The 57,671-nt window shown below is 64.2% G+C and carries 49 protein-coding genes (2 of these 49 cut by a window edge); 23 read left to right on the top strand and 26 right to left on the bottom strand.

Annotated elements, in window-relative coordinates; translation table 11 throughout:
- Together LVJ94_23560 and LVJ94_23555 are read right to left on the bottom strand one after the other, a co-directional pair.
- Window positions 1-787, bottom strand: partial view of a DUF2804 domain-containing protein gene (locus LVJ94_23560; protein ID WXB10192.1) — the 5' portion only. 203 nt of this gene lie to the left of the window's left edge; 787 of the gene's 990 nt are visible here — the first part of the coding sequence; it begins with the start codon at window positions 785-787; the stop codon falls past the left edge of the window.
- On the bottom strand, window positions 784-1,983 hold the full coding sequence (locus LVJ94_23555; GenBank protein ID WXB10191.1) for a S8 family serine peptidase: 1,200 nt from the start codon (window positions 1,981-1,983) through the stop codon (window positions 784-786). The genes LVJ94_23560 and LVJ94_23555 overlap by 4 nt, the downstream gene beginning before the upstream one ends.
- 110 nt (window positions 1,984-2,093) lie before the next feature.
- Between LVJ94_23555 and LVJ94_23550 the strand changes: the two genes are divergently transcribed.
- From LVJ94_23550 to LVJ94_23540, 3 genes are all read left to right on the top strand, one after another.
- Window positions 2,094-3,005, top strand: coding sequence for a hypothetical protein (locus LVJ94_23550; protein WXB10190.1), 912 nt, complete (start codon window positions 2,094-2,096; stop codon window positions 3,003-3,005).
- 68 nt (window positions 3,006-3,073) lie between these two features.
- A complete protein-coding gene (locus LVJ94_23545; GenBank protein ID WXB10189.1) occupies window positions 3,074-4,171 on the top strand; it encodes a PQQ-dependent sugar dehydrogenase in 1,098 nt (365 codons plus the stop codon).
- Window positions 4,172-4,257: 86 nt separating this feature from the next.
- Entirely contained in the window at window positions 4,258-5,454 is a 1,197-nt protein-coding gene (locus tag LVJ94_23540; protein ID WXB10188.1) for a phospholipase D-like domain-containing protein, read from the top strand.
- Window positions 5,455-5,598: 144 nt separating this feature from the next.
- Here the strand turns inward: LVJ94_23540 and LVJ94_23535 are convergent, their stop codons facing one another.
- Window positions 5,599-6,234 (bottom strand): TetR/AcrR family transcriptional regulator, encoded by a 636-nt coding sequence (locus LVJ94_23535; GenBank protein ID WXB10187.1) that lies wholly within the window; start codon window positions 6,232-6,234, stop codon window positions 5,599-5,601.
- A gap of 320 nt (window positions 6,235-6,554) precedes the next feature.
- On the opposite strand from LVJ94_23535, the gene LVJ94_23530 reads away from it, so the two are divergent.
- From LVJ94_23530 to LVJ94_23510, 5 genes are all read left to right on the top strand, one after another.
- Window positions 6,555-7,535, top strand: a complete 981-nt coding sequence (locus LVJ94_23530) for a diiron oxygenase (GenBank protein WXB10186.1) — start codon at window positions 6,555-6,557, stop codon at window positions 7,533-7,535.
- A 171-nt stretch (window positions 7,536-7,706) separates the two neighbouring features.
- A complete protein-coding gene (locus tag LVJ94_23525) occupies window positions 7,707-9,593 on the top strand; it encodes a hypothetical protein (protein ID WXB10185.1) in 1,887 nt (628 codons plus the stop codon).
- Window positions 9,594-9,630: 37 nt separating this feature from the next.
- Window positions 9,631-13,347: a hypothetical protein gene (locus tag LVJ94_23520; GenBank protein WXB10184.1), complete on the top strand. Its 3,717-nt coding sequence runs from the start codon at window positions 9,631-9,633 to the stop codon at window positions 13,345-13,347.
- A gap of 40 nt (window positions 13,348-13,387) precedes the next feature.
- Window positions 13,388-14,254, top strand: coding sequence for a LysR family transcriptional regulator (locus LVJ94_23515; protein ID WXB10183.1), 867 nt, complete (start codon window positions 13,388-13,390; stop codon window positions 14,252-14,254).
- A 28-nt stretch (window positions 14,255-14,282) separates the two neighbouring features.
- Window positions 14,283-15,605, top strand: coding sequence for an amidohydrolase (locus LVJ94_23510; GenBank protein ID WXB10182.1), 1,323 nt, complete (start codon window positions 14,283-14,285; stop codon window positions 15,603-15,605).
- Here the strand turns inward: LVJ94_23510 and LVJ94_23505 are convergent.
- From LVJ94_23505 to LVJ94_23490, 4 genes are read right to left on the bottom strand one after another with little or no spacing between them, the layout of a single operon-like run.
- A complete protein-coding gene (locus LVJ94_23505; protein WXB10181.1) occupies window positions 15,565-16,191 on the bottom strand; it encodes a TetR/AcrR family transcriptional regulator in 627 nt (208 codons plus the stop codon). The two genes, LVJ94_23510 and LVJ94_23505, sit on opposite strands and share 41 nt — an antisense overlap.
- Window positions 16,192-16,195: 4 nt before the next feature.
- The gene (locus tag LVJ94_23500) at window positions 16,196-17,401 is read right to left on the bottom strand and encodes an MFS transporter (protein WXB10180.1); all 1,206 of its coding nucleotides are present in this window, start codon (window positions 17,399-17,401) and stop codon (window positions 16,196-16,198) included.
- A complete protein-coding gene (locus LVJ94_23495; GenBank protein WXB10179.1) occupies window positions 17,391-18,101 on the bottom strand; it encodes a pseudouridine synthase in 711 nt (236 codons plus the stop codon). Before LVJ94_23495 ends, LVJ94_23500 begins: the two co-directional genes overlap by 11 nt.
- Complete coding sequence (locus LVJ94_23490) at window positions 18,098-18,556, bottom strand: Lrp/AsnC family transcriptional regulator (GenBank protein ID WXB10178.1); 459 nt, start codon at window positions 18,554-18,556, stop codon at window positions 18,098-18,100. The genes LVJ94_23495 and LVJ94_23490 overlap by 4 nt, the downstream gene beginning before the upstream one ends.
- A 96-nt stretch (window positions 18,557-18,652) precedes the next feature.
- On the opposite strand from LVJ94_23490, the gene LVJ94_23485 reads away from it, so the two are divergent.
- Window positions 18,653-19,627, top strand: a complete 975-nt coding sequence (locus tag LVJ94_23485) for a quinone oxidoreductase (GenBank protein ID WXB10177.1) — start codon at window positions 18,653-18,655, stop codon at window positions 19,625-19,627.
- A 157-nt stretch (window positions 19,628-19,784) separates the two neighbouring features.
- Here the strand turns inward: LVJ94_23485 and LVJ94_23480 are convergent, their stop codons facing one another.
- Together LVJ94_23480 and LVJ94_23475 are read right to left on the bottom strand one after the other, a co-directional pair.
- Entirely contained in the window at window positions 19,785-21,212 is a 1,428-nt protein-coding gene (locus tag LVJ94_23480) for a hypothetical protein (protein WXB10176.1), read from the bottom strand.
- A 211-nt stretch (window positions 21,213-21,423) separates the two neighbouring features.
- Window positions 21,424-21,816: a DUF3634 family protein gene (locus tag LVJ94_23475; GenBank protein ID WXB10175.1), complete on the bottom strand. Its 393-nt coding sequence runs from the start codon at window positions 21,814-21,816 to the stop codon at window positions 21,424-21,426.
- Window positions 21,817-21,890: 74 nt separating this feature from the next.
- Here LVJ94_23475 and LVJ94_23470 point away from each other — a divergent pair, with 74 nt between their 5' ends.
- Window positions 21,891-22,523: a LysE family translocator gene (locus LVJ94_23470; GenBank protein ID WXB10174.1), complete on the top strand. Its 633-nt coding sequence runs from the start codon at window positions 21,891-21,893 to the stop codon at window positions 22,521-22,523.
- Between the two features lie 40 nt (window positions 22,524-22,563).
- Entirely contained in the window at window positions 22,564-23,100 is a 537-nt protein-coding gene (locus LVJ94_23465) for a TetR/AcrR family transcriptional regulator (protein ID WXB10173.1), read from the top strand.
- Here LVJ94_23465 and LVJ94_23460 read toward each other — a convergent pair.
- Window positions 23,097-23,981 carry a PhzF family phenazine biosynthesis protein gene (locus LVJ94_23460; GenBank protein ID WXB10172.1) on the bottom strand — a complete coding sequence of 295 codons (885 nt, stop codon included), beginning with the start codon at window positions 23,979-23,981 and terminating at the stop codon, window positions 23,097-23,099. The two genes, LVJ94_23465 and LVJ94_23460, sit on opposite strands and share 4 nt — an antisense overlap.
- A 162-nt stretch (window positions 23,982-24,143) precedes the next feature.
- Here LVJ94_23460 and LVJ94_23455 point away from each other — a divergent pair, with 162 nt between their 5' ends.
- The 4 genes from LVJ94_23455 to LVJ94_23440 all read left to right on the top strand — a co-directional run bounded on the left by LVJ94_23455 (window position 24,144) and on the right by LVJ94_23440 (window position 30,069).
- On the top strand, window positions 24,144-25,139 hold the full coding sequence (locus LVJ94_23455; protein ID WXB10171.1) for a sigma-54 dependent transcriptional regulator: 996 nt from the start codon (window positions 24,144-24,146) through the stop codon (window positions 25,137-25,139).
- A 224-nt stretch (window positions 25,140-25,363) separates the two neighbouring features.
- Window positions 25,364-26,131, top strand: coding sequence for a hypothetical protein (locus LVJ94_23450; protein WXB10170.1), 768 nt, complete (start codon window positions 25,364-25,366; stop codon window positions 26,129-26,131).
- 4 nt (window positions 26,132-26,135) lie between these two features.
- A complete protein-coding gene (locus LVJ94_23445) occupies window positions 26,136-28,331 on the top strand; it encodes a c-type cytochrome (GenBank protein ID WXB10169.1) in 2,196 nt (731 codons plus the stop codon).
- A gap of 37 nt (window positions 28,332-28,368) precedes the next feature.
- The gene (locus LVJ94_23440) at window positions 28,369-30,069 is read left to right on the top strand and encodes a mechanosensitive ion channel family protein (GenBank protein WXB10168.1); all 1,701 of its coding nucleotides are present in this window, start codon (window positions 28,369-28,371) and stop codon (window positions 30,067-30,069) included.
- Window positions 30,070-30,081: 12 nt separating this feature from the next.
- Here LVJ94_23440 and LVJ94_23435 read toward each other — a convergent pair whose 3' ends face one another.
- Entirely contained in the window at window positions 30,082-31,374 is a 1,293-nt protein-coding gene (locus tag LVJ94_23435; GenBank protein WXB10167.1) for a hypothetical protein, read from the bottom strand.
- 164 nt (window positions 31,375-31,538) lie between these two features.
- On the opposite strand from LVJ94_23435, the gene LVJ94_23430 reads away from it, so the two are divergent.
- Window positions 31,539-31,958: a hypothetical protein gene (locus tag LVJ94_23430; GenBank protein ID WXB10166.1), complete on the top strand. Its 420-nt coding sequence runs from the start codon at window positions 31,539-31,541 to the stop codon at window positions 31,956-31,958.
- Here LVJ94_23430 and LVJ94_23425 read toward each other — a convergent pair.
- Entirely contained in the window at window positions 31,948-34,038 is a 2,091-nt protein-coding gene (locus LVJ94_23425) for an amidohydrolase family protein (protein WXB10165.1), read from the bottom strand. The genes LVJ94_23430 and LVJ94_23425 overlap by 11 nt on opposite strands.
- 193 nt (window positions 34,039-34,231) lie before the next feature.
- Here LVJ94_23425 and LVJ94_23420 point away from each other — a divergent pair, with 193 nt between their 5' ends.
- Complete coding sequence (locus LVJ94_23420) at window positions 34,232-35,170, top strand: hypothetical protein (protein WXB10164.1); 939 nt, start codon at window positions 34,232-34,234, stop codon at window positions 35,168-35,170.
- 20 nt (window positions 35,171-35,190) lie between these two features.
- Window positions 35,191-36,294 carry a carboxylate-amine ligase gene (locus tag LVJ94_23415; GenBank protein ID WXB10163.1) on the top strand — a complete coding sequence of 368 codons (1,104 nt, stop codon included), beginning with the start codon at window positions 35,191-35,193 and terminating at the stop codon, window positions 36,292-36,294.
- Between the two features lie 159 nt (window positions 36,295-36,453).
- Here LVJ94_23415 and LVJ94_23410 read toward each other — a convergent pair whose 3' ends face one another.
- The 14 genes from LVJ94_23410 to LVJ94_23345 all read right to left on the bottom strand — a co-directional run bounded on the left by LVJ94_23410 (window position 36,454) and on the right by LVJ94_23345 (window position 51,869).
- Window positions 36,454-36,888 carry a hypothetical protein gene (locus LVJ94_23410; GenBank protein WXB10162.1) on the bottom strand — a complete coding sequence of 145 codons (435 nt, stop codon included), beginning with the start codon at window positions 36,886-36,888 and terminating at the stop codon, window positions 36,454-36,456.
- Window positions 36,889-37,072: 184 nt separating this feature from the next.
- The gene (locus LVJ94_23405; protein ID WXB10161.1) at window positions 37,073-37,792 is read right to left on the bottom strand and encodes a hypothetical protein; all 720 of its coding nucleotides are present in this window, start codon (window positions 37,790-37,792) and stop codon (window positions 37,073-37,075) included.
- A 341-nt stretch (window positions 37,793-38,133) separates the two neighbouring features.
- A complete protein-coding gene (locus LVJ94_23400) occupies window positions 38,134-40,845 on the bottom strand; it encodes a M1 family metallopeptidase (protein ID WXB10160.1) in 2,712 nt (903 codons plus the stop codon).
- 135 nt (window positions 40,846-40,980) lie between these two features.
- Entirely contained in the window at window positions 40,981-42,246 is a 1,266-nt protein-coding gene (locus LVJ94_23395) for a lactate racemase domain-containing protein (GenBank protein WXB10159.1), read from the bottom strand.
- A 9-nt stretch (window positions 42,247-42,255) separates the two neighbouring features.
- Window positions 42,256-42,789, bottom strand: a complete 534-nt coding sequence (locus tag LVJ94_23390) for a hypothetical protein (protein ID WXB10158.1) — start codon at window positions 42,787-42,789, stop codon at window positions 42,256-42,258.
- A 200-nt stretch (window positions 42,790-42,989) separates the two neighbouring features.
- The gene (locus LVJ94_23385) at window positions 42,990-43,442 is read right to left on the bottom strand and encodes an AAA family ATPase (GenBank protein ID WXB10157.1); all 453 of its coding nucleotides are present in this window, start codon (window positions 43,440-43,442) and stop codon (window positions 42,990-42,992) included.
- Between the two features lies 1 nt (window position 43,443).
- Window positions 43,444-44,274: an NAD-dependent protein deacetylase gene (locus LVJ94_23380; GenBank protein WXB10156.1), complete on the bottom strand. Its 831-nt coding sequence runs from the start codon at window positions 44,272-44,274 to the stop codon at window positions 43,444-43,446.
- 178 nt (window positions 44,275-44,452) lie between these two features.
- Window positions 44,453-45,964 (bottom strand): multicopper oxidase domain-containing protein, encoded by a 1,512-nt coding sequence (locus LVJ94_23375; protein WXB10155.1) that lies wholly within the window; start codon window positions 45,962-45,964, stop codon window positions 44,453-44,455.
- Window positions 45,965-46,073: 109 nt separating this feature from the next.
- Window positions 46,074-46,817: a redoxin domain-containing protein gene (locus LVJ94_23370; GenBank protein WXB10154.1), complete on the bottom strand. Its 744-nt coding sequence runs from the start codon at window positions 46,815-46,817 to the stop codon at window positions 46,074-46,076.
- Window positions 46,818-46,891: 74 nt separating this feature from the next.
- A complete protein-coding gene (locus tag LVJ94_23365) occupies window positions 46,892-47,686 on the bottom strand; it encodes an AAA family ATPase (protein ID WXB10153.1) in 795 nt (264 codons plus the stop codon).
- Window positions 47,683-48,063 (bottom strand): hypothetical protein, encoded by a 381-nt coding sequence (locus tag LVJ94_23360; protein ID WXB10152.1) that lies wholly within the window; start codon window positions 48,061-48,063, stop codon window positions 47,683-47,685. Before LVJ94_23360 ends, LVJ94_23365 begins: the two co-directional genes overlap by 4 nt.
- 69 nt (window positions 48,064-48,132) lie before the next feature.
- Entirely contained in the window at window positions 48,133-49,668 is a 1,536-nt protein-coding gene (locus LVJ94_23355; GenBank protein WXB10151.1) for an altronate dehydratase family protein, read from the bottom strand.
- A gap of 24 nt (window positions 49,669-49,692) precedes the next feature.
- Complete coding sequence (gene uxaC / locus LVJ94_23350; protein WXB10150.1) at window positions 49,693-51,108, bottom strand: glucuronate isomerase; 1,416 nt, start codon at window positions 51,106-51,108, stop codon at window positions 49,693-49,695.
- A complete protein-coding gene (locus LVJ94_23345; protein ID WXB10149.1) occupies window positions 51,105-51,869 on the bottom strand; it encodes a FadR family transcriptional regulator in 765 nt (254 codons plus the stop codon). Before LVJ94_23345 ends, uxaC begins: the two co-directional genes overlap by 4 nt.
- A 297-nt stretch (window positions 51,870-52,166) precedes the next feature.
- On the opposite strand from LVJ94_23345, the gene LVJ94_23340 reads away from it, so the two are divergent.
- The 5 genes from LVJ94_23340 to LVJ94_23320 form a co-directional block, all read left to right on the top strand.
- On the top strand, window positions 52,167-52,970 hold the full coding sequence (locus LVJ94_23340; GenBank protein ID WXB10148.1) for a glucose 1-dehydrogenase: 804 nt from the start codon (window positions 52,167-52,169) through the stop codon (window positions 52,968-52,970).
- Between the two features lie 356 nt (window positions 52,971-53,326).
- Window positions 53,327-55,012, top strand: a complete 1,686-nt coding sequence (locus LVJ94_23335) for a hypothetical protein (protein WXB10147.1) — start codon at window positions 53,327-53,329, stop codon at window positions 55,010-55,012.
- A gap of 10 nt (window positions 55,013-55,022) precedes the next feature.
- Window positions 55,023-56,120, top strand: a complete 1,098-nt coding sequence (locus LVJ94_23330; protein WXB10146.1) for a sugar kinase — start codon at window positions 55,023-55,025, stop codon at window positions 56,118-56,120.
- Between the two features lie 3 nt (window positions 56,121-56,123).
- Window positions 56,124-56,771, top strand: coding sequence for a bifunctional 4-hydroxy-2-oxoglutarate aldolase/2-dehydro-3-deoxy-phosphogluconate aldolase (gene eda / locus LVJ94_23325; GenBank protein WXB10145.1), 648 nt, complete (start codon window positions 56,124-56,126; stop codon window positions 56,769-56,771).
- Between the two features lie 142 nt (window positions 56,772-56,913).
- Window positions 56,914-57,671 carry the 5' portion of a PQQ-dependent sugar dehydrogenase gene (locus LVJ94_23320; GenBank protein ID WXB10144.1) on the top strand. Its footprint extends 505 nt past the window's final position, so 758 of the gene's 1,263 nt are visible here — the first part of the coding sequence; its start codon is at window positions 56,914-56,916; its stop codon lies off the right edge, out of view.

Genomic DNA, 57,671 nt, shown 5'->3' with positions numbered 1-57,671 from the left:
TGCAACGCCAGGGCGCGAGCACGTCGTTTCGATTCCACGAGAAGCGCGCGCGGCCCAGCGGCAGCAGCTCATCGCCGAGAAAGAGCGCGTTTTCGCAGACGCCGTTCGCGTCGTTGAAGCCCTCCACCAGGTTGAACCCGATGCGAGCGCCCGAATCCAACTTGCCGCACGCAAAGCCCCAACGCCACGCCGTGTGCCGGGCCAAGTGCCCGTTGGTGTAGTCGAAGCCGCCCACGCCCTCGCGCAGATCGAAGGAGCGCCCGGCCACCTCGATCATCCCGCTGGCCGCGAGTGCCGCGCTCTTTTGCGTCACGTTGGTGCCGCCCTTGGGCATGGGCGCAATCACCGTCAGTGCGGGCGGGCTCTGCGCCGTGGCGAGCTCGCCGAGCCAGAGAAGCCCCGCGGTCTGCACGCGTTGCCGGTACGTGCCATCGGCGCTGGAAAACCCGGCGCGAAGATCCACGCCCGGAAGCCGAAATCGCGCATCGCCCGCGCGAGGCCCCACGTGCACGAAGGGCCGCGGCAGGCCGGTGAATCCTTTGTCGTAAAGGATCGACTTCGCCGCCCGATCGGCCACGAGCGCGAACGCGTTCGACGCGTACCCGAGGTCGACGATGGCGTGCAGCGCGATGATCTCCGGCGTGGCGACGAAGGTGTAGACCCACCGCTTGTGACGGAAAAACGAGCCGCGCGGCAGTGCGACCTGACGCAGCTCGCCGCGGTAGGTGCCGAAGCGAACGGCGCCCGATCCATCGACGACGCCCGCGGGAACGTGGTCCAAGGTCATTTCGCGCGCAGAGCCTGATCGACGGCGGCGCGCGGGTCGACGACGCCCCACCCCTGGCGATCCACCTCGAGGTTTGGAAGACGCTTCGCGGTGCGAAGCAGAATGCGTTTCACCTCGAGCGGCTTCAGGCGCGGATTGGCCTCGAGCATCTGCGCAATCACGCTGGTGACGATGGGCGCGGCAAAGCTCGTTCCGTCGGCCATCTTGTAGTGCTCGTTGATCACCAACTCGTCGCGCAAACCTGCGTCGACGATCTGTCGGATCAAATACGCCGGGCTGTCCTTCACCTCGTCGAGGGAGGGCAGCACGCCGGGATATCGCTCGATGGTTTCCTTCAACTTCGGGTCGGCCGTCTTGTGCAATTTGGCCAGCAACGCAATCTGCGTGGCGGTCATCGTTCCCGGAAGAATCGGAGCGGGAATCCAATCGGCGACGGTGACCACCTCGGGCTTTTGCAAGCCATCGATGGTCGGCCCGTACGAGGAGCGATATCCGGTTACCTGTCCCAAGTTGGGATTGCCGCGATCGTCGATCCCACCCACCGAGATGACCGCTGGAACACTCGCCGGAGGAACCACGTAACCCGGGCGGTGTCCTTGATTTCCCACGGCCGCGACCACCACGATGCCCGCGCGGATGGCGGCTTCGGCGAATCGCGACATCACGTCGTCCAAGTGAGACGCTTCGTAGTCACCACCAGCGGAAATATTGAGAATACGAATGTCGTAACGCGCCCGGTTGATGAGCGCCCACTCGATGCCCCGCGCGATGTCGTCATGGTGGACGCGCGACAGGGTTCCAATCTTCACCAGCACGAGTCCGAGATCCGGTGCAACGGAACGGAATCTTCCATTGGAGAGGCTGCCGTTTCCGGCGGCCACCACGGTGGACATCATGCCGTGCCACGAGGAGGCGTCGCCCGTAGCGGACAACAGCTCGACGCCGTCTTTTTCATGAATGAGATCGTGGTAGGCGTGGATGCGCGAATGCGGCGTCACCAGATCGGGGTGCGCGTAAAATCCGCTGTCGAGAAACGCCGCGACGATCCCGCGCCCGGTAAAGCGCGTGTCAGCACCGATGCGCTCGCCAATCGGTAGTGGCGCCCTTGCGCGCGGATCGTGCGACTCGGCCTCACCACGCAATGGAGCCGCCGGAATCTGCACCGAAATCGGCGTTGCCTTTGCGGCATCTTTCACAACGCTGCCGGTGGATCCTGCATCGCCGCTCACGCCACCCGAAGATTTGTCAACAGTTGGATCGTTTTTCATACCGCAAGCGGAGCTTCTTACTACAATATAGGACGTTGATGCTTAGCTCTCCGACTCCGATCCGCGTTTGCCTGGTGGACATGAACAACGGTGTCGCGAATCAGGCGACACGCTGCTTCCGGAGGTTGTTCGACGGGTTCTCGAAGCGCGTCAAACAGCAAAATCCCGGCTTGGAGCTGCATTTCCGGCACGTACAGCCGCGAAATCTGGGCGAGCTCCCCGACGACGAGGTCGACTTCGTGCTCTCTTCGGGCGGCCCCGGGTCACCGTTCGACGGGTATGACGATCCGTGGTGCGTCGGCTATCGCAAGATGCTCGATCGGGTGGTCGAGGCGAACATTCGCGATGCGAGCAAGGCGCCGAAGATGCTGGCCGTTTGCTACTCGTTCGAGGTTGCCGTGCTGCACTTCGCGGTGGCGAAGATGGCGCTGCGCCCCACGCTGAAGTTCGGCGTCATGCCCGCGTACATCACCGACGAGGGGCAGGCGCTCGATTACTTCGGGCCGTTTGGCTACCGTCTGTTCACGTGGGAGCACCGCAATTGGGAAGCCATCGATCTCGATGCGCGAAAGCTCGCGGAGCTCGGCGGGTGCGTCACCGCGGTGGAATCGCACGCGGGTAGCAAAGTGAACTCCGGGGACGCCATCCTCGGGTTCGACTTCGCGCCGGGCATCCAGGGCACACAATTTCACCCCGAGGCGGACAAGCCGGGCGTGATGACCTGGTTGCAGAAGCCCGAGCACACGGAGCAGGTGGAGGCCGCCTACGGCCGCATCCTCTACGAAAAGATGGTCAAGAGCCTCGCGAACCCCGACCGCCTCGCGCGCACGTTCGCCTTGTTCATTCCGGGCTGGCTGACCTACCGCTTCAACGAGATTGCCGCTGCTCGTGGCCTCAAGCCGCTCTCGCCGCCCGAGTTCGACATGCAAGAATTCGACATCGCGGTTTAGCGCACCACCAGGACCTCGTAAGTAGGCTTCAGCTTGCCGATCAGGCCGCGGGGCCCGAAGTTCGGCGGATGCGATGGCATGCGCTGCTTGGGTTTACCTTGGCGTTGGCCGGCTGCAAGACGGCCGAGCCGGGGGATCTGCGGAATATCAAGGTGCCGGCGGGTTTCTCCATCGCGTTCTATGCGCGCGGGGTGGCGGGGGCGCGCTCGCTGGCGCTCAGCCCTTCCGGCACCGTGTTCGTGGGGACGCGGGGAAAGTCGGTGTACGCGCTGGTCGATCGCGACAAAGATGGGCGTGCGGAGGCGACGCACGTCATTGCGAACGATCTGGATACGCCCAATGGCGTCGCCTTCAAGGATGGTGCGCTGTACGTCGCCGAGGTGCATCGCGTGTTGCGTTACGATGGCATCGAGGCGCGTCTCGCCCATCCGCCGGCGCCCGTGGTGGTGACCGACAAGCTGCCCAAGGACGAGCACCACGGCTGGAAGTGGATCGCCTTCGGTCCCGACGGCAAGCTTTACGTGCCGGTGGGCGCGCCCTGCAACCTGTGTGAACGCCCGCTGCCCTATGCCTCGATCCAGCGCATGTCCGCGGACGGCAGCGCGCTGGAGACCTATGCCTCGGGGGTGCGCAACACGGTGGGCTTCGATTGGGACCCGCGCAATGGCGAACTATGGTTCACCGAAAATGGGCGCGATCGCATGGGCAACGATACGCCGCCCGACGAACTGGATCACGCGCCGCGCGCCGGAATGCACTTTGGCTATCCGTATTGCCACGGCAAAGGCATTGCAGATCCCGAGTACGGATCGAAGCGCCCGTGTGGCGAGTTCGCCCCCGCGTCGCTCGAATTGGGGCCGCACGTGGCGGCCTTGGGAATGCGGTTTTACACGGGCGCGATGTTTCCAACCGAGTACCAAAACCGCGTCTTCATCGCGGAACACGGCTCGTGGAACCGCGACGAGCCGATTGGCTACCGCATCACCACCGCCCGCGTCGATGGCACATCGGCCACCGATTACCGCGTCTTTGCCGAGGGCTGGCTCCGAAATGGCAAAGCGTGGGGCCGCCCCGTCGACGTCCTGGTGATGCCCGACGGCGCACTCCTGGTGAGCGACGACGAGGGGAACGCCGTATATCGAATTGTTCATACCGGCGCGAAATAGCGCCGGCCGACCGAATTCGTGAGACTTCGTATTTCCCAGTGGGCCCTTCCATGAGACGAATCCATGGAGGCGCTGGGAGGTATAGCATGACGAACTTACGCAACGTTGGGTCGGCGATGGCACTCGCTTGTCTTTTGACACTGTGTCGCTGCGGCACGGAGGCGGAGGCGGAAACCGAAGTTACGGGAACGGCGCAAGATGCCATCAACGTGGCCCAAACGACGATCGGCGGGTTTCCCGTCCACGTCCATTTTACGAATCCGCCGGCCTTCTCCGGCGACGATCGGACGATTCTGAACGAGGTCACCCGGCTTCTGGACGCGACGCCGGCAGGGGAGACGGTACGCGCCGCCATTCATAGCCTTACGGCGAATGGCATTTACGATGCGCTGATCGCCGCGAAGAACCGCGGGGTCATCTTGAAGATCGTCGAAGACGGCTCCGACGAATTCGACGCGGATACGTCGCCGCGGGAGCTTCACGCCGCGCTAGGCGCGAACCACGTGTTCTGCGGCAACCGCGTGGAGAACAAGAATTACGGCTGTATCACCACGGATCCCAGCGGGATCATGCACACGAAGCTCTTCACCTTCAGCAAGACGAAGGACCCGTCCGGCGTGCTTCGCTCCAACGTGAGCTGGTTCGCCTCGGCGAACATGACGTATGCCTCGGGCTCGAAGATGTTCAACAATGCCATCACCGTGTACGGGGATACGGCACTCTACGATTACTTCGTGGGGTACTTTGGGCATCTTTTCGCGCAGAAGCATTATTCCGGGAACGACTATTACGATGCCGATGCGCGCCGTGGCTATTTCGAGGGCAGCACGGCCCGCGTTTACACCTCGCCGGAGCAAGATGGCGATCTCGTTTACAATCGATTGAACGACATCGTCGCGGACTCCACCTGCCGCATCCGAGTGGCCCAAGCCGGCATCAACGACTCGCGCATGAAGCTGATCGACCTCTTGGTGGCGCGCAAGCGCGCGGGCTGCCAAGTCTGGGTCGTCGCCGACGGCATCGAGAACGACGCACTGGCCAAATTGAAGGGCGCCGGCATCCCCGTGCGCCACCACGTGGTGCACGACAAGTTCATCCTGGTGAACTCGAAATTCGCCGCCTCCACGACGAACCGGTTCCTCATCTTCACCGGCTCGCACAATTGGACCTACTCGGCGAACTACCGCAACGACGAGATCTTCGTGCGCCTCGAAAGCAAAGACCTCTACGACGCCTTCTACACGCACTTCAACGACGCCTACAACAACGGTTCGGCGCTGTAGAGAAGAGAGAATTTACATGAAGGCGGGAAGGCGGGAAGGGATACGGCGCGGGACAGCACAGAAGGCTTTTTTAGGGTTTCCATTTGGGCCTGATGGGCCGACTGGAAACCAAAAACCTTTCCGCCTTCCCGCCTTCATGTTCAATCATCCGGAGCTCACCGAGTGCACCGTGGCGGAGGCGACGAACATTTTGGCCATGTGGTCGACGAGGCGGGGGAGGGGGATGGCGAGGGTGCCGGAGAGCCATTCGTCCAAGAGCTCGATGAAGCCGGCGGCGAAGGTGATCGTGGTGAGGCGGGCGTCGGTGGGGGTGATCTTTTCCGCGCCGTAGAATTCGCGCGTGATTTTGCTCATGACGCCAGCCACCTCGACCAGCTTCTCGCGGCGGCGCTGCTGGAGGGGGCCGTGGCCAGAGGAGGAGACCAACAGAACCTTGGCCTTGCGATGGTCGCTCGAGACCACGTGGATGCCCGCCTCCAGGCCGGCGCGCGAACGGGCCAACGCCTCCCACGGCGCGGTCGCCACGGCTTGCACGGCCGCTGCGGTCACCTCGTCGATGACGCTGTCGAACAGCGCCAGCAGCAGCGCATCCAAATCGGGGAAGCTCTCGTAGAAGTAGCGGCTCGTGAGGCCGGCGCGGGCGCACACGGCGCGCAGGCTGAGCCCTTTGATGCCCGCTTCGCCGATGGCGTCGAGCGCGGCCTCGAGCAAACGCTGCCGGCGCTGCTCGCTCCGCGCGAGATGGGGTAGGCCCCCGTAGACGCGTCCACCTTCTGCCATCGCGAGGCACATCCTAGGGCAACGCTTGATTGAACGCGTCAGGTTTGGAATTACCCTGGTGCGGGAACCGCGGCAGCGGGAACGACCGGCGGGACCGATGCCTGTTCGGACCAGACAAGCAAAGATCGCCATTCCGTTTGGCGATCTGGCGCTGGAGACGGACCAAGGCGCCGGCCTCGCCGGGATTGTCCCACTGCCGTCGTTCGACTTCGAACGACACGCGGGTCCGCCACGATTCACCGACTTCGACCTCTGTATTGACGCGGTCCGCGGGGTCGTTCACAATCTGATGACGACCGTAGTCAGATTGCGAGGCGCTCATGAATCTGGAAGCCATGTTCGAACGGTGCAAGCGCGATCAGTGGAAGATTTCCGATCTGGATTGGACGGGGACCCCGCGTCCGATGACCCGCGAGGACGAGATCGCCATCGTGCAGTACTTCACCGACATGGCGGCCATCGAGCGCCTGGCCAAGGCCCTCTTCGTGCAGCAGGCGGTCAATGCTCGCAACGACACGCTCCGCAAGATCTTCCACACCTTCGTGGCCGACGAAGAGAGGCATGCCGTCGCCGCCGAGCGGCTCGCCGCGTACTACGACGTCCACCACTACAAGAAATACGACATTACACCGGCCTTGCAGAAATTCGCGCCACCGTTCGTGCACCTCGTCAAAAACGTGTCGCCCGATATTGCGAATTTCTACATCACCGGCGGCGAGATTGCCCTGGATATCGCGTTACTGCGATCCATCAACGACTACGTGGCCGACCCTATGAGCCAGGCGGCGATGGACCGCATCAACCGGGACGAATCCCGTCACCTGGCCATCGATTATCATATGGCCGAATATTACGGGTCCGCGGAGTACGCCGCCGTGGTCGCCGATCGGCCGTCCCCGCCGGTGGCGGAGCGGTTTCGCGCCTCGTGGGCGCTGCTCCGCGTGATCTACTTTGCAGCACCGTTCTTCCGCGGCGTGTTTTTCGAGCCGATGCAAATGGTCGATCCCGATGGCAAACGCTTGCGCGAAGCCTTCAAGCGGATGCAACTCCTCGGGCAAAAGGAGGGGGAGCGAACGAGTTGGTTCACTCGGATGATGTCGGGCCTCCAGGATCTCTACAACGACTCGCCGCTCTTCCGTAAAACCATGGGACCCGTCGCCGCCCGCATCATGGGCATACCCATGGTGCTGATGGACCGCTTTTACACGGAGGAGGAAGCGCGCCGGGCGGCCAAGATGTCCTACGAAGAACTCGCGAACGAAGCGTTGGCGGCCAAGCAGGAACCGCGTCCCCTGAATTGACCCCACGCGCGGCGGCGTTCGTCGCGCGGTGACGAGGCTGCGTCGTCCATCGACGCGGCCCGGTGGATATGCGAGACGGCGTACTCCACGTCCCGGTGGTATTTCCAGTCGACCTCGAGTGGCACGACCGTTGCGAGGATGTCCGGCGAACCGCCGGAAGGAGTCATCGGGATGGAAGATGCCATGGTGGGCTACGACATGGTCTTGTCGATAAGCCAAAACGAAGTGAATTCGCAGTTCGAGAGGCTCGTCCGAGCCGGGTACATCGTGCCGGAGGTGAAGAGCAACGGCATCGTCGAGGGAGGCTTGTTCGGGGGCAATACGCCCAAGCTGACCACGTACCTCCGCGGATGGGTGAGCCCTCCGCAGGTCGCCTTCGGCAAACGAAACAACGCCCAGGAAGTGGAATTCCAGTTTGCATTCGCGGCGCGTGATTGGGCACCCGGAATGCTCGCCTCGCTGACGGAGCTGCAAGCGGCGTTCGATCCCGCCAAGGGGGCCACCGCGACCGATGCCCTGCTCGTCCAGCAAGAGGACGTCCAGTGCACCGATCCGAAAACGGGAAAGCCCTCCGTGCTCGCCAAGCAGACGATTCACTATTGGATTCGGCGGCGCACGATCGCGGTTGGCACGACCGAGTCCGTTCGCTATTCGGTGGTGCCGGCCCTGCAGTTCGTCTCGGTGGCCGCGGCGCAGCGCGTGCTCGTGGCCCTGGACGGGCTCGAATTGCGCTTCGCCGTGCAACTGAACAAGATACCCGCCACGGCGCAGGACTTCGAGGATGGCGTCGCACGCCGAAAGGTGCCGCCCGAGGTGCTCAGGGCGATCACCGAGCATCGCTTCAACGAGGAAGTTTTCAGCATCGAGCAGCTTTTTCTGGATTTCGACACCGTGGATTTCACGCAATGGGACCTGCGCGATCCGGCCAAGGGGCTGGGGACGACGGTTTCCATCGTGGCCCTGCAGGAGGACGGCGCCTACACGGTTCGGACGGGGATTCCGCTTTCCAGTGTTACGCAGCAAGATCCGCAGTTCGCGATCGAACTCAGTACCAATCTGCAGCAAGTGTTTGGCCTGCAGGACAAGAACCCGGCGGGACGGACCCCGTACATCCTCGGCGTGTCGGTCGCCCGCCCCAAGGCCACCGGTCCGGAGGCCAGCTTGACCCCGGTGTGGATTGGTTACTCGACCAATCCGAATCCCGATCACGAAGGTTGGAGCGCCATCAATTACGAAGTGCTCGGCGGAAAAGATTCGAACTTCGAACGGCGCATTCCGCGAAATCCCGATAAATCCATTCGCCACGTGGCGACGCCGTTCGTCTCCTCGAACGACTTTTCAGGCGTGCTGCTCTTCGCCCGCTCGGTGTTTTTCGATGCGCTCATCTTCGACCCGGTCAAGGCGGCGCTCGATACCGGAGCTCCGTGGACGCAGAGCGGCACCACGCTGGGCTCGAAATTCCTCGACCAGAAACGATTGGATCACGAGCGCCACGTCGTGGAGATCGGTCCCGTGAAGACGGGGTACGAAGCCAACGTCACCCAGCAGGACGACCATACGTACACCGTGCAGATCCAAGGCAATCGTGTGCTCATCGACATCGAACTCCATCGGCACGTGGAGTTGAAAGCCACTCTGTATTTGGCCGTCGACAAACTGGACTTCGAATGGTCGCGCGATTTCAAAGGGTCGACCAAGGCGGTGCTCGAGGCCTACGTCGATCAGGACCAGCAGATACGCTTCAAGGTGACGCCGCCGCCGGACATTCAAATCAAAATGAAGGAACACAAGAATTCGCTGGCAGGGGCGAGCGATGACATCATGGGGGCATTGGAGAAGATTGCGAACAAGAACTTCAATCCCGCTCAAGATACGCTCAACGACCTTGCCATGGCCGCGGTGTCGAATTTCCGGAAGCATGGCGACGCGTTGAAGCAATTGATCGTGCACTCCAGCCGTACCTGCTTCATTTCGCCGACGGGCCAAGTGTTTCTGCTGAACGATCCCCGGTACGACGACGAACTCCATCTTCGAATGGATGTGACGTACAGCGTCTGAACCTTGCGGCACTTTTTCACATCGGAGTAAACGAACGATGGATTCACTGACCTTTCCCACCAAGATTCCACAACGACCGAACCTGACGGTGACCGCGCAATCGGAGCTGATGAAAAACTACCTGGGGGCGCTGCCTGCCGCACCCGACAGGGATCTCTTCGCCGTCCACGATTCCGAATCGCGGCCCATCGTTCTCAGCTTCAGCCCCGGTGGCCGATTGTTCGCCACCCACCACGACACCGATGGATCTACAGGTTGGAGGCAAGTCGATCTAACACCGGGTTTGGAGGTTATCGGTACTCCGGTGACCATCGCGGCGGGGCAGCTTCCAGGGGGCAACGTTTTCCTGTGTGCTGGAGTGCGGGACAAGGGAGCGCCGTCCAAGGCGCACGTGGCCATTGCGGGGCCCCTGTCGCCGGATATCGCGAAGACCGATTGGAGTCACCTCGTATGGGCCTTCGTCGAGGTGCCCGGTGGAATTTCTCTGGTGGAGAAAATTCTCGTTGGGCCGGTCGACGATGGGCAGGGATTCGGCATCCCCACCATGGCGGTGAGCGTGAGCGATGCCGACCCCTCGAAGGTGACGACGTTCGTGCTCCGCGCGCAGGTCGACCCGAACAGCGGGGCCGTCCAATGGCGTTGGGTCGACTTTCCAACGCCCACCGTGAAGGCCGTCATGAAGGACTTCGCCCTCGGCACCGTGGCCGATCTCGGGGCGGGCGTGTACATGCTTTACGAGGGCGAGGGGCCGTCGGGGGACGATACGCTTCCCACGGTCGCGGCCGCACCTTGGCTCGTGTTCAAGACGTTCCCGGACGAGCGCGGCCGCAGCTTCGATCGGCAGTTGCTCGCACCGTCGGGGGCGCGGTGCTTGGCCACGGCGGCCGGCGATGGAAAGACCACGAGCCTTTTCGTGGCCGGGGCGGCCGGGGTGAATTGGTTCGCCCCCACGAATCAGGCCAAGCGCGCAAAGTCGGTTTCCATTGCAGCCTCCGACCGCGTTCCCGAGATCCTGCCCGGAGGGCTCGTCGTCCACGGCGATCCGTTGCATGCGGGAACGACGTCGGTATGGGTGCTGGCCGGAGAGGACCTTTACACCTTCGACGACGGAGGCAAAGACGGCGCGTGGACCACGCCCATTCTCTTCCGCACCGGCGTCGCCAAGATCGCTCCGCTCGCCAACCAGCGGCAGTACGCGAACGAGCTCGTGTACATCGGCACGGATATCCAGAAAACGCGGTCGCTGCTGTACATGTGGCAAGACCCCTCGACCACGTTGTGGAAATCCGACGCGATTCCGCTGGCGTCTACGAACCATCTCTACGAATTCAATTGTTACACCACCCATCTGTCCTTCGAGGACGAGCGCGGTGAGGCCTTTGCCGGGCGCGTTTTTCGAGTTTCCGCTTCGTCGCGCGTGCGCCTGACCATCAACGGCGTGACCCACGTCGTGGACGAGACCACCGACGTGGAGGTGGTCAGCGACCTTCAGGGAAACGTGACCCTGATCAACCAGGTGTGCGATCTGGCGACGCCGTTGCTTCACCTGCGTGGTGACTTCTTCGACGGTGTGCTCGACGTCGATCCTGCGCACAACGTGGTCGACAAACTGAAGAAGGTCAACGCGTCCGGCGACATTCCCGTGTTGCCCAAAAGCCTGCCAAATGGGCTCCAAGGCCGTGACGTGGTGGACGCCGTGAAATCGCTGTCGAACCTTCATCCCCAATCGGCTTCCGCCAACGCCCCGGCGGTGCGCTATCGAATCTCGGACCGACCCGCGGCCATGTTGCGTACCGACCACCTACCGCCGGGTGGCGGCTTCTCCATGTCCTTCACGGGGGATGGATTTCGCGTTCACGAGGCGGGCGCGACGCCGCTCGTGTCCGCGTTCTCGTTCGGCAGCTTCATCTCCGACATTGCCGGAGACTGCATCGAGTTTCTCATGTCCGCCGCGCATCGGGTCACGCACTTCGCCGTCAAAATCGAGAACGACGTGGTGTCCTTCGTGGCCAACCTGGGCGAGACGGCGGTGCAGTTCGTGGTGAAGACCGCCGAAGAAGTCTACAAACTGGTCACTTGGGTTTTTCACAAGATCAAAGTGGTCTTCGAAGAGTTGATCCAGTGGCTCGGCTATCTCTTCGAGTGGAAAGACATTTGGGAGACCCACAAGGCCATCGCCGCGATGGCGCGCCATGGGCTCGATTACGTGACCGCCCGCGCCGATGCCGAGGTGGCGCTTTGGGAGAAACGGGTCGACCAGTTCTTCGAGCATCTGTCGACGGCTTCGCAAATCCGGATCCCCAAGGACCTGGCCGGAAAGAAGGTTACGCGGGCCGGAGCCGGCGGCGTATCGAGTGGGGTCGTCAAGGCGCTGAAGTCGCCTATTGGCAACTGGTCATTTTACCAACTGCAGCACGGTGGCTTGTCGGACAGCCGCGCGCCCGCCTTCTCCGCGCTCTCGGCGTCGGACGAGCAGGGCTCGCTCATCGACCAGCTCCGGCAGGGATTTGCAAAGGCGCTGGGCGATGTCGGCGATGCCATCGAGCGCTTCGCCACGGCATGGCACGGCGGAGGCGTCACCCTGTCCGACGTGGGGGAGCTCTTCAAGGCGCCGCTCGTGGCGGCACTCGAGCCCTTGCGCCCGTTGGTCAAAAAGGCATTCGGCTTGATCCGCACCATGCTCGGGAGGGTTCGTTCCGATTTGGATACCGAACTGCCGGTGCCCTTTCTCGGGACACTCTACAAGTGGATCACGGCGCTCTTCGGCGGCGAGGAGAACCTCACCTTCCTCAATGGCATGGCGCTGCTCGTGGCCATTCCTACGACCCTCATTTCCAAAATCGCCGGCCTCGGTGCACCGTTCTCCGGCGAGCACCACGGCCTTTGCGAGGCCGACACCTTCGATCAACTGTTCGGGGCACGCACCACGAGCCTCGAGGTGGCGACGCCGCGGCTCGAGTCCACCAAAGAAAACAAGCACTACATGGGCTACATTCAGATGGGCGGCCTCGTCGCCTCGTGCGTGGGCGTTTTTCCGCCGCTCTTGCGGACCTTCGGGGCGCTCGTGACGTCCCTACAGTTGCCCGACGAGGGAGACGTCAAGGGCAATCTCGGCCCGTGGGTGCAGCGGCTTCTCGGGAATTCGAGCCAGAACAACGTCGACACGAGCAAGGGAATGGGACGGCTCCGCAAGAACATGAGCTCCAAGTGGGCGGCGCGGACGATCGGCGGCGTGTTGCTGGCCTTGAGTTTCGTGTGCGATCTCGTGCAATTCGCCACGACCGTTCCTCTCCCTCAAAAGGACATGCCCGAGGATTCGGCCCCGTACATCCTGCGTGTGTTTGCGTACGCCGCCGATCTGGTCCTCAGCGTGATTTCATACGGGCTCGGGGGCACTTCGCTGTTCAAGAACTTCCACACCAGCGATTGGATCGGCTCGGCGGTGAGCCTCATTTCCGACCTCGTGAGTGGTGTGCTCGCCGTGATTTCGGCGGGGCTCGCCGGTGCGGAGTGGCAGCAATGGATCGCGGACACGTTTTCGAGCGTGGGAGGCCTCGTGCAAGGGGTCGGTGAGATTTGCGCCGTGGTGACGCAGAATACTGCGGGCGAAGCGAAGATCGTCCCCGCGATTTTGACCGGCGTCTTCACCGTTGGCGGGCTTGCCCTCGCGGAGACGGGGACCGGCTTCTACATCCATCTCGCGGTCACCGCCGGCGATTCCGACGGCGTCGCCTTCACCAACCCGGGTGGCTGACGAACTTGATGGCTCGATCCATGAACGATAGATTCGTTCAATGGATACCGATCTGCCGTTTCTCGCCACGTTCACCAGCATTTACGAGACCGGCAACGTCACGCGCGCGGCGGCGGCGCTTCATCGCACCCAGCCCACGGTGAGCTACCAACTGCGGCGCCTCGAAGAAGTCCTGGGGCAGCCGCTGTTCATCCGCCGCGCGGCGCGCGTGGTGGCCACGCCGCTGGCCGATCAACTGTATCGGCTGGTGCGCGGCTTCACGCGCGATGTGGAGCTTCTTCGCAAGGGCGAGGGGGAAAAGGACACGGGCCTCCTGCTCGCATCGGTGTCCGCGTTCGGGCGCTACATCCTTTTCCCCGTGCTGCTCGGCGAGGAGTTCGCGCAGCGGCCCATCACCCTGCGCTACCCCGAGCTCGACGAAGTGCTGCGGCGCGTGCGCGATGGGCAGGTCGACGCGGGCTTCGTCTACCGCGCGCCGGTCGATGCGCGCCTCAGCATCGAGCCGGTCTACGAGGAGACACTCGACCTCATTGCTGGCACCGCTTGGGCGCGGAAGCTGCGCACGATGGAGGCCTTTCAAGACGTGCCGCTCGTGACCTACGACGATGGCGACTATGTCGTGGGCCGCTGGTTCGGACATCATTTCGGCCGCCGTGCCCCGCGCTGGTCGAGCGTGAGCCACTTCGAGGAGGTGGAGGAAGTCGTCGCCACCGTCGCGGCCGGTCGCGGCGTCGCGATCCTCCCGGGCTTCTGCACACGTGCAGCACCAGGGCGCGTGAAGGTGGTGCGTTGGGGCAGGCCGCCGCTCCGCAACACCGTCTTCATGGTGCGGCGCGCCGAAATGCCGGAACATCCCGGCATCGCGCAGCTTCTCGCCGCCCTCCGCAAAGTGCCCGAGAAAGCGTAACGTGATGGGCCCAATGAAATGCGAAACGATGACGTCCGCGATCGTCCTCGCGGTCTCGATGGCCTCCGCGCAGTGCATGGCGCAAAACACGGCGGTGCAGTCGGCCATCCCGCCGCAGTCGCAGCAAGCGCTCGATCGCGAGATCGAGGCGGTGCGCCCGAAGATGGTCGGCTGGCGGCGCGACTTTCATAGCCACCCCGAGTTGTCCGGCCAGGAGGTGCGCACCGCCAAGGTGGTGGCCGATCACCTTCGCGGTCTCGGCCTGGAGGTGACGACCGACGTGGGCGGTCACGGCGTCGTGGGGCTTTTGCGCGGCGGCCGCCCGGGCAAGGTGGTCGCGTTGCGCGCGGACATGGACGGCCTGCCGGTGAAGGAAGCCACCGGGCTGCCCTTCGCCTCGACGGCGACGGCGCCGTACCGCGGTGAGACGAGCCCCGTGATGCACGCGTGCGGGCACGATGGGCACACGGCCATGCTGATGGCCGTGGCCGAAGTGCTGGCGCACATGAAGGCGCGCATCCCCGGCACGGTGAAGTTCATTTTCCAGCCGGCCGAGGAAGGCGTCCCTGACGGCAAAATCGCGGGCGCACGCGCCATGGTCGCGCAGGGCGTGATGGACCGGCCCAAGGTCGACGCGGTCTTCGGCCTGCACATCATGCCGCTGCTTCCCACGGGAAGCGTCGGCTACCGCGGCGGTCCCTTGCTGGCCAGCGCCGACACGTTCGAGATCCGCATCCAGGGCAAGGGCACGCACGGCGCGCTGCCGTGGAACGGCGTCGATCCCATCGTGACGTCGGCGCAGGTCGTGGTCGATCTGCAGACCATCGTGAGCCGCCAACTCGACATCAGCAAAGAGCCGGCGGTGATTTCCGTGGGGTCGATCCATGGCGGAAACCGCGAAAACATCATCCCCGAGAGCGTGAAGATGCTCGGCACCCTGCGCACCTTCGACGACGGAATGCGCGACGACGCCAAGCGGCGCATCCAGACCATGACCGAGTCCATTGCCACCGCGCACGGTGCCAAGGGCGTCGTGGAGTTCGTGCAGCCCGGCTACAGCGTGACCAACAACGATGCCGCGCTGACCGAGCGCATGATCCCGACCTTGCGTTGGGCCACGGGGGGCAAGGCGGTGCTGACGGACAAGGTGAGCGTCGCGGAAGACTTTTCCGAGTACCAGAAGGCGGCGCCCGGTGTGTTTCTTCTGCTGGGTGCCCCGCCCAAGGGCAAGACGCCGCAGACCGCATCGCGGAACCACTCGCCTACGTTCGACTTCGACGAAGACGCGATGCCCGTGGGCGCGCGCACCCTCAGTGCATTGGCGTTGGATTATCTCGCCTCGACGAAATAGGCCCTGACGACAGCGTGGAGAGCGCCACCTCCACGCTGGCCGCGAGCTGGCGCGGATCGGGCCGCATGTGGCTCATCACGCGCACGCCCTGGATGGTGAGCACGAAGAAGCGGGCGAGCGCGCGCTCGTCCTTCGACGGGTCCACCTCGCCCGACTCCTTCGCGCGCGCGATGGCGCCGGCGAAGAGATCTTCCAACCGGGCGAACATGCGCGCGAGAACGCGGGCAATCTCCGGATCGCGCGTGGCCATCTCCGTGGTCGTGTTGGTCACCAGGCACCCGCGGGTGTCGAAGGGATCGGTCGCGCGTTTGACGTAGTCGAGCAAGATCTCGCGAATGGCCGCCTTGGGCGAGCCGGGGCGGGTGAGGCCGACCTCGTAGCGCGTGAGGCGCTCGTCGATGTAGCGCTGGAGCGCCAGGAGAAAGAGTGTGCGCTTGTCGCCGAACGCCTTGTACAGGCTGCCCTTGGTGAGGCCCATGCCTTTGATGAGCTCTTCCATGGACGCCCCGCCATAGCCAAGCGTCCAGAAGACGTCGATGGCGTCGTGCAACGCAACGTCGATATCGAACTCACGCGGGCGTGCCATTCGGTTACTTATCTGCTTTGTAGCGCAAAAATCCGGGGAGGAAACACAGACTCAGCACGACGCCGCCGATGCACAAGAGACCGCCGGACACAATCGACCCCCGCAAACCGACGAGCGCCGCCGCAAATCCGGCTTCGGCGTTGCCCAAAAGAGGCCCGGTCGAATAGCTCACCATCTCGATGGATGCGAGGCGCCCGCGGAGATGATCGGGAATCGTCTCATTCCAGATACGGCCGCGAAAGAGCCCGCTCACCATGTCGCCGGCCCCGGCGACGGCGAGGAGCAAAAGCACCAACGGGAGCCGATCGGTCATGCCCGCCGCGGCAATGGCCATTCCCCACACCGACGCCGCGATGGCGATGGCCACACCGTGCCGGCGCACGCGCCGCGTCCAACCACTGGTCACCGTGGCAAGGAAGGCGCCCGCGGAGGGGGCGGCGTAGAGCCAACCGATGGACGCTCCCCAGCCGTGCGCCTCCGCAAGGGCGGGAAAGAGCGCGGTGGGCATGCCGAAGGTCATCGCGATGATGTCCACGATGTACGTGCCGAGGAGTTCTTGCCGGCTGGCCGCGTACCGCAGGCCCTCGAGGACGCGGGCGAGGCTGGGCGGCGCGGCATCGGCCGGTGCGGGCACGCCGTGCATGAAGGCCAGGGCGGTGACGGCGACGGCGTAGGTTCCCAGGTCGACGGCGAAGGTCCAGGAAAGGCCCAAGGTGGCAATGAGGAAGCCGGCCAGTGCGGGGCCGGCAATCATGCCGATGGTGTGGCGAAGCTGCGAGAGCGCGACCGTTCCCGCGATTTCTTCGGCCGGTACGAGCCTCGGCGTGAGCGCTTCCAGGGCGGGGCGGTGGAATCCATTGAGCGCCGACATGACGCCGGCGAGCACGTAGATGGCCCACACACTCGGATGCGGCAAAAGCGAATTGCCCACCAGCACGGCGGCGGTCAATCCGAGGAGGCCTTCGGCCCACAAGAGGAGCTTGCGGCGATCCATCGAATCGGCAAAGGCGCCGCCGGCGAACGCGGTCGAGAGCAACGCCACGAGCTCGACGATGCCCACGGCGCCGACGGCCAGCGAGGATCGGGTCAGTTGGAAGACCTGATACGGCAGCGCGACGTACGTGAGCATGCTGCCGAAAAACGAGACGAATTGCCCGATGAACAGCAGACGAAAATCGCGACGGCGAAGGGGACGAACGTCAATCCACATGAGACTCGGAGTCGATATCCCGCGGGAGGCCGAGCGCAAGCAGCGCCTCGCCGAAATCATCGGGCACCGGTGCCGTGATGGTCACGAGCGCACCCGTCGCGGGGTGTTGAAAGGAAAGAAGTCGCGCATGCAGCGCCAGGCGGTGCAGTCCGTACTGGGCGCGGTAATGACGATTGATCTCGCCCGAGCCGTATTTCACATCGCCCACCAGCGGGTGATGAATGTGCCGCAGGTGCCGTCGAATCTGATGCAGGCGCCCCGTTTCCGGCATGGCCTCCACCAGCGAGCATCGGTCGACGGGGGAGGGCGCGATGCGGCGAAAGCTCGTCACCGCCGGTACGCGCGGGCCGTCCACGGCGCGGGGAATGGCATAATCGATTCGGCCGGCTTCGGGGGTGATGCCGCGAACCAAGGCGAGGTACGACTTACCGATCCGCCCCTCCTCGAAGGCGCGCGCGAGCACCGCGGCTGCCTCGGGGGTGCGCGCAAAGAGAAGCGCGCCGCTGGTCCCTCGATCGAGCCGATGAACCGGATGAACCCGCTGGCCGAGGGTATCGCGCACGCGAAACAGCGCGACATCGTCGTCATTGTCCCAGCCGCGGTGCACGAGAAGGCCCGATGGCTTGTTGGCCACCACGACGTCATCGTCGACGAACAGGATGTCGATGGGAGGGCTGGGCACGGCGGGGAGCGGGCTCACATAGGGCCATCCAGGTGGGTTCGCAACACTGGAACGGCGGTCACGCTGAGAATTCCGGCCGTGGCGCCGATGCGTTCGCGCAGCTCGTTCAATGCGGCGAGATCGGCGACCCGTACGGAAAGCAGCACATCCATCGGGCCGGAGACGTGGTGGCAGGACTCGACCTCCGGGTGGCCGGTCAGCGATGGGATCACGCGCGCGCAGGGGCGCCCTTCGATCCGAACCATGAGAAACGCCTTTACCGCGGACGGCTCGATGGGCTTTGCGAGCTCGATGGTGAAGCGCTGGATGATGCCATCGCGCACCAGGCGCGCGAGCCGATCTTGCACCGTGCTGCGCGAGACACCCAGCGCGCGGGCGAGCGCGAGAACGGGCTGGCGGCCGTCTTTGCGCAGCAGCTCGATGAGGTTGCGGTCGGTGGTGTCGATCTCATCGCTCTTGGTTTTGCGGGTCATGCGGGGCATCCATCAAAGTGACGGTCGGCTGGACATATTGCTGCCTGAACTCCGGCGCGGGGCGCTCCTAGGGTCCGTGGGAAAGGAGTTCGAGAAATGGCGCGAGTGGTTCGCATTCATGGATACGGGAAGCCCGAGGTTTTGCGCATCGAAGAAGTGCCCGTCGGCCGCCCCGGCCCGGGGGAGGTGCGCTTGCGGCAGACATTCGTAGGGCTGAATTTCGTCGAGGTGTACTTCCGGCGCGGCACCTTTCCGGTGCCGAGTTTCCCGTGGCCGCTCGGCAACGAGGCGGCCGGCGTCGTCGAGGAGGTGGGGACGAACGTCACCGAGGTGAAGGCCGGCGATCGCGTGGTGTATGCCGATGGCCCGCTCGGGGCGTACGCGACGGAGCGTCTGTATCCGGCAGATCGCCTGGTGCCCATTCCGGACAACGTGTCCGACGAGCAAGCCGCGACCGTGTTCCTCAAGGGGATGACCGCGCGCTACCTGCTGAAGGAGGTCGTGCCGCTGTTGGCGGGTGACTCGGTGCTCTTCCAGGCGGCCGCGGGCGGGGTGGGCGCGATCTTCGTTCGATGGGCGCGCGCGTTGGGCATTCGCGTCATCGGCACCCTCTCCACCAAGGAAAAGGCCGCATTCGCTCGTGAGGCCGGCTGCGTAGCGGTCATCGATCGAAGCCGCGAGAACGTCGGCGATCGCGTGCGCGCCCTGACGGAGGGCCGCGGAGTGAAGGCCGCGTTCGACTCCGTGGGGCGCGACACCTTCCGCGCGTCGCTCGATGCCCTGGCGTTGCGGGGCACGTTGGTGGCGTTCGGCAAAGCCTCGGGCGAGCCGGAGCCGCTGGCCCCGTTCGAGCTCGCGCCGCGCTCGCTCTTCGTCACATGGCCAATTCTGCCGGTGTACACAGCCAGCCGCGGCCAGCTCCTCGCCGCCGCGAGCGATCTGTTCTCGGCCGTCGCCGAGGAATACGTGGATGCGCGGCCCCGCCGCGTTTACGCCTTCGACGAGATCGTGCAGGCCCAGCGCGATCTGGAAAACGGCCGCACCACGGGCGCGGCCGTGTTGCGCATCTAGCGGAGGAGAGAATTCACAGGAAGACGGGAAGACGGGAAGGATTTACGGCGCGCGCAGCGCGGAACGCTTTTTTTAGGGTTTCCGGTCGCTCCACTCGCCTGATTGGAAACCTCAAAAACCTTCCCGTCTTCCCGTCTTCCTGTGAAATTCTCTCTCTTCAGAAGCGACGTGGGAGGTCAGTGGGCTCCGGTGCGGCCTTCGCAGAGCGTGCGAGCGTACCCAGACTGGGCACATCCATCCATCGCCTCAACGTGGCGACGGCTTCCGCCCTATCCGACTCGCCCAGCGCCCAGATGCCCGCGCTATGATCGGTTTGCGGAGCGATGTAGCGGTAGCTATCGTTCGAACGGCTCACGGAGAATGCACCGGCCGACCACGGGTCGTTTTCCCCGTAGACCAGAATCACGCGCTCCGCACGCCCGTAGGACCATGCGCCGATTTTCATGCTCAAGAGAGGGCTGTAGCGCTTCTCCACGCCAAATGGCGGAAAAATGGCCGGTTCGTCGAAGAACCCCGGTGTCAAATACGGACGCGTGTGCGCGTATTGGAATCCCGCATACCCGTGTTCCGTGGCCGCTTGGTACAGGCCGGCTGCATGGGAAAAGAGGCCCTTGTCTCCAAACCCGGTGTCCGAAACCGAGGGATAGTAGATCCCATTCTGCAGGACGTCGAAGAGCTGCTGCGTCGTCGCGCTCGACGGCGGCACGTCCGCGCACGTCGTGCCGCTGTATTGCCAAAAGAAGAAGGGCGCCTCGGTGACCGTGACATCGAGCGCCCGGTGGATGCCCAAGGCCTCGTAACTGTCGCCGCTTGCGGCGGCTTCCGCCAGCATGAGGGGCTCGATCTCCGCGCGCCGGCGTAGCAGCTCGACTTGAAAGTCCTTCAGCTTTTGGCGGCAGCTCGCGTCGCCGACGTGCTCCAGGAATGCGACATAGCGTGGATCGCTCGTATCGAAGTTGAGCGGTGCCACGTAGGCGATGGTCGCGTAGACGTCGTCGGGGTAAAAATAGCGATGCGACATGGCGGTCATCCCGCCCTTGCTAGCCCCCGTGGAGAGCCACTTCTTGGGAAACAGCGGCCTCAGTGCCTCGATGATGCGGTGCTCGTCGGAAGCGCTCTGAAACGACGTCACGTTGCTGTAGTCGACGGGACTGGGAACGGACTCGCCGAAGAAGCGATGCTCCAGGAGAATCTCGTTCGAGGCGAGGATGCGCGTGGGCTCGTTCGGCCTCACGGACGTGAGCGACCGCAGGGCGTACCCCGTCGAATCGATGACCATGGGGAGATCGCGCGAACGATAGAGCATGCTGAACCGCTCGGTGAACTTCGGTCCGTCGGGGTGGTGATGATCGACGGGCTGCTCGAATCGAATCACGAACGAGCGCGGTCCGGTTGGGCGGATGTCGATTTCCGTGGCCTGCACGACGCCAGGCACATGCCGCAACTGCTCCAGGATATCGTCTTCGAGGGGGGCCTCCTGCCGTGCGACGTCCGAAGGCTCCGGGGTTTCGGTCACGCATCCACCTGCGAGGCAGGCCGACACGATGATGGATGAAGTCCAACCAAGGGAATATCGGGCTCTCATGAACACTCCACGGTACGCCCGCCCGTGTTCGCATCAATCTGATCTCGCGCAGCACCCCCGGGTGATCTGCGCCAGCACCCCCGTCTACTCGTCTCCAGGTGGCTTCTTGGTCGAGCGCGCGATGAAGTAAATCAGCAGCGCGCCGCCTGCGAGGGGCACGAGGAGGGCCAGACCGAAGAACGCGTATTCGATGTGCGACACGGCCGGGAGTCTACTCGATGGGCGGCGCGAGGCGCCATGCGAGCCACTCGATGCCCAGCACCTGCCCGATGTTCGGGTGGGCGATCCGCGGGGCCGTGCGAAGCTTCGTCACGGGGTACAGGGCAAAGGTGTTTCGCATCCGCTGGGCCGTGACCCCGTCGATCGACGCAGAAAGAACGAGGAGCGCGCTTCCCGAGTCCTTCACCGCGCGCACCGTCCCGTGCTCGACATGGCGGCCGACGTCGCGCAGATCCTCGAGGTAGCCGCTGGGGATTCTGCCGCGGATGACCAGCACCCGCCCCTTGCGGATCGACACGCGAAAGAACTCGTCCTGCCGCGCGACGTGCCATAGGAACACCGCGAGGACGGCGAGCACCGCCGCATAGAGCACGAGGCTGTCCATTCGCCCACCATCGTAGTCCCCGTTGCGTTCGCCGTCTTGACGCTTCCTCGCCAGAGCTCTACGTCCTTCGCTGCATGGTGGAACTGCGCGATCTCGCCCTCTTTGCCTTCGCCGCGTTGATGATGGTGCTCACCCCAGGTCCCAACATGGTGTACCTCGTGTCGCGCTCGCTCTGCCAGGGGAGGAAGGCCGCACTTTTCTCGCTCTTCGGCGTAGCGCTCGGGTTCCTGTTCCACATGCTCCTGGCCGCTTTTGGTCTCTCGGTGGTCTTCGTCACCATCCCAATCGCATACGAGGCGTTGAAGCTGGCCGGTGCGGCCTACCTTCTCTGGCTCGCCTGGCAGGCCGTCAAGCCTGGCGCGCCCTCCGTGTTCGAGACGCGAAAGCTCCCCCCGGATTCGAAGACGAAGCTCTTCGTCATGGGCCTCTTCACCAACGTGCTCAATCCGAAGATTGCCGTCTTCTACCTCTCGATCTTCACGCAGTTCCTTCACCCCGAACGCGGCTCGGTGCTCGCGCAGAGCGTCGTGCTCGGTGGAACGCAGATCGCCATCAGCTTCGCGGTGAACTTCACCATCATCATGACCGCCGGCGCGGTGAGCGTGTGGTTTTCCGCCCGGCCGTTCTGGGTGCGCATTCAAAAATGGTTCATGGGCGCCGTCCTTGCGGGGCTCGCGGTGAAGCTGGCCGCGAGCCGCAAGCCCTAGCAACATTGACAAATATCGTTTCAATTGTAAACATCGCGCTATGTTGGACGCGAAAGTGGAAGAGCGCGATGCTGCCCGACGGGCCGCCATTCTAAAGGCCGCGCGCGAATGCTTCCTCCAATTCGGCTACGCGAAGACGTCGCTGGACGACATCGCGAAGCGGGCCAACATTTCTCGACCGCTCATCTATCGCAAGTTCAAGAACAAAGAAGACATTTTCTCGGCGGTGCTCGAACACGAGTTCATGTCGCGCTACCCGGAGGCGGAAAAAGTGCTGGCCGGCAGCGGGAGCGCGCGGGAAAAGCTCTTTCGGCTTTACGAGATACTGCTTTTGGAACCCTGGTCCGAAATGCGCAAAGCCCCCATGGCCCTCGAGTTCTACGAGACGTGCGAGCGTCTGTTTCCCGAGGTGGAGGCCAAGCAGGCACGCCTGCTCCTCAAGGCCACGCAAGGCATTCTCGAATCGAAAGAGCTTTCGCAAGTGTTCATGCTCGCCGTCGAAGGTCTGTATTCCGACGTACCGACGACCAGCGTCCTCCGACGGCGGCTGCAGCTCCTCGTCGAGCGCTTCGCTTAGGTTCGAAGGGTACCCTCGACGCAGGTGACGCACTGGCCGCCGAGGCGGACCGTGCCATCTTCGTCGATGGAGACGCGGACCCGTCCATCGCGGCCGAGCCGCGCGCCCTGCGAGGCCACGTAACGGCGGCCGATGGTCTCGACGAGGCCGGTGTCGCGCAAGAACACCGCGACCGACCCATTTCCGCTGCCACAGACCGGATCTTCCGGCGCGCCGAACGCCGGGGCGAACGAGCGCACCTCGAGATGGGGACCGTCGTCGCGCCCGGAGGGAGCATGCGCCCCGAAGAGCGTGACCCCCGTCGTTCCGCGACGCCGATCGAAGGCCTCCATGCGCCCCAAGTCGGGATTCAGCTCCCGCACGAGCGTGGCATCTTGGAGGCGCGCAATGGTCCACTTCGGACCGACGTCGACGACCCGCGGTGCCTGCGCGCGCTCGACCTTCGCACCGAGGATGTCCTCGAGCTCGGCCACCTCGGCCTCCTCCAGAAGGCGCGTGCGCGCCGGCGGCAGCTCGAACGCAATCGACCGCTGCGCCCCGTCGCCTTGCACCGTGAGCGCGACCAATCCGACGGCACACTCCTGTACGAGCTTGCCGTTCTTCGGCGTGACCACACCCGCCTCCAGCGCGGCGTGGGCGCTACCAACGGTAGGGTGGCCGGCAAAGACAAGTTCGGCCCGGGGCGAGAAGATCCGGAGCCGATAGTCCGCGGCGGTATTTTGCGGCTGCAGTAAAAATGTCGTCTCGGAGAGGTTGGTCCAATTGGCAATGCGCTGCATTTGCGAATCGGTGAGGTCGTCGGCGCCGAAAATGACTGCCAGCGGATTTCCAGCGAAAGGCCGATCGGTGAACACGTCGACCTGTTTGAATGGAAGGCTCATACCTTCAATGTGAGGGGTCGGCGACACGCGGAGTAGGCACAGATCACGCTGTATTGGGCCAGTACAGTGCGAGCGATCTGCTTCAGTTGACTTTTTGTTAACGAGATCCGCCGTGATGCGACCATTATGGGACAGGAGCACGCAACAAGGAGTCAGGCGCTCATGTCGATGATGTGTGACGAGGAGCGCACGAGCATTCGGCCGCCACCGTCTCCACACCATGTGGAAACGGGATTCGGGCCGGTACTCGGTGCGAGTCCGGTCATGCGGCAGCTTTATCCCGTATTCGAAAAGCTCGCTTCGTCGTCCGTGCCGGTGCTCATCGAAGGGGAGACGGGCACGGGAAAAGAAGTATTGGCCGAGGCCATCCACGAAGCGGGTGATCGAGGCGGTCCCTTCGTGGTTTTCGACTGTACGACGGTCGCACATTCGCTCTTCGAGTCGGAATTGTTCGGCCACGAGCGCGGCGCATTCACCGGCGCGGATCGCACCCGCGTCGGCATCTTCGAGGAGGCCAACGGCGGCACGCTCTTCATCGACGAAATCGGCGACTTGGATTTGCCCTCGCAGGCCAAGTTGCTCCGCGTGCTCGAGCGCCGGCAGGTGCGCCGCATCGGCGGCAACGGATTGCTCAAGGTCGACGTTCGGGTCATTTGCGCCACGCGGCGCAACCTCGATGAAGAGGTGGAAGAACGCCGCTTTCGCGATGACCTTTTTTTCCGCCTCGCCGTGGCCCGCGTGGAACTTCCCCCGCTGCGCCACCGGCACGGCGACATCGAACTTCTCACCCGCACCTTTTGGCAACAAATGGGCGGCGACGTGGCGCACCTTCCTGCGCCATTGCTCCAGCGTTTCGAGAAGTACGACTGGCCCGGCAACATTCGCGAATTGCGCAATGCCATTGCACGGCAACTCGCATTGGGCAGCGTGGTGTTGCCCGATCGGAAATCGCCCGAGGCGCGCGGCACGGCCGACTGGATCGACAACCTGGTGGCGCAGTCGCTGCCGCTGCGGCAGGCCCGCGCAATCATCACGTCGGAGCTCGAACGGCGGTACGTGCGGCACATGCTGGAGATCCACGACGGAGACCTCGGACGGGCCGCCGAAGCGAGCGGTGTGGGCCGGCGCTACTTTCAAATGTTGCGCACCAAGATTTAGGCCTCACGTAGGAACGTAGATTTCGCCGGAGAAGAAATAGTTCGCTCGTTCGGGGACGGAAAGCGGCGCGAACTCGCGGATTGATACGGATTTCATGAAGGTCGATACGTGGCATTGTGATTGCTAACTACGAGGCGTGAAGTAAGCGGACACGCGGGCCGTATGGGGAGGGGACGCGCGATTCGAATGACACCAATACGGACAATGGAAAGGGCGGTGCAATCATGCATAGCAAGTGGGCTTGGTCGGGCGCGCTGATCGCGGGGGTGGTTCTGTCGGCATGCGGCAGCAGCGGCGGGGACGAGAACGGAGGGACGAAGGACACGGCGGAAGGGGCCTGGGGGTGCGAGGCCAAGGGAGGATCGCGCGTGGTGTGCACCAGTGCGCAGACCCTCGGTGGAAGCACGGCGAACACGCTCGATCAGTACGCGTGCGCGGCCGGCGAGAAGAGCGCTCGTTGCCCGGACGAAGCCTCGCTCAAGGGCTCCGGCAGCTTGAGCGCCGTCATCGATACGGACATCAAAGCGGCCGCGTTCGACAAGCTCCAGTGGGCGTGCCTCACCACCGGGAAGCATCAAGTGCAATGCGCACGCGATCTGTCCCTGATGGCCGAGGTGGGAGGCAGTGTGGACATCGAGGGGCAATTGAGCCTCCCGAAGAGCTGCTCGGTGCAGGATTGGGAGCCGTACTTCGCCCAGCTTGCGAGCAAAGTCTACAAGAGCGTCGGCTTCGACATCGACTTCCCGCGCGAGTTGTTCAACAGCCATGCCACCTTGGAAAGCCTGATCGAGGCCGCGGCGAAGGATGCCATGACCCCGGGCAAACCGAGCTGCTACGTCGCCGAGTGGGATCTGCGCGCACAGGCTTGGCTGCTCGCCGTGGGGCGCGGATGCGTCAATCTGACGGCACCGATCCTCGTCTGGTGCCAACAAGCCGCCAACTACGCGCCCGAGACGCGCGAATGCAACCCGAGCGGCAGCTGGGCGCAGTGATGCCATGAGGCAGCGCACGCCTGCACTGTGGATGATCGTGGGGTTCGTCTTGGTGCTGGCCATGGCGGCGGCGGCGGGGGGTCGTTCCTCGTCGTTCGCCGCCGGTGCGTTGTTCGCGTCGTACGGCGAGCCGATCCCGGGCATCGATGCGCAGGAGCGGGCGCGCTTCGAGCGGGGAAGGCTCGTGGCCATGCGCCGCTTCGCCCCGTCGGAGGGGCTCGGGCCGTCGTACAACGCGGCGTCGTGCCGCGCGTGCCACGAGAAGCCGGTCACCGGTGGCGGGGCTTCGCGTTACCGCGGCGTGCCGCTGGAGCCCCACTCGAAGAAGACGTTCGCGGCGGCGTTCGAGCATCATTTCACGGCGACGTCGATGGATCCGTCGCACGCGCGGCCGCATGCGATCCATCTGCCGTTGCCGTTTTTCGGCGTGGGGCTTCTCGCGGAGATCCCCGCGAAGGAGATCATGTCGCGCGCGGATCCGAGCGACAGGAACCACGACGGCATTCGGGGCAAGGTCAATTTCGAGCGCGGGTTTCTCGGCCGCTTCGGCCGCAAAGCGCAGATGGCCACCTTGCAAGGCTTCGTACGCGGCGCGCTCTTCGATCAAATGGGGGTGACCACCGTGCCCGTGGAACCTTCGCGCCTCGTGGGGAAGGCCGAGCGCGATGCACCCGTCGAGCTGCGCACGCGCGATGCCGACGGCGCCGCCGATCCCGAGCTTTTGCAGAGCGATCTCGCCGATCTTTTGGCCTTCGTGGCGCTGCTCGCGCCGCCGGCCCCCGAGGTGCCGACCCCCGAAACGCGCGCCGGCGAAAAGGCATTTCGCGCGTGCGGATGCACCTCGTGCCACGTGCCCGCCCTGCGCGGTCCGCGCGGAGAGGTCCCCGCCTACACCGATTTGTTGCTCCACGACATGGGCGAGGAGCTCGCCGACGACGTCGTGGTGGGCGAGGCGAGCGGTCGCGACTTTCGCACCACGCCCCTGTGGGGCCTCGCCGCCGCCGGCCCTTATTTGCACGATGGACGCGCGGACACGGTGGACGAGGCCATTCGCGCGCATGGCGGAGAAGCGGCGCGCGCGAAGCATCATTACGCGTTGCTCGACGAAGGACAGCGCCGCGCGCTGCTCGGGTTTCTCGCCGCGCTGGGCGGCAGCCATTACCGCGGCGATGGCCTCTTGCCGAAGGATGCCCCGGCGGCCTCGCCCTCGGCGCTGGGCGGTCCCCTCGCGGAGCTCCCGCCGGCCGAACACGTGCGCTTCGTGCGCGGGCGTGACCTGTTCGACCACGACTTTCGCGCCTCCGAAGGGCTGGGCCCCTTCTTCAACGGCGATGCATGCCGCAGCTGCCACTTCGAGCCCGTGCTTGGCGGTGCCGGCCCTGCCGACGTCGACGTCGTACGCCACGGATTTCTCGGCACCGACGGCGTGTTCGAGGCGCCAACGCACCTGCCGCGCGGTGACACGATGGCCCATCGCTTCGGCCTCGCGCGCGAAATGCCCTTCGTCGATGGGCGCGCCAACCTCTTCGAGCGGCGGCAGACCCCGACCTTGTTCGGCGCGGGCCTCATCGACGCCATCCCCGACGAAGCCATCCGCGGGCGCGCCGATCCGGACGACCGCGATGGCGACGGCGTCCGCGGGATCGTAAGCGCGCTCCCCGGCGGAAAAATAGGGCGTTTCGGTTGGAAGGGCCAAATGGCCAGCCTGGAGGACTTCGTCGAAGACGCCTTCACCAACGAACTGGGCCTGACCAAGGGCGAGCTCGCGAACGGCGTTTTCGACGACGTCGTCTTCTTCCTCGCGAACCTGGCGCCGCCGCGCGCCCTCGCATCGGACGAGGGCACCCGCGGTCTCGCCGTCTTCACCGAGACCGGATGCGCCGCCTGCCACACACCGGAGGCGCGCACGCGAAACGGAACCGCGGTGCGCCTCTACAGCGATCTACTCCTGCACGAGGTGGCCTCTCCAACCGAGCCGGTGTTGGCACAGTCCGGTGCGGCCCATGCCGGTCGCGCCTTCCGCACGCCCCCGCTTTGGGGCGTCGGCGCCACGGCTCCGTACTTTCACGATGGCCTCGCGGAAACGCTGGAGCAGGCCATCGTCCGGCACGATGCGGAGGCCAAACGGAGCCGAGAGCGCTATGTGCGGCTGCCCGATGATGACCGTGCCGCGCTCGTGACCTTTTTGCGGTCGCTTTAGACACAGAATCCGATGTGGCGCCTGCATCCAAAGGAGGGTGCCCGCGCTCGACTTGATCCTACACAACCTGGTGGCGTTGGGGGTTGCGCTGATTCTGCTGATGGTGCTGGGGCAACTCCTTCTTTCGGGGGTGCTGCACCTCGCGGGCTATCTCTTTCGCTCACCGCTGTTCGGTGAGCACAACGCCGAGGCGTTTCGAAAGCGCATGAAGCGCGGAACCCTGATTGCGGTCGGGGTGGGAGGCTTGCTGCTTTTCGTGGGGGCCATCGTCCTGACGTTCGTGCGGCGGCGCGCGCTCGACCTGGTGAAGGTATGGTTCGGACACCTCGGCCAAGAAGATCTGGAGGCGGTGGGACTGCACGTAGCCTATGCGGTGGGCATCGTGGTCGCGGCGGCCATCGCCGGAAGCCTCGCCCGCAATGGGATGGACCTGCTGACGAAGTTCGCCGAGCGCTCCACCTTGCTCGGTTCGAGCCGGGAGCTCACCGCCGAGGTGCTTTCGCGCCTGCGCACCGTGCTTCGTTTGGGCATCATTTGGGGCGCCGCGAGCTGGGTCAGCGTGGCCCTCGGCCTTCCGCCGGTGGTTCGCCGCGTCGTGTTCCTGGCCTCGGACGTGCTCGTGGCGTTTTACGGCTGCCGCTTTCTGGTGGTGCTGGCGCACCTTGCCGTCGATCTGCTCTTCGAGATGTCGGGCAAGCTCACCAAGCTGGAAAGCCCGCTCAAGTACCTGGGCAGCCTGACGCACCTCAAAGGGATTACGAAACGGTCCATCGACTATTTCGTCTACGTGGCCGCGGCGACGTGGGTCGCCGATCAGTTTACGCCCGATACGTGGTTCTCGCGCGCGGGGCGGGTGGGAATTCGGATCGTGGCCATCTTTTATGCGAGCCGCGTTCTCATCGAAGTATGCCTCTTGTTCATCAATGAGATATTTCTCAACAAGACCGCCGGTCGCACCAGTGGGGAAATTCAACAACGCAGAACCCTGGTGCCGGTGGCCGTGGGGCTCTTGCGATATGGGATTTACTTTTCGGCGCTGGTGATGGTCCTTCGCGAGGCGGATATCGACCCGACACCGCTGCTCGCCGGCGCCGGAGTGCTCGGCGTGGCCGTGGGCTTCGGCGCGCAAGCCTTCGTGGGCGACATCGTGGCAGGGTTCTTCATTTTGTTCGAGAACGTGCTCCTGGTCGGTGACAACGTCGAGGTGAGCGGCGTGCGCGGAATGGTCGAGGAAATCGGCGTGCGCATCACCAAGATCCGCGACGAATCCGGCGTTCTTCACGCCATCCCCAACGGCGAGGTGCGCAAGGTCGCGAACCATTCGAAGGTGTACGTCAACGCCGTCGTCGAGGTGCACGTGCCCTATGACGAAGACCTCACGCGCGTGCGCGAGCTGCTCGAAACCGTGAGCTCGGAGGTGCTCGAGGCCGAGTTGGGCAAACGCGGTGCCGGCCCCCAAGCGGGGGCTCACGCGCTCGAGATCAAGGTGCACGAGCTGGGGCAGCAGACCGTGATGCTCCGCGTTCTGGCGCGTGTGCCGCCGGGGAAAGATCTCGATATTTCAACCAAGTTGCGATCGCGACTCGTGGACGAATTGCGCTCCCATGACATGGCGCCCAAGAATCTCCCCACGGCGGCGCTCGAGAGCGTGAAGCTCCAGATCGCGCGCCCCGCCGAGCCAGTCGCGCCCGCGGCGGCCGAAGCCCCCGGCGCGGCGGTGCCCATCTTCAAGCCCTAGTATCGAAAAGCCCTAATATCGAATCACGATGCGGCCGGGTGCACCCGGCTCGGGGCCGCTCGCGCCAACGGCACCGCCTTTGCCCGCGCGTCCGTCGTAGTCGACGTCTTTGGTGCCGCCCGGGGTGACGCCGTTGCCATCGAGCACGCGCGCTTCTTTCCCTGCAGCGAGGCTCGAGCCGCCGCCGCCACCACCGCCACCGCTCTTCACCCCGACGATGCTCGAGCCGCACCCGCCGCCGCCGCCACCGAAGGCCCCGGCGCCCCCGCCGCCACCGCCGCCGTGTTCGGCGCGCCGCCCTTCGCCGCCGCCGGCATCTCCGCCCGCGCCGCCGGAGGACACTCCGGCACCCGTTCCACCGAAGAGCGCACGTCCCCCGCTTCCCGGTGCGTCGCAGCCGCCACTCGAACCCGCCGAGCCCCCACCTACGACGCTGGCACCGGCACCGCCCGTCGCGCCACCGCCCGCGCCCCCGTCCCCACCGCCGACACCACCGGTGCCGGCCCCGTTGGTGATGATCCCTCCGTTGAAGCCCACCGCGCCGCCGCCGCCGCCCGAGCCGGCGACCAACAAGGCCGTATTGTTGCGGAAGATCCCCGTGAGGCCCGCACCGCCGCCGCCCCCGCTCACGCCCGCATCCTCGCTGCCGGTGCCGGCCCCGCCGCCGCCGCCAATGCGCAACGTGAGCACCTCGCCCGGCGTGACATCGATGCGCCCGAAAACGAAGCCGCCCGCCCCGCCGGCCGCACCGTTCATGCCGCCGCCCCCACCGGCGCCCCACATTTTCACGTAGAGGGCCGTGACGCCTTCGGGCACCGGAAACGTCGTCGTTCGTACCGTGTCGAAGACCACCGGCGCTCCGAGTACGCGAACCTCGATCGGCGCTTCGTCGCGCAAAGGGTCCGCCGTGGCGATCACGTGCGACTCGGCGGTGACCGGTCCCGCATTCGCGGCGGCGTGGAAGACGAGGGTCCCCGTGGCGGTGCCGCCCGAAGGACGTCCGATGGCAACGGATCCAGCGGTCACGCCAGGGGGAAGCCCGTCCACGCGGACGAACGCGTCCTGGCGAAGCGGCGGGTTCGCCGCGAGCGTGACCGTCACGGTCATATCCTCTTTGGGCGCCAGGACGACCGTCGAAGGTTCCACGCCCACCACGAAGCCCGGATTGCCACCGTCCGGGGCAGGCGTCTCCGTCCCTTCCGAAAGATCACCAAGGCCTGCCAAAGCGGCGCAGCCCGAGGCGAGAAGCATCACGAGAAGGACGAGCGGCCCCTTTTGGCGTCGTTGGGGTCGGACGTTGAGCATCAAGCGTCTCCGAATCACATCATCGTATCCGAGGCTGCGACTTCGTTGCTAGGAAGCTCTACCACTATTTGCGTTATTTACACAAAAAGGTGTTCAGTGTGGGAAATACGATTTCTTGAATCGTTCGTACCTACCCAGAGCAGGATATACATACGGATGAGACGATGAAGTCGAAGATGCGACCCCGCGATTGTCCCTGCCATTCGGGCGCCCGTTACGGCGCGTGTTGCGAGCCGTTTCATTCCGGGGCTGCCCAAGCACCGACACCGGAGGCGCTCATGCGCTCCCGCTATGCGGCATTTGCGTTGGGCCTGGGGGCGTACCTGGTGGAGACCTTGGCCGCCGATCATCCAGACCGCGCGGTGCCGCTCGAGACGTTGGCCCGCGAGCTCGCCCGGGCCCGCGAAACACAGCGCTTCATGGGGCTCGAGATCCGCGAAACGTCGGCATCGGGCGAGCGGGGGGAGGTCCTCTTCCACGCGCGCATCTTCGAACGCGGGCAGGACCGCTCGTTCACCGAGCGGTCCCAATTCGTCAAAGAGGACGGCGCGTGGCGTTACGCGTCGGGGGACGTCAAGGCTTGATGCCCACCGCCTCGTAAAGCGGCGTGGACGCATAAACGACACCGCCCCGCACCGTGGTGTTCACATGGCGAAGATCCTCGATATGGGCCATGGGATCGCCCTCGAGCAGAAAGAAATCCGCGTCCTTGCCGGGTGCCACCGAACCGCTGGTCTTCTCGCGGTGCATGACCTTCGCGGAGCCCAAGGTCGCGAGCTGCAGAACGTCGGCCGCGGGAATGCCGGCCCGCACGTAGAGTCCGAGCTCCAGGTGCAGTGCGAGCCCGAAGTGATTCGAGTCGGTCCCCGCGACGATGGGGATCTTCGCGTCGTAAAGCGTTTTGACCATCTGCAGAAGCTTGCCGTACGCTTCTTTGTATTGTGCATCTTTCCCCTCGGGCACCGCCAGCCCGCCAATGAGGAATTCGCGCCGGACCTGCACGGGAAGGCGCCGCACCATCGGCTCGAGGCCATCGGCCACACGTCCGGGCCGTCCGGTGAACAGATCGAGGAAGGCGTAGACGGTAGGGTCGACGACCGTCTTCTTCTCGACGAGAAGCTTCAGAAAGTCTTTGACGGGTTTCGATTGAAGGTCGAGCCCCGGCGCCTTTTCCGCGACTAAGGAAAATCGGAGCGGCGTGCGTGTGTCGGTGTCTTTGTCGATGAAGAAATTGAGAAATAGCATATTGACGTGCTGAATCTCGTCGTAGCCGGCGCGCACCACGTCCTCGGCGCGCATATGCACGGGCACGTGGCCGCTCACGCGCATCTTCTTCTCGTGCGCCAACTTCGCCAGGAGCGGCACCAGCTCCGGCTTCATCGAATTGTAAATCTTGATTCCCTCGTAGCGCCGCTGCTCGTAAAACTCGACGGCTTGCTTCGCCTCCTCCGGCGTCTCGGCGGTGATCTTCGACGCCGCGGCCTTCTCGCCGCGCCCTTCGATGAACCCCGAGCGCAGCACGTGGGGGCCAATCGCGGTGCCGTCGTCGAAGCGCGTTTTCAAATCGTCCAAGGTGTCGGGATCGTTGCCCAGATCGCGCGTCGTCGTGACGCCCGAGGCGATGCCCATCACGCCGTGGTACCCCGCGAGGTGCGCGTGCATATCCCAGAGCCCGGGAAGAAGCGCTTTGCCTTTGGCGTCGATGACCTCGGCGCCCTTCGGCACCTTGGTGCTCTTCGTCGGACCCACCGCGACGATCTTCCCGCCCACCACCGTCACCGCGTGATCGTCGAGCCACCGTTTTCGCTCCACGTCCAGCACGCGTGCATGCGTGAACACGAGCCCCTCGGCCGGGCCCTTGTGCGCGAGCCGCGATGCCAACTCCCGGTCGCGCGCCTTCTCGAACTCCTGCTGCGCCTTGATGAGCGGATCGATCGCGTCTTCCCATCCCTCCGGCACCGAGGAGAGTCCCGGGTCGACCATCCCGAAGTACGCGCCGCCTTCCTCCGTCCAAAGGCGCACGGGCGTGTAGGAGAGGCCCGTGATTTCCCATGCGACCAGTCGCTTTTCCTTGCCGCCCGCGCGCGCCGTGAAGGTCCCGCTGCGCGCCAGCCGCGCTTCGCCGTCGGGCAGGAGCGCGATCTTGCCGCCGTTCTTCTGCAGCGCCGCATAAAGGAGGGCCGTCACCTCGGGTGGCTGCGCATTCGGCACGTAGAAGGCGGGGGCCCCGACCTCGGTCTCGCCTTGCTCCTCCGTGCTCTTCCAATGGGCACGCTTTCCCGCGACCGCGAACGTCTCATCGATGGCCGTGCCGAAGGTGCGCGTCCCCTTGGCCTCGAACGACGCCAAGGTTCCGTCCGCCGCGAGGCGCGCCCGGACGGTCATTTTCGGCCCACGCCCATTCTCCAGATACTCGAACGCCATCTCGATGGCCCCGTCCGGCGCGAACGTCGTCACGCTCGAACCGGATTTGCGCGAGACAATCACCACGGACCGTCGCTCGGTGCGCGCCTCGGGTGCCTTCGCCGCGGTCTCCGTCGCGGGCGTCGTTCCCGTGGCGGGAGGCGAGGACGCCGGCGTCGATGTCGACGGGCCACACCCCAGCGCAGCGCATGAAAGAATGACGCAAAGCCCCAACCGGGTCGGTATTAACGAAGATCTCATGGCGCGGGACGATAGGGCGACGCGTGCCTCATCAGAAGGGCGCAAAGGGGTCCTGTGGTGTTCGATGTGTGCACGCCGCTTTTTTCCGTGCGCACGGGATCGGTACCCCGGGCAATGTGCTGGGGTTTCCGATGTTTCCCCGCCACGGACGCGCTGGCACACACCGCTTCTGTCGGTGTAAAGTCGCAAAGCTGTGACAGAACGAATTGGACTCATCGTCGGTTACGAGGACACTTTCCCCCCGGCCTTCATCGCAAAGGTCAACGAAACGCCCGGATTTCGCGCGGAATACGCGAAGTTCGGCGGAACCCCCGAGCGATACAAATCACCGTACGCCGTGTTGGTCGACCGTCTGAGCCACCAGGTGCCGTACTATCGGTTTCACCTCAAGGCCGCGATGCTTGCAGGTACATACGTCATCAACGACCCACTCTGGTGGAGCGCCGATGACAAATTCTTCGGCTACTCGCTGGCTGCCAAGCTCGGGGTGACCGTCCCGCGCACGGTGATGCTGCCCTCGCAGAGCTACATCCCCGACATCGACCCGAGTCGGTCGCTGCGCAATTTGGAATACCCCCTCGATTGGGAACGCATCGCCGATTACGTGAAGTTCCCCGCCATCTTGAAGCCGGCCGACGGCGGTGGCTGGAAAAACGTGTCGCGCGTCAACAACATGGATGAATTGCTGCGCGACTACAACGCGAGCGGCCAGCTCGTGATGACCTTGCAGGAGTTCATCGATTTCGACGAATACGTGCGCTGTATATGCATTGGTAAAAAGTTCACTTTGCCGATCAAGTACGACCCGCGCCGTCGCTGCTACATCGAGGCGGAAAACTTCCTCCCCAAGGCCCTCGAGCAGAAAATCCTGGATGGCTGCTGGGCGCTCAACCATGCGCTCGGCTACGATATGAACTCCGTGGAATTCGCCTGCAAGGATGGCGTCCCTTACGCCATCGACTTTACAAATCCCGCCCCAGATATGTGCGTTCGGTCGATTCTCCCCCGGTACTTCCACATGGTCGTCGACGAGATGGCGCGCTTCACCATCGAGTGCGCTCGCGAAGGCAGGAAGAACCCGACCGTGCACGCGTATCAGAGGTACTTGGAAAATCCCATCCCACGAGCCTGATTGGCGGGGGGTAGCACCATATGATTGATGGCCAGTTTACGTTGGGTGTCGAAGAAGAATATCAAATCGTTCACCCGGAAACGCGTGAACTACGGAGTTATATCTCGCGGATTTTGGAAGATGGCAAAAGCGTGCTCCGCGAGCGGGTGCGCACCGAGATGCATCAATCCATGGTGGAGGTGGGCACATCGGTCTGTCCCGACGTGAACACCGTCCGGTCCGAGCTCGTCGAGATGCGCGGCGAGCTCGATCGATTGGCGCGAAAGGGGGGGCTGCGCATCGTGGCCGCCTCCACGCACCCGTTCAGCGATTGGCGCGTGCAGGACATCACCGACAACGATCGGTACCACACGCTCGTGCACGACATGCAGGACGTGGCGCGCGAGAACCTCATCTTCGGGCTGCACATCCACGTCGGCATCAAGGACAAATCGGTGGCCATCGCCCTGGCCAACCAAGTGCGCTATTTCCTGCCGCACATTTTGGCGCTCACGTGTTCGTCGCCGCTGTGGCTGGGGCGCAAGACGGGGCTTTTGAGCACGCGCTCGCAGATTTTCCGGCGCTTTCCGCGCACGGGCATCCCCGACGAGTTCGAGAGCCCGCAGCAGCTGCAGAACTTCACCGATCTTTTGATCAAGACCGGTTGCATCGACAACGGCAAGAAGATCTGGTGGGACGTTCGTCCGCACTACCTCTACGACACCGTCGAAATTCGCATCTGCGACATGCCGACGAACATGCGCGACACCATCGCCGTGACGGCCTTGGTGCAGGCGCTGATGGCCAAGCTTTACCTGATGTACCGGCGCAACACGTCCTGGCGGAGCTACCCGCGCAGCTTGATCGAAGAGAACAAGTGGCGTGCCGTGCGCTTCGGCACCGGTGCCCGGCTGATCGACTTCGGCCAGCAGGCCGAGCGTCCGTTCTCCGAGCTGATCCCCGAAATGGTGGAGCTCATCTCGGAGGCCACGGACATCTTCAAGACGCACGACCATATGGAGCGCATCCTGGAGATCGCCAAGAACGGTTCGAGCGCCCAACGCCAGATCGAAGTGTTCGACAAGACGAAGGACGCGAAACACGTCGTCGACTGGCTCATGGCCGAGACAATGAACGGCATTTAGCGAGTAGGAGAATTCACAGGAAGACGGGAAGACGGGAAGGAGTTTCGGCGCGAGCCAGCACGGAACGCTTTTTCGGGGGTTCCGCTGGCCTACGGTGCCGATTGAATCCCCACAAAACCTTCCCGTCTTCCCGTCTTCCTGTGAATCTCTCTGATTCGTCTAGCGCGTGGCTTCGTACCAGCGTTGGCGTGCCCAGCGGGCGGCTTCGGCGAAGGTGTTGACGAAGGTGTAGGCGTAGTGCGGTTTGGCGCGCCAGAAGACCGCGATCATGGCGCTGCGCATGCGGGACGTGCAGATGTACGCTTCGCCAACGCAGTACTGTGCGTACTGCTCCTCCATTTTGGCCTGGTGTTCGGCGATGAGGGCGCGCTGCATGGCGTCCGGGACCTCGCCATGGGTCTGGTCGATGATCTGAACGAAGCGCTCTTTGCGCGAGAGGACCATTTCCTCGAGCTCGCGAAGGTGGCTGGCCAGCTGTGCCAGCGATGGCTTGCCCGCGTAGGTCAAAACGACGATCGGCCAACGCGCCACATCGACCGTGAGCACCGTTTCGCCGGTGGGGCTTGGCGATCGACGGCGTACTGATTCGGACATGAACCCCCTCATTGAGCTCCGGCGCCAATCCGAGGTGATGGATGTACCAGCGCCATTTTAGAATATGCTTCTGCTTAAATGTAGCGCACGCAACGCGCCATTGCAGCGACGGACGCCACTTTAGGTGCTGGTCCGTGCGTGTTTATGCGACACATGCGACCGGCACGAACGGATGAGGTGCGCGCTATCGAGCTGCGGCTGTGCTGGCAGGAGGGGCAGGGTTGCGGAGGGTGGCGCTTTCGCCGGGCAGAGCCGGCACAAGCTCCTGCTCGAGGTGCCGTAGATGATTTTGCGTCTGCTTCAGTACGAGGATGAGCTGTCGCGTAGCGCGCAGCACGTCCTGCCCGGTGGCCTTTCCGAGATCCGCGTCCGCCATGACATTGATCAAATGGCCTTCGTCCAGGGTCGTGAGGAAATTGAGCCGCGTGAACTCCTCGGAGTCATGCTGGGCGGTGTACGCGGTCGCGTACTTTCGTAGTGTCGGCGTCGGAATGTGGCCCGCAGATTGATTGGCAATGGCAACGTCCCATGCCGCGTGCTGCAACGTGGGGGTCCAAATGCTGTTGCGTTTCCACAAGCCTTGCGCAGAGGCGATCAACCGCTGTTGGTTCGCCGGGTTGGGCGTGGCCGAGCCGAACTCGCGAATTGCCTCGCCGTCCCAAGCCTCCAGGTCCGTGAGCCGCCCGGCGTTCGATTGGTAGCTCTCTCGAACATCTTTGAGGTTCTTTCGTAACTCTTCCTCGATCTCCCGCTGCGCGTCCTCGGCGCCGCTGGTGCGGCGAACGTTCGTCACCACCTGCTCGAAGCCCAGCGCCGTGAGGATGCTGACCACGATCATGAAGTATTGGACGCCGAATGCCTTCCACGAGCGAATGGGTGATTGCGGCGGGTCGACGGTCTGCATGAGGCTCGAAACGTGGGTTCTAGAAGTGGCTCTTGCCGGTAAAGTTGGTCCAGTCCAATGTCGAAGGCTGCTGGTATTCGCGCCAGCGGTCAATCCTTCCCGCGCGCAATCGTACGATCACGATGGGGAGGGCTGCATTTGCCCGCCAAAGAAGCCGTACAGCGCCTCGCGTCCCTCATAGACCTGTGCATCCGGCGGCTCCATGTAAATGGCGCCCTCGGAAAAACGTTGGCCGACTTGCGCGAGTCACCCTCGTTCCAGGTGGCGGCGTTGCACACGCCGCCACGCTCGCGGTCAGCAGGCCCGCACCCAGCGCGAAGACTCCCCCCGCGGCCGCACGATCAGAGCTTTCGCTTCTGAAGGAAGTTCGCCACGTTCGGCGCCTGCACGCTGCGGTATGCGCTGCAAAGCTTCACCGACTCCACCGTCTGCGCCAGAATGCGCGGCCCGCCCATGTAGCGCGTCGAGCGCTCGCGGAAGAAGCTTTCCACGTCGGCGCGGTGCGCGTCGTCGCAGAAGGAGCTGCCGATGCGTGCCAATTGCGCGCCCGCATTCCGCGGAAGCCGCGCGGTCAGTGCATCGAAGTTCTGCTTCACGAAGTCGTACGCGAGCTGGCGCGTCGCCGGCGAACCAACGGCGCCCCAGAGCAACGTCGACGATTCGCGCGCGTCGAAGTCGTCCGACAGCGTGAGCGGCAACGCCGCACGCACCACCTCCGGATCGCGGAATTGGCCCATGGCCGCGAGGATCTCGCTTCGCTGGCGGCGATCGGCCGTCTTGCGCGCCGCGGCCAGTGCGCGGTCGAACAGCGCGCGGTCCCCGGCCTTCGCGGCAATGCCGAGCACCGTTTCCACCATGTCGGCATCGATGCCCTTGCGCTCGTCGAGCCATCGCACGGCGAGCTTCTTCGCCTGCGCCCGCAAGTTCGCGTCCTCGCCTTGGTCGGCCACGAGGCTCACCAGCGATTGCCGCAAAAGGCGCGTCTCGTCATCTTCACCGGGCCGCGCGGCGAACCCCAGCTTGCTCGCGCGCGCGCCGTAGGTCTCGCGGATGAAGCGCGCATACGCCGGGCGCAGCTCCGCAGGGAACATCTCGGAATCGCGCAGGCCCGCGACCAGTTCGACGGTTGCCAACGCAACGGAGCGGGATGGATCGCCGGCCAGCTTGGGAACGGCCGCCAAGACGTCGGCGTACGAGACCTTGCCGTTTTGCACGAGGGCGCCCAAGTCGTACAAGAGCGACACTTTTTCCGGCGCCGTGAGGCTCTTTTTGGCACCGTCCGAGAGCATCTTTTGCAGCAGTTCGCCCTCGTAGCGCACTTCGTAATAGCCGCGGGCATCGGCATTGGCGTTGACCCAGGCCGGGCACGAGGTCGCCTCCGAAAGGGCCAGCTCTCCGCGCGATTCCGAGAGCAACGTGCAGGCGACAGCCTCGCCCTTCGCGCCCGGGTACTTCGCGCACACCGGCACTTGCCACTTTTGCTCCGCGCTTCCCTCGGAGCCGAGCGGCAGATAGCGCTCCTGCGAAAGCGCCAGCTTGGGCGGTGCGCCGGCATCGCACTTCAGCGATGCGTTCACCAGCGGCACGCCCGGCTGATTGAGGAAGGTGCCGAACGCCTTGGCCACCGGTGCCTGCTCGCCCTGGAACACGGCGCCGAGGAACTGATCGGCCGTGGCCACGTTGTGCGAATACTGCGCGAGGTAGCGCTTCACACCCGCGCGGAAAACCTCGGGGCCGACCCAGTTCTCGAACATGCGAATGACGGCGGCGCCCTTGCGGTACGTGATGTCGTCGAAGGCATTGGCCGCGTCGTCCTTGGTGACGATGGGCTGCCGAATCTTGCGCGCGCTGACCAGGCTATCGCTGCGCATAGCATTGGCCGTGGTGCGCACGCGATCGGACTTCTCGTTCCACTCGGGCTTCCACTTTTCGAGGATATGGCTGGTCATCCACGTGGCGAAGGCCTCGTTGAGCCAGATATCGTCCCACCACGCGGTGGTCACCAGGTCACCGAACCATTGGTGCGCGAATTCGTGCGTGGCCACACTGGTGTAGGCGCGGCGAAAGCGCGTGGTCTCGCGATCCGGCGGCGAGAGAATGAGCCGCTGGCTGAAGGTGATGAGTCCCGGGTTCTCCATGGCGCCGCCGATCAGCGGCACGTCGATGACGTCGAGCTTCTCGTAAGGGTAGGGGATACCGAAGTAGGCCTCGAGCTCGTTGAGCACCTGCGGCGACACCTCTTTGGCGAAGCGTGCCTCCGCGCCCCGCCCGCGCGGAACGATGACCCGCACCGGGGTGCGATTCTTTCCCGCCGGTCCGGCGTCCACCGCGTCGAAGGGACCGACGCCCATGGCAATCAAGTAACTGGGCAGCGGCTTCGTTTCCGCGAATTGAACGACTTTGTAATCGCCTTCAATCTTTTCCGAGACGGCGGGCGTGTTGGCCAGCGCCATGTGATCGCGTTTGACCTTGAGGCGGATCTTCCACGGTACCTTGAACGAGGGCTCGTCGAAGCAGGGGAACACGCGGCGCGCATCGAGCGGCTCGAAGTGCGTGAAGACGTACCAATTCTCGCCTTCCTTCTGCGAGAAAAGGCCATTGGAGCTTTTGCGCGAGATCTCGCCCGCATAATCGAGCACCAATGTCGCTTTGCCGGCGGCGAGGGGCTTTTGCGGCTGGATGCCCACGAAGTCGTCGCCGCCCGGCAGCACCTTCGCCGGCATTCCATCGACGGTGGCCGAGCGCACGTCGAGGCCTGCGGCATTGAGCCAGACCACGTTGGACGGAGCACTCAACTCGATGGCGATGGTGATGCGGCCATCGAAGCGCTGCTCCGTGGGCACCACTGCGAGGGCCACGTCGTAGGCCGTCGGACGAATCGTCTCGGCCAGGCGCAGGGTCGGCGCCTTCGGCGGAGCTTCGGCGGTCGCCGTTGACGCCGGAGGCTGCGCCGCGGTGGGGCTCGTGGTTGCGGGCGGCATGGTGGCGTCGTGTGCCTGGCAGCCGATGATGGCGAGGGAAATACCGAATACGGAGAGACCCAGCTTCTGCATGGCCTTCTCCATATCTCGATCTGCGGTCCGCTTGGCCTGGATTCGACGGATGCATTGCGCCATCCGCCGAGGTCGCTCCGCCGTTCGCTGCAGCGTGAACCGCTCGCTGCGCAAAGGCCGCCGTTGGCCGGACCTCTACATCAGGCGATACAGCTTTTCGCCGGCGTGTCGGACCACGAGCGCATCGGGATCGTCGGTGAAATCGGCGACGTCGACGGTCTTCGGATCGCGGTAGCCCAGCCCGATGCGGCGGCATCGCTCCTCGGGAATGCCGGTGGCCAAGGTCACGCGGATGCGCGGTTGCTCGAGACTTCGCGCGGCGTCGTAGGTGCCGCTGCCGCGGACGTGCGTGCTATGCGCCAAGATGGACCACGGCATGTCGCGGAAGCGATCCCATTGCGCGAGGAAGTAATCGCGCACGTGGTAACCGACGCGGTCGATCCATTCGCCGTGGGTGAAGGACACTTCGCGCAGGTGCGGCGCATAGACGATGACCTCGCCGTCGTCGGCAATGACCGGCTCCGTTTTGTAAACCGCTTTTGCGGCGGTCCACAAATCCTCGTAGCGCGCTGCGGGCATGGAGAGCACGCGTCGGAAAGGCTTGGGCACGCGAAGCACGTTGAGTTCCCGCGACAGCTCCGACGCGGCGACGAATGCGTCTTGGTGCGCCCCGAACCAAACGCCGTGCAGGCGATCGCCGTCGAGCACCATCGTGAGGCAGAGCACTTCGCACGGCATGAACTCGGCGGCCCGATGGATCACCCGTCGCACCGGCGTATCGCGCACGCCGATGGTGGCCATGCTGGTGCAGAGCGCGCCGAGCCAATGCGAAAAGTCGATGATCTCGGGCCCCGCGACACCGGGGAAGAGGTATTTCGCGCCGCCGGAGAAGCCTGCCACCTCGTGCGGAAACACGGGGCCGCAGAGGATGACGTTGTCGTAATCGCCGATGAGCCTATTCAGGCGCACGGGCACTTCGCGGCTCAGGAGCCCGCCGGTGAGGACCTCCGTCTCCTTCTCGGAAATGGTTCCGAACGTGCGCAGCGACTCCGGATCATCGTAGCGATGATTGAATATCCGTACCTGCGGATAGCGCTTCGCGCGCTCGCCCGCCGGCATACCTACGAGCCGCTCGATTGCCGGTTCGGTCATGGGCGGGTGGGTGCCCAAGGCAATGAGAAAGTCGAGCGCCTGGGTGCGCGGGGTGAGTGCGTCGCACAAGAGGCGAAAGATCAAGGGCACCGGGGCGGTGCGGGTACCGTCGGGGATGACGACGAGCACTCGCTTTCCATCGAAGGTAAGCGGTGTCAGTGCGTCGTGGAGGATGCTTTCGACCTGCGCGGGCTCGAGAATCTCGCCCGCCGAGCCCCTGCCGACCAACTGCGTGCCCTTGAGATCCATGTGCGGATCTTACAGGCAATTCGTCAAGCCGTCGTAAATCGATTGGGTGGTGCCGGGCAGTTTTGCGTCCATGGGGTGATCGCCGGAAAGCGCACTCAGGAAATCCTGCACCGAAGTATTGGCCGCAAGCGGCGTCTTGCAGCGCCACGTCTGCGTATCGACTGCGATGTCACCCGTTGATGTCGTGACGCCCTCGTTGCTGGCGGCAAAGACCCAAACGCACGTCCCGAGCGTTCCCGAAGCCTTCTCGACCGAGCATCGGTAGCGAAGCGACTCGACGTTGCTGAATTCCCCCTCGCAAAACGTGTCCCCACAGCGGTCATCGAAGTTGCGTTTCAGCGTGGAAACCAGCGCATACCACGCATCGACCGCTGCCGCCTCGGTGAGGTGCTGCGTGATGTCCACATACTCCTTTGCAGACCCCTCCGAGAGGGGTGCCGCCGCTGCGCGCGTTTCCGCGACCGGAGCACCATCTGGCCCCGAGCATGCGGCGCTGCCGAGGACCATGGGAATGAGTGCAAGAAAGACGGAACGAAGCTTCACTACTCTGTCTCCAAATGAAAGGGGGGCGCCTACATAACCCTTTCTGGAGACATTGCAAAGCTGAACCTATTGCTCGGCTGCAAGGTCGGGCGAGGCCGGGAATACCCAAGGGCCAAACCCCAAAGACCCCAAGCCCCAAATCCCCGTGGCGAGGGGTTTTGGTATTTGGGGGGTGGCTTATGGATGGTCGTGCAGGTCGATCATCGAACTTCGTCGACCCAGTTCTCCAAGAAAAAGCCGCCGGTGGCGTCGGGGCGGACGTGGAATAATTCGTCGAAGCCTTCGGCGAGGGAAGGGAGGACGAGGCGGTTGCGGGTGCCGCGGATGGCTATTTCGGGGATGCGCTGGGGGGCGTCGCGGGTGGCGTTGCGGCGGAGGGCCTCGTCGATGGGGGCGGTGAAGTAGTAGCCGGTGATGCGGAAGCCTGCGCGTTTGGCGGGCACGATGTAGCGGCTGCGTTCCTCGATGGTGGGGTTCGTGTTGTCGGCGACGAAGCGCTGTTGGCCTTCGATGCAGGCGCGCAGCAAGAGCTCTTCGCGGTGCCGGGTGCGCAGCATGTCCATGTTGATGCGCACGTGCGAGTCGGCGAAGCGCTCGCGGAAGAAGGTCGATTTTCCCGAGGCCTGGATGCCGACGAAGATGACGGCCTGCATGTTACGCGGCGGTGCTTAGTGCCGATTCGAGCGCGGCCAGGGTTTCCCCGGTGCTGGCCTCGATCTTCAATGTGGCGCGCTCCTCACCGCGGACGGGGCCGCGGTTCACGATTGCGATGGGGATGCCGCGGTTGGCGGCGCGCACGAGAAAGCGGTAGCCGGAGAAGACCGCGAGCGATGTCCCCGCGATGAGAAGCACGTCGGCCTCGTCGACGGTGGCGTACGCCCGTTCGACGATGGGCCGCTCCACGTTGTGGCCGAAGAAGACGACCCGCGGCTTGAGCACGCCGCCGCATGGGAGGCAATCGGGCACCTGGAAGCGTGCCACCATGTCGTCCGGAAGCTCGGCATCGCCGTCGGGGGCGATCGGCGTGGGACCGTCGAGCCATCCCGTGTTGAGCGTACGCATGCGCGCCTGCAGGGCGTCGCGATCCTCGAGGCTTCCGCAATCCAAGCAGATGACCTCCGCCAGAGCCCCGTGCAGCTCGATGACGTCCTGGCTCCCCGCGACGCGATGCAACCGGTCCACGTTCTGCGTGATGACGCGGCTCACGATTCCGCGTGCCTCGAGCTGCGCGAGCGCCATGTGTGCGCGTCCCGGACGGGCCAATCGAAAGTGCTCCCAGCCGACCATGGCGCGGGCCCAGTAGCGCCGGCGAAGCGGTGCGGAGCGAACGAATTCGGGGCCCTGAATGGGCCGCCGTGCCCGTGCCAGGGAATCGGGACTTCGATAATCGGGAATCCCCGATTCGGTGCTCACGCCGGCGCCCGTCAACACGGCGACCTTGCGCCCGCGCAATGCTGCCACCAATGCTTCGATCGTCGAACTCATCGCTTCGAGCCGAACCATAGCACTCAGTCCGCAAGCTCGCCCGCCTCGGCGGACACAAACGCCGCGCCGCGGCAACGTGGCAATCGCATGAAGCTGCCGCGGCACGAAGGGGACACCGAGCGCGTGCGGCGTATCGAGCACGACACCGCGCTCGTAGCGCTTCTCGCGCGCCGCGCGGTTACCGAGTGACGCCCTCTTGAAGCATCATCCGGTGATCTTCGTGTTCCAGCTTGTGGCAGTGGAACACGTACGTGCCGGTGAACCCTTCGTTCTTGAAGATGATGCGCGCCGTACCCCTTCCGGGCACCGCCACGGTGTCCTTGAGGCCACGCATCTCGGGAGGGGGCGGCTGGCCGTTGATGTCGAGAACGTTGAATTCGACCAGGTGCTTGTGGAACGGGTGCATCAAGCCCGAATCGTTTTTCAGGGTCCAAATCGTCACGGTATCGAGCTTGGACGTCAGATCGATGCGCCCCGGATCGTAGGAGCGGCCGTTCATGCCCCAATCGCCGTTGTTGAAGCTCAATGAGACGTTTGCACGAGACTTGGCATCGGTTTCTTTGTACCGCGTGATGTTGGCCAGCTTGGCGGGCACCGTGCTCGTGTCGGCTTCCTGGCGTGCCACGACGAATTGCATCAGCGAGGGAATGTCCCGGCCGCGGCCACCGCCACCGCCACCGCCACCACGACGGTCATCGTCGTCGCGAGACTGCGACGAGGCCGTATTGGCCATGGTGACTCGCGTGTTGACTGGGATGTTCGCGAAGTCGACCACGATGTCGTAGCGTTCGCCGGGGGCCATGGACAAGGTCGTGGTGTTGACCGGCGCGGCCAGCAATCCACCGTCCGAGGCGATGACTTTGAAGGGAAGGGGTGTGCTCGAGCCGGCGACGAGGAATCGCAATTGCCACTCGCGAGCGTTGGCGCCGTTCAGTAGGCGAAAACGGTATTTTCGAGTGGCCACTTCGTGAAACGGATTGACGACACCGTTGACCACGGCCGTATCTCCATGAAAGCCCGCACCGATGGCTCGCTCGTCGAATACCGTCGTGTTGTTGGCGTTGAACGTCTTGTCCTGCAGCAAGAGCGGTACGTCGTACGCGCCCGATGGCAGATTGAGCGCGTCTTCCGCCGGATCGTGAATGATGTAAAAGCCCGCGAGGCCGCCGTAAACGTGGCGCCCCGTCACATCCATCGTATGATCGTGATACCAGAAGGTCCCTCCGGGTTGGTCGTTGGGATACGTGTAGACCTTCGACGTGCCCGGTGTGATGTAATCGACGGGGTGCCCGTCGCTTTCGGCGGCGACCTTGTGCCCGTGATTGTGAACAGTCACCCTCTCGTTCCACGCGTTCGTTTGCGTTACCTGGGTGGGCCGCCCGCGTGTGGCGATGATCGTGGGGCCGGGGAAGATGCCATTGAATCCGACGATGGGCGTCGCCCGACCGGGTTTCATCTGCGCAGTCCCCGGCTTGATGGTCAGATGGTAGGCGTCAGCGTCAGCGGCCGCTGCGGTGGCCAATGGCGTCAGTGTCGCCGGCACGACGAGTGGGGTGGCGAAATCACGATCCTCCAGGGGAGGGGGTGAATCGTTCCCACCACCGCCCGTAAACGTACTATCTCCATCTTGGGAATCGCCGTCGCTGGAGCAGCCGGAAATGAGGCCAGCACCAATCCCCCCTACCAACATCGTCAACCTAGCCATTGCGTAAAGGTGCATGCTCATGTCCTTTCCAAGCGAGTCGCGCGGACTCGGCGAATAAGTGACCAGCAAGTCTCGCACCGTCCTTATTTGCGAATTAGAGTAGGTGATACGCGGCTTGGAGTACTTCCTCGTACCGCGGCGGGTCGCGCCAAGTTTCGCTGTATCCGCCCCATCGCAGCATGTCCCGACGATCGAACAACAGCAGACAGTGCATGGACGTCCCACAAAGGGTGGTCGCCTTTTGCTCCGGGTCCGAGAGCAAGGAGAAGGGCAGCTTCTGCGATTGCTGCAAGTGCAAGAGTGCATCCGGCGGATCGGTGCTGATGCCATAAACGCGAATGCCCGTCGATGCGAAGCGCGGTACCTGCTGCGCGAGCCGGTCCAACTCCGCGCGGCAGGAAGGGCACCACGCGCCGCGAAAGACCACCAGCAATACTGGGCTTTTGGCACCCGACACATCGACATTCGCCCCATTTTGGTCGGCCAACGTGAGCGGCTGCATGTGCGTGCCGATGGGAAATGCTGCAGGCGGGCGGGGAAGCTGATGGTAACCGAATCGGAGATAGCCAATGACGATGCCCGCATTGACGCTGGATGCAATGGCGCATCCGAAGGCCACGAGCTGCTGCCGTGGCGCGCGTCGGGCATACACGATGGCGATGGCCGCGCCGAGCACCGCCACCAGCTCGAAGGGGAGCGGGCGCTCGCGCCAGGGCGGCGGCAGGTGTCGGTCGAGTGCCAAGAACAATGGCACGCCCAGGAGAACGAGTGCTCCCGTCGCAATGGGAAGTAGCCCACGCCGCCCAATCACAGCCGCCAGCCCTTGCACAGTGGGCATCCCTTGCACACCGCGTGCACACGCGGCGCCGAGCACTCCGCGCCAATGGCGCGCAAGGCCAGTGGCACGCCGTTTCAGGGGTCTTCGAGGTGCTTCGCCGGATCGCTCAGGAAGTCGCGGGTGACCCTCACGTGCTCCAACGCATCGTAGGCGACGGCGCGGATGGGCGTTTCGTCGAAGCTGAAGATGCGCGCGCCGGGGCATGCCAGGAGAATGGGCGAGTGCGTTGCGATGATGAACTGCGCGTCGGCTTTCGTCGCGCGTCGGACGATCCGCAGAAACTCCAACTGGCGCTTTGGCGACAGGGGTGCCTCGGGCTCGTCGAGCAAATACAGGCCGCCCGATTGCACCCTCTCCGTGAATAGCTCGATGAAGCTTTCCCCGTGCGAGCGCGCATCGTAGCGTCCAACGTGGCGCGCCGCGAAGCGTTCGTCGACGTGCCGCGTGGTCGAGGCGTCGCCGCCGTCGTCCGTGAACAGACCCTCGAGCTCGAGCTTTTCGCGCAGGACACGTGCGTCGTTGCGGGCCTGCCGCCGCAGGTACCCGAAGAAGTCCTCGGCCCGAAGGAAAAAACCACGGCGCGAGCGCCGGCTCCACGCGAGGCGCAAATCACCGGCCAACTCGCGCTGGGGCGCGAGTGTTTCGTCGGCGCCAGCGTCGTCGCTGCCCAACGATGGAAGCTCGGTCACGCAGGCCATCGCCTCGAGCAATGTCGATTTGCCCGAGCCATTCTCGCCGACGAAGAACGTGACCGGCGCACGGAGATCCAGTGTGTCGAGCGTACGAATCGCCGGCACGACGAACGGGAAACGGTGTACGGCGTCGGGAGGCACCGTCCCTTTGCGCGACAATCGAAGAAGGCTGGTCATGCCCGCTCGTGGATCCAGCGCGTGTACCGATCGAAGATGGTCCGAAGGCCGTCCGATTGACTCCGCATCACGAAAAAGTCGTCGAGCAGCAGAAACAGAAGATCGAACCCGATCTTCTTCTGCTCCGCCGTCAATTTCGACTTGTCCCACGCGGTGGGGGTCTCCGGGAACGCTGCCCGCAGAACCAGTGCGACCCAGGAAAGGCTCGTACTGCCGTCGAACGTCACGACGAGCCATTCCTTGAAGCCGGGGAGCAGACACCAGGCATGTCCGGCGTCGACGCCCTGGACGAAGGCGACGGCCTCATCGAACGACGGATCAAGCATGTACTGGCCTGGATAGCGTCGTACGTCGGCGAACAGTGTGCGAGGGTCCATCGTCTCTCCGCGGTTAACGCTACTGATTTGGGTTTCGTAAAAGTCTCGACACTTTCGGTTCGGTCGAAGTTAGAGGGTGGGGCCGCGCATCCACGGGGCGAATTCCGCCTCCCCCATGCCGGCCAATTCGCTCTTGGTCTTCTTTCCCGACGCGACGGCGAGAACTTCGTCGAGGATGCGCCGACCCACTTCTTCCACGGGGGTGCCATCGAGCACCACGCCGCAGTCGATGTCCATGTCGTCCTCCATGTGCTGGAACAACGCCGAGTTGCTCGCCAGCTTCAACGAAGGAACCGGCCTGCTTCCGAAGACGGAGCCGCGCCCCGTGGTGAAGCACACCATGTTCGCGCCGCCGGCGACCAGGCCGGTGACGGAGACGGGATCGTAGCCCGGTGTATCCATGTAGACGAATCCCTTCTTCGTGATTCGCTCCGCGTACTCGACGACATCGACCAGGGGAGTCGTCCCGCCCTTGGCGATTCCGCCCAACGACTTTTCGGCGATGGTGCTGATGCCACCGGCCATGTTGCCGGGCGATGGATTGCTGCCCACGTCGGCGCCGTGCAAGGCCAAATAGGCTTTCCACCAATCGACGCGCTCTTGCAGCTTTCGGGCGACGGCTTCGCTTTCGGCGCGCGCCATGAGCAAGTGCTCGGCGCCGAAGATCTCGGTCGTCTCCGAAAGGACGGCCGTCCCGCCGAGTCGCACCAATTCGTCCACGGCCGCGCCGAGGGCAGGGTTGGCGGTGATCCCCGAGTATCCGTCGGAGCCGCCGCAATTCGTGGCCAGGATCAAATCGCTGGCGGACCGCGTGGTGCGGCGTGCGAAATTGGCCAGGGGCAACAATTGCGAAATGGCCTCGATGGCGGCGGTTATCGCCTTTCGTGTTCCGCCGTGTTGCTGAATACCGATGATGGGCGGCGCGCGTCCAGAGTCGAGCAGCGACAGGCGGTGTCGCTGGGCCATGGGGGCGGCCTGTGCGACCTCGCAGCCAAGGCCGATGACCACGTAGGCCGCGATGTTCGGATGGTGCGCATAGCCGGCCAGCACTCGCTCGAGCGTCGCATGATCGTCCCCGCCGGAGACGAGCCCGCAGCCGCTCTTGTGGGTCAATGCAATCACACCGTCCACGTTGGGGTAGTCGCGCGAAACGTCGCGAAAGTGGTCCCGCACGCGATGGCTGACCGTGGCCGAGCAGTTGACCGTGGAGAGAATCGCCACGTAGTTGCGCGTGCCCACGCGCCCATCGGGGCGCAGGTATCCCTCGAAGAAGCGCGTGGGCTCTGGCGTGGCACGCGCCGCGATCGTGCGCGCGGGGTCGGCCGGCCGCTCGCCACGGGGAAAGGCCACCGCACGAAGGTTGTGCACGTGAACGTGTTCGCCCGGATGGATGGGCGCCGTGCACAAACCGATGACCTGTCCGTAGCGATGAACCGGCTCCCCCATCGCACGTGCCCGGTATGCCACCTTGTGCCCGGCTCCAATGGTCTGCGCCAGCGGAACAGGACCCTCTTCCGTCTCCACCACGGTGCCGGCGGGCAATCGAACCTTGGCGATGAGCACGTCGTCGCGCGGGTGGAGTTTCAACAAAGGCGAACTACTCATTGCGGCTCCTCCCGCGGCCAAAATCTAAAGCTTGTAGGCGCGTTTCGCCAGGTTGTAGGCGAGGTCGACGGCCAGTTCGGCGGCGTCGTCTTCGTCGAGACGGTGCTCGGCGACCCATTTGGACAGGAAGGCGCAATCGACGCGCCGTGCTACGTCGTGGCGTGCCGGGATCGATAGGAAGGCGCGCGTATCGTCGTTGAAGCCGACCGTGTTGTAGAATCCCGCCGTTTCCGTCACGCTTTCGCGGTAGCGCCGCATCCCTTCCGGGCTGTCGAAGAACCACCACGCCGGGCCCACCTTCATGGCCGGATAGTGACCGGCGAGCGGCGCCAGCTCACGCGAATACGTGGTCTCGTCCAAGGTGAACACGATGAGCGAAAGGCGCGGGTCGTTCCCGAACCGCTCGAGCAGCGGCTTGAGTGCACGCACGTAATCGGTGCGTGTCGGAATGTCCGCGCCCTTGTCCTTCCCGAAGCCCTGGTACACGGACGGATTGTGATCCCGGTACGAGCCGGGATGAATCTGCATCACCAGCCCATCATCGATGCTCATGCGTGCCATTTCCGTGAGCATCTGCCCGCGGAAGCGCTCCGCCTCCGGCCCGGCGAGCTGCCCTTGGATGGCTTTGCGGAACAAGGATTCGCACTCGGAAAGGGAAAGCGAGAACGTGGCGGCGGTGGGGTGCCCATGATCGGTCGACGTGGCACCGAACGAGGCAAAATAGTGCCGGCGGTTCGCCAGCGCATTCAAATAGCCCTTCCAGTTCGTCGTATCTTCCCCGGTGATCTGGCCCAGCTGCGCCACGTTGTCGCGGAATCCATCGTATTCCGGGTCCACCACCGGATCGGGACGGTAGGCAGTGATGACCCTGCCGGACCAACCCGATTCGCGAATCTTCTGGTGGTGCGCCAGCGGATCGAGCGGCGACTCCGTCGTGGCCAGCACCTCGATGCCGAACTTTTCGAACAGAGCGCGCGGGCGGTACTCGGGAAGGCGCAGGCACTCGGCGATGCGATCGTAAATACGGTCGGCGGACACCGGTGTCAGGCGCTCGGAGATGCCAAAGACTTGGTTCAGGGCATGGGTCAGCCACATGCGCGAGGGCGTGCCGCGGAATAGGTACCAATTCTCCGCGAAGAGGCGCCATATCTTGCGCGGGTCTCTCTCTCCGGTGTTTCCCTTCCGGCCCGGCACCCCGAGGGATTCGAGGGAGATGCCCTGGCTGTAGAGCATACGGAAGATGTAATGATCCGGAATGATGAGCAGCTGCGCCGGATCGGGGAACGGCTCGTCGTTGGCAAACCACGCCGGGTCGGTGTGGCCGTGCGGGCTCACGATGGGAAGCGCACGCACCTGCTCGTAGAGGCGGCGGGCGATGGCCCGCTCCGTGGGGTCGGGGGGAAAGAGCCGGTCGTTCGAGAGAAGTCCGTTGGTCGTCATCGTTGTTGCGATCCTCTGTTCTTCTTGGCCGAAACGAGCGGGGTCGTCGTCGTTTCGGTTTCTTGCAGCAGGTCCCAGTGCCGGCTGAATTCGCGAGCAACGCGATCCAAGTGGTGCCGCATGGCCGCGCGTGCACCGCGCGCATCCGACGCCTCCAGCATGTCCAAAATGGCGCGGTGGTCCTCCAGCGCGGCGTTGCGCAGTTCGTGCGTCTGGAAGTGGTGCTCCATGCGCTTCCAAATGGCGCCGCGGCCGAGGTCCCAGAGATGCTGCACGACGGGAACCAGCGCGCTGTTGTGCGTCGCTCTGGCGATGCCGCAGTGAAAGGCGCGGTCGGACTCCTCGGTGTCGACGCTCTTCCGGACGCGGTTCTGCATCTCCTGCACGCTCGCGCGAATGGGGACGAGATCCTCCGGGCGAGCATTTTTCGCTGCCTCGGCAGCGATCTCCCCCTCGAGCAGCCAGCGCGCGCGCAGGTGCTCGAAGGGCCCGGGCGCCTCGTTCGACGGATCGGCCACGGCGACCGGACGCGGAGCGGCCACGAAAATACCGGCCCCCACACGCACTTCCACCTTCCCCTCGATTTCCAGCGCGATGAGCGCCTCACGCACGGAAGGGCGCGATACACCGAGCTGCACGGCCAAATCCCGCTCGGAGGGAAGGCGCGAGCCGTGCGCGAACTCCCCCGTCGCGATCAGCGCGGTGAGCTGATCGGCGATTTGCCGATAGAGACGCTGGTTTTCGACGGTTCGTATCGGCATGGGTCCCACTGACTCTAGGGAGAGTTCACAGGAAGACGGGAAGGCGGGAAGGGCGACCGGCGCACGCGTCGCGGAACGCTATTTTTGGTTGTTTCCGTTGGCCCACTGCCCCGATTGAACCAACAAAAAACTTCCCGTCTTCCCGCCTTCCTGTGAATTCTCTCGGAGTCGTTTCACCTCGGCGTGTGACTTGACGCTCTAGAATCCGCAAGGTAACCGGTGTAATAGTACGAAAGCGTGGTCAGGCTGTCAAGTGGCCTTACCACTCGCAGACTGGCAAACCTCGAGGGAGCGTTCATGAGTGTACAGGACCAAGCAACGTCAGGTCGTGTCGATGGTTTGCGCCTGAACGGGCGCGTGGCCGTGGTTTTGGGGGGAACGACGGGGATTGGAAGGGCCCTGAGTTTGGGCTTGGCCGACGCAGGGGCCGACGTCGTCGCCTCGGCCCGGCGACCCGAGCCCGTGGAGGAAGTCGCGGCGGAGATCGAGCGGCGTGGTGGTCGCACGCTCCGTGTGACGGCGGACGTGGGGAAGCGTCCATCGCTCGAGAACTTGCTCGAGGAGGCGGTGAAGGCGTTTGGCAAAGTCGATATTTTGATCAATTGCGCCGGGAAGACCAAACGGACTCCCACGCTCGATGTGAGCGAGGAAGAATGGAATGATATTCTGGCCACCAACCTCACGGGGACCCTCCGTGCCTGTCAAGTGTTCGGACGGCATATGCTGCAGCGCGGCTATGGACGCATCATCAACATTGCGTCAATCTCGACGTTCGTCGCACTGTATGAGACGGCCGCGTACAATGCGAGCAAGGCCGCCGTGGGCTCCCTCACCAAGACGTTGGCCATCGAGTGGGGATCGCGCGGCGTGTTGGTAAATGCCATTGCGCCCGGAGTTTTCCGTACCGATTTAAATCAGGCCTTGCTCGACGGAACGGAGCGCGGTCGCGAATTCGGCGTTCGCAATCCAATGAAGCGATTTGGAAGGGTGGAGGAGCTCGCTGGGGCCGCCGTCTTTCTCGCATCGGACGCGGCCAGCTTCGTCAACGGCGAGATCCTCGTCGTCGATGGGGGCGTTTTGGCGAGTGGTGTTAATCAATAGCGACGTATGCGGAATGGCGCCTCGTATCTGTTTGAACCTTCGGTTCGGTCGAACGGCAGCGGAGCCGGCGATGCGATGCCTGCGACCGCCGCACTCCGGCGCAACGATGTTCGACGGCCGTCGTGTCCGGGACAAGACAGAGCCAAAGAACAGAGCCAGGACAGAGCCAGGACAGAGACCGCGCAACGGCGCCGGACCTCGCCACGACTTTTCGCGATCGCAAATTGGGTTCGGCGGCGGTTTTGATTTCGAAACCCAAGCTCGGGCAGTATGGTTAGTATCGCCACCAATCTCGTAGCGTCGTGGGAACTGTCCATTCCGCCGGCGTTGCGCCATGTCGTGAAGGGAGCACGCACATGACCCATCGAACGATCCATCTGCCGTCCGTCGTATCCGCCTTCGTGTTGGCCACGTTGGTTTCATCCAGTGCGGGTGCGCAGGCACCTCCACAGGCGCCTCCACCATCACCCCCACAGCAGGAACCCGCGCCTCCGCCCGCACCGGCACCTTCTTCCGCTCCGGAAATGACACCGGTGTCACCGGCTCAAAACCCACCACCCGCGGAGACTCCACCGCCATCGCCTCCAGCGGCAACAGCAACGGCGGCGCCTCCAGCCCAGACGCCTCCTCCGGCTCCTGCACCCGCGGCACCGGCGGCACCGCCCGCATCCGCGGCACCTGCAACGACGCCGGCACCGGCACCGGCGGGTAAACCGCCGCCGCGTCCCAATGGAAAGGGGAAGCGAGGCTTTGCCTCGGTCTCCGAGTTCGCACGTTCTCCCTATACGGTCAAAATTGGCGACCCCGAGTCCGAGTGGAAGATCAGCATCTACGGGTTCATCGAGTTCGACATCATGCACGACTCGACCCGCAGCTACAACGACTCGGCCGGCTCCACGGTCATTCAGCGCGAGGATGTCCTTGCGGGGCAAAAGGGGCGCACCACTTTCACGGCGCGCAACAGCCGCCTTGGCTTTCGCATGGAATCTCCCGAGTTTCATGGCATTCGGCCCTCGGCGGTGCTCGAGGGTGACTTCATGGGCAATCAACCGCCCAACATCAGCGAGTCGCAGCTTTTCAACAATCCCACGTTCCGCGTCCGGCACGCGTACGTGCGGCTTCTCAATGATTACGTCGACGTTCTCGGTGGCGAGAGCTACGTCCTTTTTGGCGCGCAGCCGTACTTCTTCCCCGCGTCGGTCCAGTACTTGCCAGTACCCAATCAAGTGCTGCACCGTTCGATGCAGCTCCGTCTTTCGCATACCTTCAAGACGGATCCCATCACCGTGGATATCGGTGCTGCCGCCGTGCGTCCCATCCAGCGCGACTCGACATTGCCGGAGGGGCAAGCCGCATTGCGAATCATCGCGAACAACTGGAAAGGGCTGCATACGCCGGGTTCCCTGGGGACGACGGCGGACGGCGCGGCGCTGTCCGTATCGGGGCTCGTGCGAAGCTTCCGGGTCAATGAGTTTTCGGCCAATCCCACCACCACGAAAACGGAGACCGGTTGGGGTGTCTCGATCGATGCGTTGCTGCCGGTCATTCCCGTTCCCGATGCGGACAAGCGTGGCAATGCGCTGACCCTCAACGGGTCGTTCGTCGTGGGCGGATCCATCGCCGATCAGATGGGCATGACGGCCGGGGTGACACAGCCGCCGCTTCCGAATCCGCCCGGTGGAACGTACACCTCGGACGTCGATAACGGGCTCGTCGTGTACGACCGCGGTGGTACGTTGCACACCGTCGATTGGCGGAGCTTCGTCGTGGGGATGCAGTACTATCTGCCGCCTTCGGGGCGCGTGTTCATCTCATCGAACTTTACGCAGGGTGAGTCGCGAAACGTCACCGGTCTCGTCACCGACCCGGCGCAAATGCGAAGCGTTTACCGATTGCAGCGGTACTTCGACGCGAACATCTTTCTCGATATCACCCCAGCGGCACGCATTGCCCTATCGTATCAATGGACGTGGCAGCGATTCCTCGACGGAGCTAGCGCCGAGAATCAACGCTACATGTTCGGAATGTACTACCTGTTTTAGCGAGGAGATCATGAGTCTGACCATTCGACCCAAGACGAATTGCCGTTTCGACCTCGTGGCGCTGGGAGAAGTCATGCTCCGCCTCGACCCGGGGGAGGGGCGCGTCCACACGGCGCGCACGTTCCGGGCCTGGGAAGGGGGAGGGGAATACAACGTGGCGCGGGGGCTCAAACGCTGTTTCCGTCTGGATACCGCGATTGTGACCGCGCTGGCGGACAATCCCGTGGGGCGGCTGGTCGAAGATTTGATGTTCCAGGGCGGTGTCGACGTATCCCACGTCCGTTGGTTTCCCTACGATGGCGTGGGTCGTGCGATCCGCAATGGCTTGAACTTCACCGAGCGCGGTTTCGGCGTGCGCGGAGGGCTCGGTTGCTCGGACCGCGGCCACACCGCGGTGAGCCAGCTTGCACCGGGCCAGGTGGATTGGGAGCGCATCTTCGGGCAGCAAGGCGCGCGCTGGTTTCACACCGGGGGCATCTTCGCGGCGCTCTCGGAAACGAGTGCCGCGCTGGCCGAGGAAGCGATGGTGGCGGCGAAGAAGCATGGCGTCGTCGTTTCCTACGACTTGAACTACCGCGAATCCCTGTGGAAGGGCATCGGCGGCAAGGAGCGGGCGCAAAAGGTCAATCGCTCGCTCGCGCGCTACGTCGACGTGATGATCGGCAATGAGGAAGACTTCACCGCGGCCTTGGGCTTCGAGGTCGAGCAAACCGACGAGACGTATTCTACGTTGGAAATCGAGTCGTTCGAGCGAATGATTCACAAGGTCTCCGCGGCGTATCCCAACTTGTCGCTGATTGCGACGACGTTGCGGCAGGCGAAGACCGCGAGCAAGAACGATTGGGGCGCGGTTTGCTTCTACGAGGGCCGGCTGTTCGCGGCGCCGCAACGAGTGGACCTGGAGATTTACGATCGCATCGGCGGGGGCGATTCGTTTGCCTCCGGGTTGATCTACGGGTTTTTGCAAAACAAAGGACCGCAATGGTCCGTCGAATGCGGTGCCGCCCACGGTGCACTGGCCATGACCACGCCGGGCGATACGTCGATGGCGACGTTGGCCGAGGTGGAGAAGGCGATGAAAGGGCTCGGCGCGCGCGTCGAAAGGTAAATCATGAAAAAGCGAATCGTCGATCGAATCATCGAAACAGGCATCGTCCCGGTCATTCGCGCCCCGTCGGCGGAATTGGCTACCCTTGCGATCGATGCGGTGCGCGCCGGCGGCATCGACGTCATCGAGGTGACCATGACGGTCCCCGGTGCCGTTCCGCTCATCGAGTCGCTGGTGAGCCGCTACGGTGACAAAGTGGTCATCGGCGCGGGCACGGTGCTGGACGCCGAGACGGCACGCGCGTGCACCTTGGCGGGTGCGGCGTTCGTGGTGAGCCCCATCGTGGACGAGGCCATCGTGGCGTCGTGCCGCACGTACGGTGTCCCCGTGCTGCCGGGCGCACTCACGCCGACCGAGATCATGCGCGCGGTGCGCGCCGGTGCGGACATGGTGAAGGTCTTCCCCTGCGGAGCGATGGGCGGGGCAAGCTACATCCGCTCGATCAAGGCACCGTTGCCCAACGTGCACCTGGTGCCGACGGGCGGCGTCTCCGAGAAGACCGCCGGCGACTTCATCCGCGCGGGGGCCAGCGCCATCGGCGTGGGCGCCGACCTGGTCGACATCGAGAAGCTCCGCGCGGGCGACTCCAATGCGGTGACCGAGGCGGCCCGCCGCTACGTTGCCGCCGTCAAAGCGGCGCGCGAAGCATAAAGAAGAGAGAGAGAATTCACAGGAAGACGGGAAGACGGGAAGGGAGAGAAAGGTTTTCTTTTTTCTGCCGCTCTCGACCATCAAAAAACTTCCCGTCTTCCCGTCTTCCTGTGAATCTCTCTGAGGTATGTGGACCCACCGGGTGGCATCCTTGGCATTGGGCATTGCGCTCGTCGGATGCAAGGGCGGGTCGACATGCCGCACGGGGGAGGCGACGGACGTGCGCGCGACGTCGGATGCGCGCGTGGTGGGGGTCGGCGTGCTCGGGCATCACGAGATTCGCGTGGCCGATCTGCCGCACCCCGGCGGTGAGACTGCGACGAATGGGCCGACGGTGATTGCGCGCCCGGCCGGGGCGAACCTGGTGATGCCCGAGGGTTTCACCATTGCGCCGTTCGCGGAAGGCATTTTCAAGGGGCCGCGTTGGGTGACCGTGGCGCCCGACGGCGATGTCTTCGTGGCCGATGCGGGCGCGGGGAGCCTCATCGTGCTGCGCGACACCGATGGGGACGGGCGCTCCGATGCGCATTTCACCTTTGCCACGGGGCAAAATCGGCCCTTTGGATTGGCCTTTCACGACGCGTGGCTTTACGTCGCCAATACGGATCGCGTGGTGCGCTTTCGGTACCGCCCCGGGCAGACCGCGGCGGAGGGCGAGCCGGAGCTCGTCACGGAACTACCCAGCGGCGGGTACAACGCGCATTGGACGCGCAACGTCGCGTTCAACCCCGAGGGCACGAAGCTTTACGTGACCGTCGGCTCGGAGACGAACGCCGACGAAGAGCCGGAGCCGCGCGCCTCGGTGCTGGAGATGAACCCCGATGGCAGCGGCCGGCGGGTCTTCGCCTACGGGACGCGCAACCCGCTGGGCCTCGCGTTTCATCCCGAGACACGAACCCT

The sequence above is a fragment of the Sorangiineae bacterium MSr11367 genome, from assembly GCA_037157805.1.
Taxonomy (GTDB): domain Bacteria; phylum Myxococcota_A; class Polyangia; order Polyangiales; family Polyangiaceae; genus Pendulispora; species Pendulispora rubella.
Note: the sequence above shows the minus strand (reverse complement) of the source record. Positions and strands in the feature narration are given on the sequence as shown.

Bases quoted from the DNA above. Each gene is read 5' to 3' on its own strand.
- LVJ94_23550 (WXB10190.1), top strand. From the start codon at position 2,094: ATGCTTAGCTCTCCGACTCCGATCCGCGTTTGCCTGGTGGACATGAAC.
- LVJ94_23545 (WXB10189.1), top strand. From the start codon at position 3,074: ATGCGATGGCATGCGCTGCTTGGGTTTACCTTGGCGTTGGCCGGCTGC.
- LVJ94_23540 (WXB10188.1), top strand. From the start codon at position 4,258: ATGACGAACTTACGCAACGTTGGGTCGGCGATGGCACTCGCTTGTCTT.
- LVJ94_23535 (WXB10187.1), bottom strand. From the start codon at position 6,234: ATGGCAGAAGGTGGACGCGTCTACGGGGGCCTACCCCATCTCGCGCGG.
- LVJ94_23530 (WXB10186.1), top strand. From the start codon at position 6,555: ATGAATCTGGAAGCCATGTTCGAACGGTGCAAGCGCGATCAGTGGAAG.
- LVJ94_23525 (WXB10185.1), top strand. From the start codon at position 7,707: ATGGAAGATGCCATGGTGGGCTACGACATGGTCTTGTCGATAAGCCAA.
- LVJ94_23520 (WXB10184.1), top strand. From the start codon at position 9,631: ATGGATTCACTGACCTTTCCCACCAAGATTCCACAACGACCGAACCTG.
- LVJ94_23515 (WXB10183.1), top strand. From the start codon at position 13,388: ATGGATACCGATCTGCCGTTTCTCGCCACGTTCACCAGCATTTACGAG.
- LVJ94_23510 (WXB10182.1), top strand. From the start codon at position 14,283: ATGACGTCCGCGATCGTCCTCGCGGTCTCGATGGCCTCCGCGCAGTGC.
- LVJ94_23505 (WXB10181.1), bottom strand. From the start codon at position 16,191: ATGGCACGCCCGCGTGAGTTCGATATCGACGTTGCGTTGCACGACGCC.
- LVJ94_23500 (WXB10180.1), bottom strand. From the start codon at position 17,401: ATGTGGATTGACGTTCGTCCCCTTCGCCGTCGCGATTTTCGTCTGCTG.
- LVJ94_23490 (WXB10178.1), bottom strand. From the start codon at position 18,556: ATGACCCGCAAAACCAAGAGCGATGAGATCGACACCACCGACCGCAAC.
- LVJ94_23485 (WXB10177.1), top strand. From the start codon at position 18,653: ATGGCGCGAGTGGTTCGCATTCATGGATACGGGAAGCCCGAGGTTTTG.
- LVJ94_23480 (WXB10176.1), bottom strand. From the start codon at position 21,212: ATGAGAGCCCGATATTCCCTTGGTTGGACTTCATCCATCATCGTGTCG.
- LVJ94_23475 (WXB10175.1), bottom strand. From the start codon at position 21,816: ATGGACAGCCTCGTGCTCTATGCGGCGGTGCTCGCCGTCCTCGCGGTG.
- LVJ94_23470 (WXB10174.1), top strand. From the start codon at position 21,891: ATGGTGGAACTGCGCGATCTCGCCCTCTTTGCCTTCGCCGCGTTGATG.
- LVJ94_23465 (WXB10173.1), top strand. From the start codon at position 22,564: ATGTTGGACGCGAAAGTGGAAGAGCGCGATGCTGCCCGACGGGCCGCC.
- LVJ94_23460 (WXB10172.1), bottom strand. From the start codon at position 23,981: ATGAGCCTTCCATTCAAACAGGTCGACGTGTTCACCGATCGGCCTTTC.
- LVJ94_23455 (WXB10171.1), top strand. From the start codon at position 24,144: ATGTCGATGATGTGTGACGAGGAGCGCACGAGCATTCGGCCGCCACCG.
- LVJ94_23450 (WXB10170.1), top strand. From the start codon at position 25,364: ATGCATAGCAAGTGGGCTTGGTCGGGCGCGCTGATCGCGGGGGTGGTT.
- LVJ94_23445 (WXB10169.1), top strand. From the start codon at position 26,136: ATGAGGCAGCGCACGCCTGCACTGTGGATGATCGTGGGGTTCGTCTTG.
- LVJ94_23435 (WXB10167.1), bottom strand. From the start codon at position 31,374: ATGCTCAACGTCCGACCCCAACGACGCCAAAAGGGGCCGCTCGTCCTT.
- LVJ94_23430 (WXB10166.1), top strand. From the start codon at position 31,539: ATGAAGTCGAAGATGCGACCCCGCGATTGTCCCTGCCATTCGGGCGCC.
- LVJ94_23425 (WXB10165.1), bottom strand. From the start codon at position 34,038: ATGAGATCTTCGTTAATACCGACCCGGTTGGGGCTTTGCGTCATTCTT.
- LVJ94_23415 (WXB10163.1), top strand. From the start codon at position 35,191: ATGATTGATGGCCAGTTTACGTTGGGTGTCGAAGAAGAATATCAAATC.
- LVJ94_23410 (WXB10162.1), bottom strand. From the start codon at position 36,888: ATGTCCGAATCAGTACGCCGTCGATCGCCAAGCCCCACCGGCGAAACG.
- LVJ94_23405 (WXB10161.1), bottom strand. From the start codon at position 37,792: ATGCAGACCGTCGACCCGCCGCAATCACCCATTCGCTCGTGGAAGGCA.
- LVJ94_23400 (WXB10160.1), bottom strand. From the start codon at position 40,845: ATGCAGAAGCTGGGTCTCTCCGTATTCGGTATTTCCCTCGCCATCATC.
- LVJ94_23395 (WXB10159.1), bottom strand. From the start codon at position 42,246: ATGGATCTCAAGGGCACGCAGTTGGTCGGCAGGGGCTCGGCGGGCGAG.
- LVJ94_23385 (WXB10157.1), bottom strand. From the start codon at position 43,442: ATGCAGGCCGTCATCTTCGTCGGCATCCAGGCCTCGGGAAAATCGACC.
- LVJ94_23380 (WXB10156.1), bottom strand. From the start codon at position 44,274: ATGAGTTCGACGATCGAAGCATTGGTGGCAGCATTGCGCGGGCGCAAG.
- LVJ94_23375 (WXB10155.1), bottom strand. From the start codon at position 45,964: ATGTTGGTAGGGGGGATTGGTGCTGGCCTCATTTCCGGCTGCTCCAGC.
- LVJ94_23370 (WXB10154.1), bottom strand. From the start codon at position 46,817: ATGCCCACTGTGCAAGGGCTGGCGGCTGTGATTGGGCGGCGTGGGCTA.
- LVJ94_23365 (WXB10153.1), bottom strand. From the start codon at position 47,686: ATGACCAGCCTTCTTCGATTGTCGCGCAAAGGGACGGTGCCTCCCGAC.
- LVJ94_23360 (WXB10152.1), bottom strand. From the start codon at position 48,063: ATGGACCCTCGCACACTGTTCGCCGACGTACGACGCTATCCAGGCCAG.
- LVJ94_23355 (WXB10151.1), bottom strand. From the start codon at position 49,668: ATGAGTAGTTCGCCTTTGTTGAAACTCCACCCGCGCGACGACGTGCTC.
- uxaC (WXB10150.1), bottom strand. From the start codon at position 51,108: ATGACGACCAACGGACTTCTCTCGAACGACCGGCTCTTTCCCCCCGAC.
- LVJ94_23345 (WXB10149.1), bottom strand. From the start codon at position 51,869: ATGCCGATACGAACCGTCGAAAACCAGCGTCTCTATCGGCAAATCGCC.
- LVJ94_23340 (WXB10148.1), top strand. From the start codon at position 52,167: ATGAGTGTACAGGACCAAGCAACGTCAGGTCGTGTCGATGGTTTGCGC.
- LVJ94_23335 (WXB10147.1), top strand. From the start codon at position 53,327: ATGACCCATCGAACGATCCATCTGCCGTCCGTCGTATCCGCCTTCGTG.
- LVJ94_23330 (WXB10146.1), top strand. From the start codon at position 55,023: ATGAGTCTGACCATTCGACCCAAGACGAATTGCCGTTTCGACCTCGTG.
- eda (WXB10145.1), top strand. From the start codon at position 56,124: ATGAAAAAGCGAATCGTCGATCGAATCATCGAAACAGGCATCGTCCCG.